General features: G+C 37.9%; 51 protein-coding genes (2 of these 51 only partly in view). 46 read left to right on the top strand and 5 right to left on the bottom strand.

Annotation, left to right across the window (positions count from 1 at the left end):
• The 29 genes from pnp to ACHABW_RS01000 form a co-directional block, all read left to right on the top strand.
• Positions 1 to 1418, top strand: partial view of a polyribonucleotide nucleotidyltransferase gene (gene pnp / locus ACHABW_RS00860; protein ID WP_435753639.1) — the 3' portion only. It extends 679 nt beyond the left edge of the window; only the last 1418 of its 2097 coding nucleotides appear in the window; its start codon lies beyond the left edge, outside the window; the stop codon is at positions 1416 to 1418.
• Positions 1419 to 1636: 218 nt separating this feature from the next.
• Complete coding sequence (locus ACHABW_RS00865) at positions 1637 to 2596, top strand: polysaccharide deacetylase family protein (protein WP_435753640.1); 960 nt, start codon at positions 1637 to 1639, stop codon at positions 2594 to 2596.
• A 27-nt stretch (positions 2597 to 2623) separates the two neighbouring features.
• Positions 2624 to 3868 carry a M16 family metallopeptidase gene (locus tag ACHABW_RS00870; protein WP_435753641.1) on the top strand — a complete coding sequence of 415 codons (1245 nt, stop codon included), beginning with the start codon at positions 2624 to 2626 and terminating at the stop codon, positions 3866 to 3868.
• 71 nt (positions 3869 to 3939) lie between these two features.
• Complete coding sequence (locus ACHABW_RS00875; RefSeq protein ID WP_110936316.1) at positions 3940 to 4176, top strand: YlmC/YmxH family sporulation protein; 237 nt, start codon at positions 3940 to 3942, stop codon at positions 4174 to 4176.
• A 509-nt stretch (positions 4177 to 4685) separates the two neighbouring features.
• Positions 4686 to 5588: a dipicolinic acid synthetase subunit A gene (gene dpaA / locus ACHABW_RS00880; protein ID WP_435753642.1), complete on the top strand. Its 903-nt coding sequence runs from the start codon at positions 4686 to 4688 to the stop codon at positions 5586 to 5588.
• 1 nt (position 5589) lies between these two features.
• On the top strand, positions 5590 to 6183 hold the full coding sequence (locus ACHABW_RS00885; RefSeq protein WP_435753643.1) for a dipicolinate synthase subunit B: 594 nt from the start codon (positions 5590 to 5592) through the stop codon (positions 6181 to 6183).
• Between the two features lie 273 nt (positions 6184 to 6456).
• Entirely contained in the window at positions 6457 to 7503 is a 1047-nt protein-coding gene (gene asd, locus ACHABW_RS00890; RefSeq protein WP_435753644.1) for an aspartate-semialdehyde dehydrogenase, read from the top strand.
• 30 nt (positions 7504 to 7533) lie between these two features.
• A complete protein-coding gene (gene dapG / locus ACHABW_RS00895; RefSeq protein ID WP_110936312.1) occupies positions 7534 to 8748 on the top strand; it encodes an aspartate kinase in 1215 nt (404 codons plus the stop codon).
• A 66-nt stretch (positions 8749 to 8814) separates the two neighbouring features.
• Positions 8815 to 9684 carry a 4-hydroxy-tetrahydrodipicolinate synthase gene (gene dapA, locus ACHABW_RS00900; RefSeq protein ID WP_435753645.1) on the top strand — a complete coding sequence of 290 codons (870 nt, stop codon included), beginning with the start codon at positions 8815 to 8817 and terminating at the stop codon, positions 9682 to 9684.
• A 198-nt stretch (positions 9685 to 9882) separates the two neighbouring features.
• Complete coding sequence (locus tag ACHABW_RS00905) at positions 9883 to 11553, top strand: ribonuclease J (protein ID WP_435753646.1); 1671 nt, start codon at positions 9883 to 9885, stop codon at positions 11551 to 11553.
• Between the two features lie 109 nt (positions 11554 to 11662).
• Complete coding sequence (locus ACHABW_RS00910) at positions 11663 to 12403, top strand: ClpP family protease (protein WP_110936309.1); 741 nt, start codon at positions 11663 to 11665, stop codon at positions 12401 to 12403.
• The gene (locus ACHABW_RS00915; protein WP_110936308.1) at positions 12400 to 12612 is read left to right on the top strand and encodes a YlzJ-like family protein; all 213 of its coding nucleotides are present in this window, start codon (positions 12400 to 12402) and stop codon (positions 12610 to 12612) included. The genes ACHABW_RS00910 and ACHABW_RS00915 overlap by 4 nt, the downstream gene beginning before the upstream one ends.
• A 326-nt stretch (positions 12613 to 12938) precedes the next feature.
• Positions 12939 to 15335 (top strand): DNA translocase FtsK, encoded by a 2397-nt coding sequence (locus ACHABW_RS00920; protein WP_435753647.1) that lies wholly within the window; start codon positions 12939 to 12941, stop codon positions 15333 to 15335.
• Positions 15336 to 15444: 109 nt separating this feature from the next.
• Positions 15445 to 16167, top strand: coding sequence for a GntR family transcriptional regulator (locus ACHABW_RS00925; protein ID WP_110936306.1), 723 nt, complete (start codon positions 15445 to 15447; stop codon positions 16165 to 16167).
• A gap of 266 nt (positions 16168 to 16433) precedes the next feature.
• Positions 16434 to 17735: an EF-P 5-aminopentanol modification-associated protein YfmF gene (yfmF, locus tag ACHABW_RS00930; RefSeq protein ID WP_435753648.1), complete on the top strand. Its 1302-nt coding sequence runs from the start codon at positions 16434 to 16436 to the stop codon at positions 17733 to 17735.
• Positions 17728 to 19035 (top strand): EF-P 5-aminopentanol modification-associated protein YfmH, encoded by a 1308-nt coding sequence (gene yfmH / locus ACHABW_RS00935; protein WP_110936304.1) that lies wholly within the window; start codon positions 17728 to 17730, stop codon positions 19033 to 19035. The genes yfmF and yfmH overlap by 8 nt, the downstream gene beginning before the upstream one ends.
• A complete protein-coding gene (gene ymfI, locus ACHABW_RS00940) occupies positions 19028 to 19759 on the top strand; it encodes an elongation factor P 5-aminopentanone reductase (RefSeq protein WP_435753649.1) in 732 nt (243 codons plus the stop codon). Before yfmH ends, ymfI begins: the two co-directional genes overlap by 8 nt.
• An 80-nt stretch (positions 19760 to 19839) precedes the next feature.
• Positions 19840 to 20085 carry a DUF3243 domain-containing protein gene (locus tag ACHABW_RS00945; protein ID WP_110936302.1) on the top strand — a complete coding sequence of 82 codons (246 nt, stop codon included), beginning with the start codon at positions 19840 to 19842 and terminating at the stop codon, positions 20083 to 20085.
• Between the two features lie 239 nt (positions 20086 to 20324).
• Complete coding sequence (locus ACHABW_RS00950; protein WP_110936301.1) at positions 20325 to 21098, top strand: YmfK family protein; 774 nt, start codon at positions 20325 to 20327, stop codon at positions 21096 to 21098.
• 15 nt (positions 21099 to 21113) lie between these two features.
• Positions 21114 to 22034 carry a RodZ domain-containing protein gene (locus ACHABW_RS00955; protein WP_435753650.1) on the top strand — a complete coding sequence of 307 codons (921 nt, stop codon included), beginning with the start codon at positions 21114 to 21116 and terminating at the stop codon, positions 22032 to 22034.
• Positions 22035 to 22371: 337 nt separating this feature from the next.
• Entirely contained in the window at positions 22372 to 22950 is a 579-nt protein-coding gene (gene pgsA, locus ACHABW_RS00960) for a CDP-diacylglycerol--glycerol-3-phosphate 3-phosphatidyltransferase (RefSeq protein WP_110936299.1), read from the top strand.
• Between the two features lie 24 nt (positions 22951 to 22974).
• A complete protein-coding gene (locus ACHABW_RS00965; RefSeq protein ID WP_435753651.1) occupies positions 22975 to 24225 on the top strand; it encodes a competence/damage-inducible protein A in 1251 nt (416 codons plus the stop codon).
• Positions 24225 to 25808, top strand: a complete 1584-nt coding sequence (locus ACHABW_RS00970) for a DEAD/DEAH box helicase (protein WP_110936297.1) — start codon at positions 24225 to 24227, stop codon at positions 25806 to 25808. Before ACHABW_RS00965 ends, ACHABW_RS00970 begins: the two co-directional genes overlap by 1 nt.
• A gap of 164 nt (positions 25809 to 25972) precedes the next feature.
• On the top strand, positions 25973 to 27025 hold the full coding sequence (recA, locus tag ACHABW_RS00975; protein ID WP_110936296.1) for a recombinase RecA: 1053 nt from the start codon (positions 25973 to 25975) through the stop codon (positions 27023 to 27025).
• 261 nt (positions 27026 to 27286) lie between these two features.
• A complete protein-coding gene (gene rny, locus ACHABW_RS00980) occupies positions 27287 to 28852 on the top strand; it encodes a ribonuclease Y (RefSeq protein WP_110936295.1) in 1566 nt (521 codons plus the stop codon).
• A gap of 264 nt (positions 28853 to 29116) precedes the next feature.
• Entirely contained in the window at positions 29117 to 29917 is an 801-nt protein-coding gene (locus ACHABW_RS00985) for a TIGR00282 family metallophosphoesterase (protein ID WP_110936294.1), read from the top strand.
• Between the two features lie 171 nt (positions 29918 to 30088).
• Positions 30089 to 30349 carry a stage V sporulation protein S gene (locus ACHABW_RS00990; protein ID WP_110936293.1) on the top strand — a complete coding sequence of 87 codons (261 nt, stop codon included), beginning with the start codon at positions 30089 to 30091 and terminating at the stop codon, positions 30347 to 30349.
• A 442-nt stretch (positions 30350 to 30791) separates the two neighbouring features.
• Positions 30792 to 32534 carry a 2-oxoacid:acceptor oxidoreductase subunit alpha gene (locus ACHABW_RS00995; RefSeq protein ID WP_435753652.1) on the top strand — a complete coding sequence of 581 codons (1743 nt, stop codon included), beginning with the start codon at positions 30792 to 30794 and terminating at the stop codon, positions 32532 to 32534.
• 3 nt (positions 32535 to 32537) lie between these two features.
• A complete protein-coding gene (locus ACHABW_RS01000) occupies positions 32538 to 33404 on the top strand; it encodes a 2-oxoacid:ferredoxin oxidoreductase subunit beta (protein WP_435753653.1) in 867 nt (288 codons plus the stop codon).
• A gap of 306 nt (positions 33405 to 33710) precedes the next feature.
• Here the strand turns inward: ACHABW_RS01000 and ACHABW_RS01005 are convergent, their stop codons facing one another.
• From ACHABW_RS01005 to ACHABW_RS01015, 3 genes are all read right to left on the bottom strand, one after another.
• A complete protein-coding gene (locus tag ACHABW_RS01005; RefSeq protein ID WP_435753654.1) occupies positions 33711 to 35054 on the bottom strand; it encodes a CitMHS family transporter in 1344 nt (447 codons plus the stop codon).
• 177 nt (positions 35055 to 35231) lie between these two features.
• Positions 35232 to 35951: a response regulator gene (locus tag ACHABW_RS01010; protein WP_435753655.1), complete on the bottom strand. Its 720-nt coding sequence runs from the start codon at positions 35949 to 35951 to the stop codon at positions 35232 to 35234.
• Positions 35952 to 35969: 18 nt separating this feature from the next.
• Positions 35970 to 37610 carry an ATP-binding protein gene (locus tag ACHABW_RS01015; protein ID WP_435753656.1) on the bottom strand — a complete coding sequence of 547 codons (1641 nt, stop codon included), beginning with the start codon at positions 37608 to 37610 and terminating at the stop codon, positions 35970 to 35972.
• 268 nt (positions 37611 to 37878) lie between these two features.
• On the opposite strand from ACHABW_RS01015, the gene miaB reads away from it, so the two are divergent.
• The 12 genes from miaB to glnA all read left to right on the top strand — a co-directional run bounded on the left by miaB (position 37879) and on the right by glnA (position 52937).
• Positions 37879 to 39423 carry a tRNA (N6-isopentenyl adenosine(37)-C2)-methylthiotransferase MiaB gene (gene miaB / locus ACHABW_RS01020; protein ID WP_435753657.1) on the top strand — a complete coding sequence of 515 codons (1545 nt, stop codon included), beginning with the start codon at positions 37879 to 37881 and terminating at the stop codon, positions 39421 to 39423.
• A 1-nt stretch (position 39424) separates the two neighbouring features.
• A complete protein-coding gene (locus ACHABW_RS01025; protein ID WP_110936286.1) occupies positions 39425 to 39850 on the top strand; it encodes a RicAFT regulatory complex protein RicA family protein in 426 nt (141 codons plus the stop codon).
• Positions 39851 to 40146: 296 nt separating this feature from the next.
• A complete protein-coding gene (locus ACHABW_RS01030) occupies positions 40147 to 40716 on the top strand; it encodes an outer spore coat protein CotE (protein ID WP_435753658.1) in 570 nt (189 codons plus the stop codon).
• A gap of 338 nt (positions 40717 to 41054) precedes the next feature.
• Positions 41055 to 43703, top strand: coding sequence for a DNA mismatch repair protein MutS (gene mutS, locus ACHABW_RS01035; RefSeq protein WP_435753659.1), 2649 nt, complete (start codon positions 41055 to 41057; stop codon positions 43701 to 43703).
• A gap of 17 nt (positions 43704 to 43720) precedes the next feature.
• Positions 43721 to 45610, top strand: a complete 1890-nt coding sequence (gene mutL / locus ACHABW_RS01040; protein WP_435753660.1) for a DNA mismatch repair endonuclease MutL — start codon at positions 43721 to 43723, stop codon at positions 45608 to 45610.
• A gap of 64 nt (positions 45611 to 45674) precedes the next feature.
• Complete coding sequence (locus ACHABW_RS01045) at positions 45675 to 46484, top strand: class I SAM-dependent methyltransferase (RefSeq protein WP_435753661.1); 810 nt, start codon at positions 45675 to 45677, stop codon at positions 46482 to 46484.
• Positions 46471 to 47400: a tRNA (adenosine(37)-N6)-dimethylallyltransferase MiaA gene (miaA, locus tag ACHABW_RS01050; protein ID WP_435753662.1), complete on the top strand. Its 930-nt coding sequence runs from the start codon at positions 46471 to 46473 to the stop codon at positions 47398 to 47400. The genes ACHABW_RS01045 and miaA overlap by 14 nt, the downstream gene beginning before the upstream one ends.
• A 45-nt stretch (positions 47401 to 47445) precedes the next feature.
• The gene (hfq, locus tag ACHABW_RS01055; RefSeq protein WP_110936280.1) at positions 47446 to 47679 is read left to right on the top strand and encodes an RNA chaperone Hfq; all 234 of its coding nucleotides are present in this window, start codon (positions 47446 to 47448) and stop codon (positions 47677 to 47679) included.
• A gap of 139 nt (positions 47680 to 47818) precedes the next feature.
• Positions 47819 to 48772, top strand: a complete 954-nt coding sequence (locus ACHABW_RS01060; protein ID WP_435753663.1) for an AAA family ATPase — start codon at positions 47819 to 47821, stop codon at positions 48770 to 48772.
• Positions 48773 to 48801: 29 nt separating this feature from the next.
• Positions 48802 to 50058, top strand: a complete 1257-nt coding sequence (gene hflX / locus ACHABW_RS01065) for a GTPase HflX (protein WP_435753664.1) — start codon at positions 48802 to 48804, stop codon at positions 50056 to 50058.
• 65 nt (positions 50059 to 50123) lie between these two features.
• Entirely contained in the window at positions 50124 to 51323 is a 1200-nt protein-coding gene (locus ACHABW_RS01070) for an aminotransferase class I/II-fold pyridoxal phosphate-dependent enzyme (protein WP_435753784.1), read from the top strand.
• A gap of 276 nt (positions 51324 to 51599) precedes the next feature.
• The gene (gene glnA, locus ACHABW_RS01075; RefSeq protein WP_435753665.1) at positions 51600 to 52937 is read left to right on the top strand and encodes a type I glutamate--ammonia ligase; all 1338 of its coding nucleotides are present in this window, start codon (positions 51600 to 51602) and stop codon (positions 52935 to 52937) included.
• Positions 52938 to 53059: 122 nt separating this feature from the next.
• Here glnA and ACHABW_RS01080 read toward each other — a convergent pair whose 3' ends face one another.
• Both ACHABW_RS01080 and ACHABW_RS01085 read right to left on the bottom strand, forming a co-directional pair.
• Positions 53060 to 54211, bottom strand: coding sequence for a tyrosine-type recombinase/integrase (locus ACHABW_RS01080; RefSeq protein ID WP_435753666.1), 1152 nt, complete (start codon positions 54209 to 54211; stop codon positions 53060 to 53062).
• A gap of 24 nt (positions 54212 to 54235) precedes the next feature.
• Complete coding sequence (locus tag ACHABW_RS01085; RefSeq protein ID WP_435753667.1) at positions 54236 to 54931, bottom strand: helix-turn-helix domain-containing protein; 696 nt, start codon at positions 54929 to 54931, stop codon at positions 54236 to 54238.
• 138 nt (positions 54932 to 55069) lie between these two features.
• On the opposite strand from ACHABW_RS01085, the gene ACHABW_RS01090 reads away from it, so the two are divergent.
• From ACHABW_RS01090 to ACHABW_RS01110, 5 genes are all read left to right on the top strand, one after another.
• Positions 55070 to 55348 carry a group-specific protein gene (locus ACHABW_RS01090; protein ID WP_435753668.1) on the top strand — a complete coding sequence of 93 codons (279 nt, stop codon included), beginning with the start codon at positions 55070 to 55072 and terminating at the stop codon, positions 55346 to 55348.
• Between the two features lie 15 nt (positions 55349 to 55363).
• Positions 55364 to 56320, top strand: a complete 957-nt coding sequence (locus ACHABW_RS01095) for a hypothetical protein (RefSeq protein ID WP_435753669.1) — start codon at positions 55364 to 55366, stop codon at positions 56318 to 56320.
• 15 nt (positions 56321 to 56335) lie between these two features.
• The gene (locus ACHABW_RS01100; protein WP_435753670.1) at positions 56336 to 56617 is read left to right on the top strand and encodes a hypothetical protein; all 282 of its coding nucleotides are present in this window, start codon (positions 56336 to 56338) and stop codon (positions 56615 to 56617) included.
• Complete coding sequence (locus ACHABW_RS01105; protein WP_435753671.1) at positions 56610 to 56924, top strand: hypothetical protein; 315 nt, start codon at positions 56610 to 56612, stop codon at positions 56922 to 56924. Before ACHABW_RS01100 ends, ACHABW_RS01105 begins: the two co-directional genes overlap by 8 nt.
• Positions 56925 to 57029: 105 nt before the next feature.
• A protein-coding gene (locus ACHABW_RS01110) for a DUF3102 domain-containing protein (RefSeq protein ID WP_435753672.1) crosses the window boundary here: on the top strand, positions 57030 to 57671 show its 5' portion. 180 nt of this gene lie beyond the right edge of the window; 642 of the gene's 822 nt are visible here — the first part of the coding sequence; the start codon lies at positions 57030 to 57032; the stop codon falls past the right edge of the window.

Consider the following 57671-nt stretch of genomic DNA (forward strand, 5'->3'; position numbering starts at 1 on the left):
GTAAAACAAAAATGGAAGTGAAACTTCTTACTCTTGATAAAGAGCTGGAAGCTGAGCTTCGTGAAAAGGCTACAACACAACTTGTACAAGCTGCAACAGTTGTTGAAAAAGGCGCACGTGAAATCGCCATCAAAGAAGTCTACGATGAAATGTTAGAAGGCTATGTTGATGAGGAACAAGACCGAACAAAAGACGCTAAACAAGTACTAGATAAATTATTGAAAGAAACGGTTCGTAAGTTAATTACGAAAGAAAATATCCGACCTGATGGACGGAAAAAAGATGAGATTCGTCCGTTAGCTTCACAAATCGATATTTTACAACGTACACACGGATCAGGACTATTCACTCGTGGACAGACACAGGCGTTAAGTATTTGTACGCTAGGTGCTTTAGGTGACGTTCAAATACTGGATGGTTTAGGTGTAGAAGCTTCAAAACGTTTTATGCACCACTATAACTTCCCGTTATTCAGTGTGGGTGAAACAGGACCTATAAGAGGACCGGGACGTCGAGAAATTGGACACGGTACCCTTGGGGAACGTGCTTTGGAGAAAGTTATTCCTCCTGAATCAGAATTTCCTTACACGATTCGTTTAGTGTCTGAGGTTTTAGAATCAAATGGTTCGACTTCTCAAGCAAGTATTTGTGCTAGTACGTTAGCAATGATGGCAGCGGGTGTACCTATTACTGCTCCAGTGGCAGGTATCGCTATGGGTCTCGTCAAGCATGAAGATGATTTGACTGTACTTACTGATATTCAGGGTATGGAAGATGCTCTTGGAGATATGGATTTCAAGGTGGCTGGAACGGCTAAAGGTGTAACTGCAATCCAAATGGATATTAAGATTCAAGGGATTGATAAGGCTGTATTAGTAGAAGCTCTATCACAAGCTAGAGAAGGCAGATTAGTTATTTTGGAAAACATGCTGGCTACTATTCCGGAATCTCGTAAAGAATTGAGTGCTCATGCACCGAAGATCTTAACAATGAAAATTCATCCTGACAAAATTCGTGATGTAATTGGACCAAGTGGTAAGATCATTAATAAAATTATTGAAGAAACAGGTGTTAAAATCGATATCGAGCAAGATGGTATTGTTTATATCTCCTCGTTAAATCAAGAAATGAATAATAAAGCAAAAGCAACGATTGAAGACATTGTACGCGATGTCGAGGTAGGTGCAACGTATTTAGGAAAAGTGAAACGAATTGAAAAATTTGGAGCCTTTGTAGAAATATTTAAAGGTAAAGATGGTTTAGTTCATATTTCCCAGCTTGCAAAAGAACGTGTTGCAAAAGTAGAAGATGTGATTTCTTTGGGTGATGAAATCATGGTTAAAGTTACAGAAGTAGATAATCAAGGACGTGTCAACCTTTCTCGTAAAGTTTTATTGGAAGAAGAGGAAAAAAAGTAAATTTCTCTAACAATAATTATTCGATGTAAAGTAACTTAGATTTTTGAGAAACGTTTGTGGATAATACTTCCTCAAACGTTTTTTTATGCGTTCTTATTCAAGCGTTAAGCACATTGTGAAAGTTTGGGATAAAGATTTATAAAACGATGGCTGGTTGAAATTATGAGGTTCTATCTTGTCCTTTTTTAACATAATTGTTAAAGAAGGAGGAATGCAGAATGCTTAAGAAAATAGTGATCCAAATAGGCACCTTCTGTTTTATATTAAGTTTAACGCTATCTACTGCACATAGCCCTATTTCAAAAGGATACGTGGAAGAAAAATGGGGACAAGCGGAAGAAGTTGTGAAAGAAGAAGACCCTTTATATATGGAAATATTAAGTCATAAAAAAGAATTGGATATCGCACCAATGGATGCAAAAGTTGATTCTGTTTGGAAGGCTATTCCAGGATTAAACGGTCAAACCATAGATGTGCAAGCGTCTTATGAGAAACTCAAAAAATATGATACCTTTGATGAATCAGAACTGATTTTTCATGAAACAACTCCAAGTGTTTCTTTGGCTGATTTGCCAGCTCAACCGATCTACCGAGGTAATCCAGAGAAACAAATGGCTGGCGTTATGGTGAACGTTGCATGGGGAAACGAATATTTGCCAAAGCTATTAAAAATATTAAGTGAGAATAATGTTCAAGCTACGTTCTTTTTAGATGGCTCATGGGTGAAAAATAACTCTCATCTTGCTATGATGATTAAAGAGGAAGGTCACGAGATAGGTAATCACGCCTATTCTCATCCAAACATGAAACAATTGTCTTCTGGAAGAATAAATGATGAGATCTCTCGCACGAATGAAGTGATTGAGGCAACACTCAATGTAACTCCCACATGGTTTGCTCCACCGAGTGGTAGTTATCGTCAGGAAGTTGTAGAAATTGCTAGAGATTATGATTTATATACCGTATTATGGACAGTAGATACGATTGATTGGAAAAATCCGGACCCAAAAGCGATGGCTGATCGCGTCGTGAATGAAACAGAAGCAGGATTACTTATTTTAATGCACCCAACCGAATCAGCAGAGAAAGGTCTGGAACTGATTCTACAAGGAGTAAAAGAAAAAGGATTAGCTTTAGGGAAATTATCTGAAGTTTTAGGCGAAAAAAGAGCACCTTGATGATTATTAATTTTAGGAGGATATACAGTGATAAAACGTTATGTCAGCGAGAATGGTTTAAGAGTTGTATTTGAACCTAATCATACGGTTCGTTCCGTATCGATCGGAGTGTGGATTGGTACAGGATCAAGAAATGAAAACAAGCAAGAAAATGGATTATCTCATTTTATTGAGCATATGTTTTTTAAAGGGACAAAAACAAGAACTGCTCAAGAATTAGCAGAGGCCTTTGATTCGATTGGCGGTCATGTGAATGCACTGACATCCAAGGAATATACTTGTTATTATGCGAAAGTACTTGATACCCATGCGAAATATGCTGCAGATGTGTTAGCAGATATGTACTTTAACTCCCAGTTTGAAACCAAAGAATTGAATAAAGAAAAAGGTGTTGTATTAGAGGAAATTAAAATGTACGAAGATACTCCAGATGATCTTGTTCACGACTTGCTAAGTAAGGCTAGTTATGGCGAACATCCATTAGCTTATCCAATCTTAGGTACCGAAACAACATTGGAATCTTTTACTCAAGAAGACCTGCTTAACTTCATGAACAAATATTATCACGCTGATAATGTCGTTATCTCTATCTGTGGCAACGTGGATGAATCTTACGTGGAATATGTCCAGGAACTTTTTGCATCCTTAAAACGGAAGCCTGCCAATGATACACTGGAAAAGCCGATATTTATTCCAGATAATATCGTGCGTAAAAAAGATACAGAACAAGCCCATCTTTGTTTAGGTTTTGATGGCTATCGAATTAATGATCCTCGAATTTATTCGTTAATCTTAATGAATAATACACTCGGTGGAAGTATGAGTAGCAGACTATTCCAAGAAATTCGTGAAAATAGAGGCTTAGCTTATTCTGTATTTTCTTATCACTCGTCCTACAATGATTCAGGGATGCTGACAATTTACAGTGGCTCTGCACAGGCGCAACTTGATAATGTCTATGATGTGATAATAAATACGATCGATGAAATGCGTCAACATGGCTTAACAGAAAAAGAACTTAGAAATGGAAAAGAACAATTAAAGGGCGGTCTGATGTTAGGTCTTGAAAGCACTAGCAGTCGAATGAGTCGCAATGGGAAAAACGAGTTGCTTTTAAAACAACATCGTACGCTTGATGAAGTCGCTAGGTCTGTTGACAATGTGCAGATGAAAGACATTCAAGAAACATGTGAAGATATTTTTTCTAAAGATTTTTCTTCTACTTTGATAAGTCCTGAGGGGAAAATGCCTGCAACCCTGTCTGTTAATTAAATATCCTAAAATGATAATCATAGTTACCCTCCCCCTCTTCATATAATAATATAAAGAAGGGGGAGGGTTTTATGCGTTTGAGTGAAATTAGTCAAAAAGAAATCATTGATTATCATAAAGGAGAGCGTCTGGGAGTTTTGGGTCAAACGGATTTGCAAATTGATGAAAAAAGTGGACAAATACAAGCTTTTGTTATTCCTACTTTGAAATGGTTTGGACTTGGAAAGCGAGAGAAAGAAGTAACGGTTTATTGGAAACAGATAAGGAAAATTGGAACCGATATGATTATCATTGAGGTGACGCCGTAAAATAACGAACTTTAAAGAGACTGCAGAATTTTTATTTTTCTGCAGTCTCTTTAAAATGGGGAGATTTTGTGTTTTTGGCCTAAATCTGTTATTTCAAATAGAACTAGAAAGTACTAAAAGATGCTACAGATTTCTGCTTTCCGAGCGCTTGCAGAAAGACGGTCTTATTGCTTTTAAAATCTGCGGAAGCTTCTCTTATTGCATCAAAGGATACTGAAAAAGTAAAAATCGACTTTTTGTAATGCCCTCGCTTTTTCGGGACTTTCTTAAGAATTTTTTTATTCTCGTTACAAGAGGTTCATTTAAACATGAAAGAAAGGGCTAATGCCTAGGTAATATCACTAATTCATTTAGAAATGATGAAAGTATTTAGGTTACATAATCAGTGTAAAACAAGGCATTTATGCTTTTGTTTTTACTCACAAAATAGATAGCACTACATAGAATGTGGTGAGAACATCGCAAGGTTCTCCATTCCCTTTCTATTATAGCGAGAGGGGAGATATTATTTGTTAAGTGGAATGGAAATAGCCATTATTGGAGGAGATTTGCGTCAAATAGAAGTGATTAGAAAACTATCTGCACTAGATGCTACGCTTCACCTTATCGGATTTAATAATGTAGATGATGGTTTTCTGGAAGCTGAAAAAAAAGAATTTGGAACGACTAATCCAGAAAGTTTGGATGCAGTAATCCTTCCAGTTAGTGGTATGAGTACTAATAATGAAGTTGAATCAATATTTTCTGGTAATCCTTTAGTACTGGAGAGAGATTGGGTGAAAAAAACCTCTTCCAACACGAGGTTTTATACTGGAGTTGCGAACAAAACTTTGAAGTCATTAATTTCTGAAGAAAATAGAGCACTTATTGAAGTAATGACGAGAGATGACTTAGCAATTTACAATTCGATTCCAACCGCTGAAGGTACGATTATGCTTGTTATTCAACATACAAATGTAACGATTCACAAAGCAAACGTAACAGTTGTAGGTTTTGGAAGAGTTGGTCAAACAATTGCCAATAAATTTCATGGGTTAGGTGCAAATGTAACTGTGGTTGCTGAAGAAGAGGCATTGCTGGCTAGGGCTTATGAAATGAATGTGAATCCGAAGCCGTTAGAGGAACTGAGCAATGTCGTTTGTGATGCAGATGTCGTAATTAATACAATTCCATCTCTAATTATCACATCTCATGTTATATCTCAAATGCCAAGCCACGTTTTTATTATAGATTTAGCATCTAAGCCAGGAGGAACAGATTTTGAATTTGCTAAAAAAAGATCCATTAAAGCTATGTTAGCACCAGGTCTCCCTGGATTAGTAGCGCCTAAAACAGCAGGTCTTCAATTGGCACAATTATTATCCGTTCTATTAAAAGATCAATGGATTGAATTAACAGAAGGGAGGACATAACGTGTCTTTAGAAGGAAAACACATTGGATTTGGATTGACGGGATCTCACTGTACGTATGGCGACGCTTTACCTCAAATGGAGATTCTTGTGGCAAGAGGGGCAAAGGTGACTCCTTTTCTGTCTTATACCATTCAAAATACGGATTCGAAATTCGGTGAGGCCGCAATGTGGATAGAAAAAATTAAACAGATTACGAAAGAGCCTATTGTAGACTCTATTGTAAAAGCTGAACCGTTCGGACCAAAAACACCTTTAGATTGTATGGTTATTGCTCCGTTAACTGGAAACTCGACAAGCAAATTTGCAAATGCCTTAACTGATACACCTGTTTTAATGGGGGCAAAGGCGACACTTCGTACAGGAGGTCCAGTTGTCCTAGCGATATCTACAAATGATGCGCTTGGATTGAACGGGGTAAATGTGATGAAATTAATGTCAACAAAGAATATATTTTTTGTTCCCTTTGGTCAAGATCATCCTTTTAAAAAGCCAAATTCTCTTGTGGCAGACTTTACCAAGTTACCACAAACAATAGAATCGGCTTTGAAAAAAGAACAATTTCAACCAGTTATAATAGAAACTTATAAAGAATAATGAAATTATTTGACACACTTGATAAAATAGAGGTAGAGGAAGTGATCGTCGTTAAGATTTTTCTTAACGGCGATGATCATGTAGTATTGTATTAGTTAAGTTCAAAAAGGGATTAATAAAAAGAACAAGCTCTGTAGGAAAGATAAAAATCGACAGTAATGACGTGCTGCACCTAAAAAAAGACCCAGAAGAAATGATCGTTGAACTTTTTGAACATCCTCTAACAAGAATGTAAAAAATACAGTAATGGATGAATTGGAAGGAGATTTTATTATGACACAGCAAGGTTATCATGTAGCGATTGTAGGTGCGACGGGAGCAGTTGGAGAACAACTGATAGATACTTTAGACAGATTAAATTTTCCGGTTGCATCACTTTTACCTTTATCTTCAAAAAGGTCAGCAGGTAAAAAAATTATGTTTAAAGGTGAGGAAATAACGGTTCAGGAAGCAACAGCGGAATCATTCGAAGGCATTCAACTGGCTCTATTCAGTGCAGGTGGATCCATCTCTCAAGCATTAGCACCAGAAGCAGTAAAGCGTGGGGCAATTGTTGTAGATAATACAAGTGCATTCCGTATGGATGAAGATGTTCCATTAGTTGTACCAGAAGTAAATGAAGAAGATCTAAAAAATCATTCAGGCATCATTGCTAATCCAAACTGTTCAACGATCCAAATGGTGGCAGCGTTGGAACCAATCAAGAAAGCAAAAGGTTTAAAGAAAATAATTGTTTCTACATATCAAGCGGTCTCAGGAGCAGGGGTTAAAGCGATTGATGAAATGTATGAGCAATCTCAGCAAATCGTTGAAGGAAAAGAAATTAACCCTCAAGTACTCCCTGTATCTGGTGATAAAAACCATTATCAGATTGCATTTAATGCTATACCGCAAATTGATGTGTTTCAAGAGAATGGATATACTTTTGAAGAACTAAAAATGATGAACGAAACAAAGAAAATTATGCATGATAATTCGTTGAAAGTGGCGGCTACGTGTGTCCGGTTGCCAGTTGAGACTGGACATTCAGAGTCTGTTTATATCGAAGTAGAGCAAGACGGACTTGATGTACCAGGCATTCGGCAATTACTGTCTGAAGCGCCAGGTATTACACTTCAAGACGATCCAAGTAATCAGGTTTATCCATTAGCAAGTGCAGCAAAAGGAAAAGACGATGTGTTTGTTGGAAGAATCAGACAAGATCTAGATGAAGAAAAAGGTTTCCATTTGTGGATTGTTGCAGATAATCTGTTAAAAGGTGCTGCACTTAATTCCGTTCAAATTGGTTTTTCTTTAATTAAACTAGGTTTATTAAAATAATACAGAACGTAAAGGCGGCTGAAGAAGTCTATGAAAATTGTGGTACAAAAATTCGGTGGGACCTCCCTGCAATCTGAGGAATTACGAGAACGTTCGGGTCATCATGTTTTAGAGGCTTTAAGAGAAGGGTATAAAGTGGTAGTGGTTGTTTCTGCAATGGGTAGAAATGGGGCCCCTTATGCAACAGACACGTTATTAGGCCTAGTTGGGGGAATCACTACTCCGATCTCAAAAAAGGAACAGGATATGCTTGCTTCTTGTGGAGAAACAATTTCATCTGTCGTATTTTCCACGCTATTGCAGCAAAAGGGTGTCAAAGCACTTGCAATGTCTGGTGCTCAGGCTGGTTTTCGTACGACAGAAGATTATACAAATGCAAAGATCACTGAGATGAAAGTAGAGGGTTTGCGAACAGCATTAGAGGATTATGATGTTATTGTTGTAGCTGGTTTTCAAGGGGAGACTCCTAAGGGTACTACAGCAACATTAGGACGAGGAGGATCCGATACATCCGCCACGTCTTTAGGAGCAGCTCTTCAAGCTGAAGTGGTTGATATCTTTACGGATGTAACAGGTGTCATGACAGCAGATCCTAGAATCGTCAAAAATGCAAAAACGATTAGTGTTGTCACTTACAACGAAATTTCCAACTTGGCTTATCAAGGTGCAAAGGTTATTCATCCTCGTGCAGTGGAAGTAGCAATGCAGGCCAAAGTTCCGATTCGGATCCGGTCTACTTCCGAGGACGACTACGGAACGTTGATCACAACCAGTACTTCAAATGTTTTGGGCAAAGATATCGATGAAAGACCAATTACCGGTATTGCACAAGTGAGCAATGTTACTCAGATTAAATTAACCGCAAAAGAAGAGGAATATGAACTACAGTCAAAGGTGTTTAAAGCTATGGCGAAAGCTGAAATTTCCGTGGACTTTATAAGTATTCATCCGCTGGGAGTGGCCTACACAGTTCCGGATCATCTCACCAGCCTTGCAGTGCAAGTATTAGAAGAGATGGATTTACTTCCTGAAATCACTAGAAATTGCGCAAAGGTTTCGGCAGTTGGGGCTGGAATGACAGGGGTCCCGGGGATTACCTCTAAAATAGTTGAAGCATTAGCAAATGAGCACATTCAAATCTTACAATCAGCCGATTCACATACAACGATTTGGGTCTTAGTAAAAGAAACAGATATGATTAATGCAGTAAATGCGCTTCATCAGGTGTTTTTACTTGGTAACTAAAATTTACAGTGAAAAAATGTTAAATCCGATTATCTAGAGAGTTAGTCGAAGCGAGGAGTGGGATATATGGCACTAGGAAGCGTCTTAACAGCGATGGTTACACCATTTGATTCAAAGGGGAAAATAGATGTTGATAAACTCCCTAAATTAATAGATTATTTGATTGCTAATGGAACAGAAGGTGTGGTCGTCGGTGGGACGACTGGTGAATCTGCTACGCTTAGTATGGAAGAGAAGGTTGCGTTATATGATCAATCGGTAAAGGCTGCAGCAGGGAGAATCCCGGTTATTGCAGGGAGCGGTATGAATGACACCTATGCGACGGCAGAATTAACAGTTCGAGCCGAGAAGGTCGGTGTAGATGGAATCATGCTTGTTACCCCTTATTATAATAAACCTTCCCAAAGAGGTTTGTATGAACACTTTAAAACTATTTCCGAGAAAACATCTTTGCCTGTAATGCTATATAATGTTCCTGGCCGGTCTGTTGTTAACATGTTGCCTGAAACAGTTGTTGCACTTTCTAAAATTCCAAACATTACTTCTATCAAGGAAGCGAGCGGTAACTTAGATCAAATGACTACGATAATTTCGAATACACCCGAAGAATTCCAAGTATATTCCGGGGATGATAGTTTAACTCTTCCTGCGTTAGCAGTTGGAGCTGACGGTGTTGTGTCTGTTTCCAGTCATGTGATCGGGAAAGAAATGCAAGAGATGGTTAAAGCATTCCGAAGTGGAGATGTTAAAACAGCCAGTACTATTCATCAGAGATTGTTACCGGTGATGAGAGACATGTTTATTGCTCCAAACCCTTCCCCAGTGAAAACAGCTTTACAGCTTAAAGGGATGGATGTTGGTGGCGTTAGACTTCCACTTGTTCCGTTAACAACCGAAGAGAGAAAACTAGTTTCTCAAATTTTAGACACTATCTAATTCCAAAAACTATTTTAAGACCGTGAATCTATTTTAGGAAATATTCCTAAATAAGATACACGGTCTTTTATAATTTTGACTCCTATATTTTTAATTAGAAATAAACAATAGTTGTCGGTCAAAACGATAATACGTTATACTGATGAAAGTGGGTGGTTCGGATGAGAGTGATTATAAAAAAAATAGGAGGATTTACAATTGTCAAACCAGCAAACAGATAAAATACAAATATTTTCCTTAGGCGGCTTAGGGGAAGTCGGGAAAAATATGTATGTCGTTGAATTAGATGAGGAAATAATAATATTAGACTCAGGATGTATGCATCCCGAAGATGACATGCTTGGAGTAGATATTGTTATTCCTGACATATCATATTTGACCGAAAACAAAGAACGAATTAAAGGTATCATTTTGAGTCATGGCCATGAGGATCATATCGGAGCGATTCCATATGTACTGCGAGAACTAAATGTACCGGTTTATGGATCAAAGCTTACCCTAGCACTAGTCCAAGAGGCGTGTAACGAAGTTAAGTTAAAAAATAAACCTAAATTCATTGAAATTCATGCGAATTCAAAAACTAAAGTCGGTAAAACACCTGTAAGCTTTTTTAGGACAAACCACAGTATCCCTGACTCACTGGGCATTATCGTACACACATCGCAGGGACCTATCGTGTATACAGGAGACTTTAAATTTGACCAAAATCCAGTTGATGGTAAGCCTACTGAAATTAGTAAGCTAACTGAAATTGGTGAGAAGGGTGTTCTTTGTCTGCTCTCAGACAGTAAAAACGCCGAAATTCCTGGAAATACACCATCAGATTCCATTGTTGCAGAAGGATTGAAAGATGCTTTCCATGAAGCGGAAGGTTGTATTATTGTGGCGACTTTTGCTACTCATATTCACCGCATTCAACAAGTTTTATATGCTGCTGAAAAAGTGGAAAGGAAAGTTGTCTTTTTAGGAAAAGAACTTGAACGGGTGACGAACATTTGCCGGAAATTAGGGTATTTAGTGGATGAAAATAATACCATTCTTACTGTTGATGAAATGAAGAAGCACGATAGAGAAAAGTTGGTTGTCATAACAACAGGCAGCCAAGGGGAAGCACTAAGTCCTCTTTCAAAAATTGCTAAAGGTACTCACCCACTCGTAAGAATCGAGAAAACAGATCGAATAATTATATCTGCTATGCCAAGACCGGGGAACGAAAAAACGGTCTCTGAAGTTGTAGATCTTCTTTCTAGAACAGGTGCAGAAGTGGTGTATGGTAGTTCTAAAAAAGTTCATGTATCCGGTCACGCAAGTCAGGAAGAACTAAAGCTACTATTGAATCTTATAAAACCGCAGTACTTTATCCCAGTACATGGTGAATTTAAAATGCAGCATGCGCACCGGAAATTAGCTCGTTCGGTGGGTCTCGAAGACAGTAATATCTTTTTACTGGATAAAGGCGAAACGGTAGAATTTAATAAACGAAAAGGCCAGCGAACGTCTAAGATTCCTGCAGGTCATGTACTAATAGATGGACTTGGTGTAGGTGATGTTGGTAATATTGTTTTAAGAGATCGCCGACTTCTATCCAAAGACGGAATACTTGTTGTTGTCATTACGTTAAATAAGAAGCATACCGAAATACTATCAGGTCCTGATGTTATTTCACGAGGTTTCGTCTATGTAAGGGAATCTGAAGAGTTAATTAAGCAAGCTGAAAAGTTGGTAGTGAAGGCATTAGCTCAGTCGATGGAACAAAATCAAACGGAGTGGTCTCAGATGAAAGGGCAAGTCAGAGATCAACTAAGCAGATTTTTATATGAAAAAACAAAGCGTCGTCCAATGATCATGCCAATAATAATGGAAGCTTAAACACTGACGAAAGAGCTACTTATCATGTTCGCATGAATAAGTAACTCTTTTATTTTTGCATGAAAAGTTTTCCCACCCTCCATACTAATGATTAGAAGGAGGGTTTTTCATGACACAGAGCAATCAAAATCAACCAGAACCCAATCAAGATCAGGATAATAAGAATAAAGGCGGAATACTCGATAAAATTCAACAATTAGGGTCAACGAATGTTCCTGCAATGGAAGAAAGCAATATACACGTTCTAACAATCATTGGCCAAATTGAAGGTCATATGCAGTTACCGCCGCAAAATAAAACGACGAAATACGAACATGTTATTCCTCAATTGGTAGCTGCAGAACAGAATTCCAAAATTGAAGGGTTACTATTAATCCTAAATACCGTCGGAGGGGATGTTGAAGCGGGTTTAGCTTTGGCAGAAATGGTTGCTTCGATGACCAAGCCAACAGTGACATTAGTTTTAGGGGGAGGTCACTCTATTGGTGTACCAATCGCCGTAGCTGGCACTCATTCTTTTATCGCTGAATCCGCAACGATGACCATTCACCCAATAAGGCTAACAGGTCTTATCATTGGTGTGCCGCAAAGTTTTGAGTACATGGATAAAATGCAGGATCGTGTCATTAATTTTGTTACGCAGCATTCCTCCGTATCAGAAGAGGATTTTAAAGAATTAATGCTTTCAAAAGGAAATCTCACTCGTGATATAGGGACAAATGTGATAGGGACGGATGCTGTTAAAGCTGGTTTAATAAACGAAGTAGGTGGATTAGGTCAAGCGATAAAAAAACTGCAAGAGCTAATTGATGAACAGAAGCAGCAAATGCAAGGGGATGTTGTACAATGATCTTATATACTTACGAAAATCCTCACCTCATGTTTCCCGTTGACGAGTCTGAGTACGGAGCCCAAGAGCTTGTTTCGATTCCTGGAGGGCAGCTTGTGGTCGAAAGAGAGAAAGATTTAAAGTCATGTCGTATCGTTCGTTTATTAGCAACGGATCCAAATATGTTTTTAGAATCCAAATATGCCCCTGGACAAATGATTCAACTCTAGAGGAATTCGGTTTTTCTGAGAGAGATAAGGATTTTTAAGTTGACAGCTACCTTCACACCGCACGTATCAAGGGAAAAACCCACCCTACCTTTCGAGTAGCACCTACACGCAGTTCGTAGGTGCTACTCGGGGCGGTGGAAGCTGACGCTGTATTTAATAAAAGACGGCTATCCGTTTTTCTTAAAACATTAAGTTATAAATAATATAATTATGCTATAATGAACGAAACAAGCGTTCGTGAATAAGGTGGCAGCAGCCGATCATTCGGCTGCTTCTTCCGTTCATACATAAAGAAATACATATTGAAGAATTTTTGAGGTGATCTGATGGCAAAAAAACGCACAAAAAAAACACAGAAATGGAAATCGCAATTGACGTATGAACTTTCAGGGCTTTTTCTTTTTATCATTTCTCTTGTTACTTTCGCACAATTAGGAGTTATTGGAGAAGGACTAGTGCAATTATTTCGATTTTTTCTTGGAAGCTGGCATATTTTATTAGCGATAAGTCTTTTCCTTTTTTCCATTTATCTTATGTTAAAGCAAAAACTGCCTGTTATATGGACCCGAAAATTTATTGGCCTTTATTTATTGATTATTTCTATCATGTTATTGAGCCATGTACAACTCTTTCAAGACCTGTCCGATCGGGTAGAATTTAATGATTTCTCTGTCATTAGAAACACTTGGGATTTATATTGGCAGCAGTTACAGGGGGCAGCGATTACCGAGAATTTAGGTGGAGGAATGATTGGTGCAATCGTATATTCGGTTAGCCATGTGCTCTTCTCCTCGGGAGGGACAATTTTCTTTGCAATAGGACTTATTATTACTTCGTTAGTTTTAATAACTGGTAAATCATTTGTTGATATCTTGAAAAAAAGTGGAGGAGTTCCTTCAGCCTTTTTTATTCACATGAAAAATAGACTTAGAGATTCTGTTTCTACTTTCTGGGGGAATGTAAAACAAAAAAGGGGCGAAAAGAAAGCTTCCTCCCCTTCTGTAAAAGCTGAGAAAATTCAAGAAGAGGAATCTGACGATGAATTTGAAGAGGAGCCGATCATTTATGATTTCTCTAAAAAAGCTTACGGAAATAATGAAACGCCACCAGTATCACATGAGGATCCTGTTGAAGTAGAGAACGAAAAAGTAACTGCAGCTACTGCTACTGCCACACATACTTCTGTAGGAGCACCAGTTCAAACAAAGGTAGCAGAAGACGGTAAAGTAATAAAGTCTTTGGTCATTGCAGAATCTGAAAACGAAGATTATAAACTTCCACATCTTGATTTGTTATCGAATCCTGCCAAAGCAAGCCAGTCAAAAGAACATGCCATGCTATCAAAAAACGCGAGAAAATTAGAACGCACATTAGAGAGCTTTGGAGTCGATGCAAAAGTTACAAAGGTTCATTTGGGACCATCTGTTACAAAATATGAAGTATATCCTAGTACCGGAGTGAAAGTTAGCAAGATTGTTAACTTAACAGATGATTTAGCGTTAGCTCTAGCTGCGAGGGATATTCGGATGGAAGCTCCAATTCCGGGTAAGTCTGCAATAGGGATTGAAGTACCTAACCAGGAAGTGTCACTGGTTACGCTGAGAGAAGTGCTTGATTCTTCTCAAATGAAAGAAAAAGAGAATAAGTTAGCAATCGCGTTGGGGCGAGATATTTCAGGAGAAGCAGTTATTGCAGAACTCAATAAAATGCCTCACCTTCTTGTCGCAGGTGCAACAGGAAGTGGAAAGAGTGTATGTATTAATGGAATAATCATTAGTATTTTGATGCGAAGTAAACCTCATGAAGTGAAGTTAATGATGATTGATCCTAAAATGGTTGAATTAAATGTGTATAATGGTATTCCGCATTTGTTATCTCCGGTTGTTACAGAACCAAAGAAAGCAGCGCAGGCTCTTAAAAAAGTAGTGAATGAAATGGAACGCAGGTATGAACTCTTTGCAGCCTCTGGAACCCGGAATATAGAAGGCTACAACACATATTTAAAAAGAGAAAACAAAAAACGGGATCAGGCGGAAGCCCATTCACCACTTCCTTTTATCGTTGTCATTGTGGATGAGTTAGCTGATTTAATGATGGTTGCTTCTTCCGACGTGGAGGATGCGATAACGCGTTTAGCACAAATGGCCCGAGCAGCAGGGATTCATTTAATCATTGCAACACAAAGACCTTCTGTTGACGTTATTACCGGAGTGATTAAAGCAAATATACCATCAAGAATCGCCTTCGGTGTGTCGAGTTCTACAGATTCTAGAACTATCTTAGATGGAAATGGTGCTGAAAAACTCCTTGGTAAAGGAGATATGTTATTTTTACCTGTTGGAGCTTCTAAAGCGACTAGAATTCAAGGAGCTTTTTTATCCGATGATGAAGTTGAAAGAATAGTGATGCACTGTATTGAGCAGCAAAAGGCACAATATGCGGAAGAAATGATGCCAAAAGAAGGGGACTCCGATCCAGTAAGGGAGGAAGTACAAGACGAGCTGTATAACGATGCAGTTAAATTAATTACGGAAATGCAAACTGCTTCCGTTTCGATGTTACAGCGCCGTTTTAGAGTTGGTTATGCTCGTGCTGCGAGACTGATCGATGAAATGGAAGTTAGAGGTATTGTGGGACCTTATGAGGGAAGTAAACCTCGCGAAGTTCTTGTAGCAAAGATCTCAGAGGATCCAATCTCTCAAAATGACACGAATGGCGTCTGATGTCAAAAAACACTGAAAACGATTAAATAATGATAGTCCAAAATCATATTTCATGTTACATTAAATTATAGAAAAAATGACTATTTTGTTTCAGAAAAGGGGGGTTTAGATGATTAAATCTGATCAACGGCCATTATACTTACAAGTAATAGATAAAATCAAAGAAGACATTGAAAATGGAATTTATGAAACTGGAGAACGATTACCTTCTGAATTTCAGTTATCTAAACAACTTGGAATTAGTCGAGCAACACTTAGAGAAGCGTTACGCATGCTTGAAGATGAGAGTGTGATTATTCGGAGACATGGAGTTGGGACATTTATTAATACGAAGCCCCTTTTTTCTTCTGGCATTGAAGAATTATTTAGTGTGACAGACATGATTAAACGCGGGAATAAAGTACCTGGCACTAATTATATCTCTTCTACGATTGAGAGTGCAACGGAAGATGATATACGAAGGTTTAATGATGAAGAATTGACAGATATGATCGTTATCGATCGAGTTAGGACAGCTGATGAAGAACCGGTTGTTTATTGTTTAGATAAGATTCCTAAACAACATTTACCTGATTATGTTTCCCACCAACAACAATCAATTTTTGATCAATTGGAAAAGTCAGGTACAACAATTACCTATGCTATGACACAAATTGAACCGATTGGTTATCACGAACGAATTTCTGAGATTTTGCAATGTGAGCCGGAAACAGCATTATTAGTGCTAAAGCAAATGCACTTTAATGAGTTGGATAAACCGGTATTGTATTCCATTAACTATTTTAGAGCAGACAAGTTTAAGTTCCACGTAATGCGTAAAAGAGTTTATTAAGACGAACAAAATAAAAGTGTTGAATTTCCTCTTTTTAGTAAGTAATGAACCGAAGTGTGATTATCTGTTGAGAGTTTATCTTGAACGGGTGATCACATCTCGATTTATTGCTTATTTTTGTTGTTTTATAAAAATAGCTAGTATTTTCATTGTCAATATGAATTTTTTGCTAATTATTGGTCTGTTAAGTACAATTAAAGAGTATGAAATAACATAATCAGTTCATTTTAAGGAATAGTATTAATAATTAGAGGGAGGTAATTTATATGAACCAAGAACCAGTGATTCATTTCCAATCTGGAAGCATAAATGTGCATTATATTCCATCAACCACATTTAAAACGAATACATTTGTCATCCAATTGAAAGCCCCATTAGCGAAAGACACGGTAACCAAAAGGGCTATTCTGCCTCAAGTTTTACAAAGTGGATCAGAGGATTATCCAACAAGATTGGCTCTGCGAAGTGCTTTAGAAGATCTCTATGGTGCTTCTTTGCAAGGTGATATTGTAAAAAAAGGTGAAAATCAGATTATGTCATTCCGAATGGATATTGCAAACGAAAAATTCTTAAAAGATAACACGCCTTTAATGGAACAAGGCTTAAAATTGCTTTCTTCAGTCTTTCTTCATCCAAAAATATCAAATAATCAATTTGATGATAAAATACTCTCGGACGAAATAAGAACGCAGCGCCAAAAACTTGCGTCTATTTTTGATGATAAAATGAGATTTGCTAACAAACGATTGACAGAAGAAATGTGTAAGAACGAACCTTTTGGTCTTCACGTATTAGGGGAAGAAAAAGATTTAGATGCTATAGACAGTAAAAACCTGTTTGAATATTATCAGCAAGTGTTGCAAAATGATCAAATAGATTTTTATATTATGGGCGATATGGATCATGACGATTTAAAAGAAATGATTGAAAAGTATTTTATGATCACTCGCAATGAAACAACTAATACTAATAATAACTCCCCAGATTCTAGTGCAAACCAGCAATCAAGAGAGCCACGCGAAGTTGTTGAAGAACAAGAAATACAGCAAGGTAAACTACATTTAGGTTACCGGACTAATGTTACATACGGAGACCAGGAGTACTTTGCCTTACAATTATTCAACGGTATATTCGGCGGTTTTTCTCATTCGAAACTTTTCATAAATGTTCGTGAAAAAGCATCGCTTGCTTATTATGCAGCATCCCGGATTGAAAGTATGAAAGGTCTATTAATCGTAATGGCCGGTATTGAATCAAATAAATACGATGAAGCAACTAGTATCATTTTCAAGCAGATGGAAGACATGCAAAACGGTGAATTCACAGAGGAAGACATAGAGCAAACAAAAGCTGTATTTAAAAATCAAATCCTTGAAACAATGGATTCGCCACGTGGAAGAATTGAGTTGGAATATCAAAATGAAGTAGGGGTCGGAAGAATTCCCTTAGAGGAATGGATGACTAGAATAGACGAAGTGACGAAAGAAGATATCGTACAGGTCGCATCAAAAATTCAACTGGACACCACTTATTTTTTAAAGGGAAAGGAGGAATCTGCAAATGAGTAAGCTTACATTTGATCAATTACAAGAGACGCTTTATGCGGAAGAACTATCTAACGGTCTGCAGGTGTATGTTTTGCCTAAAAAAGGGTTTAATAAAACATTTGCAACGTTTACAACTAAATACGGATCTATCGATAATCATTTTACTCCTCTTGGTAAAGATGAAAAGACACGAGTACCAGATGGTATTGCTCACTTTTTAGAGCATAAAATGTTTGATGACGAAGAAGGCGATGTATTCCAGCAGTTCAGTAAACAAGGCGCATCGGCAAATGCATTTACTAGCTTTACGAGAACAGCTTATTTATTTTCAAGTACGATGAATGTAAAAGATAATCTTGAAACATTAATGAATTTTGTTCAGAAACCTTATTTTACAGATGAATCTGTTGAAAAAGAAAAAGGAATTATTGAACAGGAAATTAAGATGTATGAAGATAATCCGGATTGGCAAAATTTCTTTGGTTTGTTGACAGCAATGTACCAAAATCATCCTGTTTCTATTGATATTGCAGGGACAGTAGACTCAATTATGAAAACAACGAAAGAATTACTATATACATGTTATGAAACATTTTATCATCCTAGTAACATGGTTTTATTTATCGTTGGAAATGTAGTCCCTGATGAAGTGATGGAACAAGTGAAAAACAATCAAAAAGCAAAAACGTTCGCAAAACCTGAAGAGATTAAACGCTTTTTTGAATCGGAATCTTCAGAAGTTAGTACAAAGAAAAAAGTTATTCCTATGCCAGTTAATACAGGGAAATGTTTAGTAGGTATTAAGGATAAAAATCCAAATAGAAGCGGTGAAGACCTTTTAAGACACGAGTTATCGTTACAGTTAGTTCTGGAAATGATGTTTGGACAAAGTTCAACAAATTATCAAAGCCTTTATGAAGAAGGATTAATTGATGATAGCTTTAGTTTTGATTATACAGCAGAGCAAGGATTTGGTTTTTCTGTCATCGGTGGAGATTCTAATGATCCAGAACTATTAGCTTCCCGAATTGAAGAGATGGTAAAAGATTTTATTGAACAGCCTATTGACCAAGAAGCAATAGATAGAATTCGAAAAAAGAAAATCGGATATTTCCTAAAGGCGATGAACTCTCCTGAATTTATTGCAAACCAATTTACCCGTTATCGTTTTAATGATATGGATCTATTTCATGTAATCCCTATGCTTGAGTCATTAACTTTAGAGCAATTAAAAGAAACGATGAAAGAGCATTTCACTTTGGATACTCAGATGAGTCAATGTATTGTTAAAAGTGAGGATAGCACGAATAGTAATGACTAGACCTGTAGCATTTATTTCCGGTGCCAGTGGGGATATTGGTCATGAGATTAGTATTAGACTTGCAAAAGCAGGCTATGACTTAATTCTCCACTATCATAAAAATAGATCCGCAATGGATAAACTTTTACTGGAAATAGAGAAAACGTATGAGAGCAATTGCAAAATATTTCAAGCAGATTTTGCTGATGCAACAGAGACAATTAGTATTATCCAATCACTATCGGTTACTCCAGAGGTCATTGTTCATAATGCTGGTGTGTCAAACTCCGGGTTATTACAAGACATTTCACAAGACGAACTGGCTACGGAAATGGCTATTGGTCTTATCACACCATCGATGATTACAAAAGAGTTCTTACCGGCGATGATTTCAAACAAAAAAGGAAAAATAATCTTTATTACTTCTATTTGGGGCGAAACTGGAGCTTCGAATGAGGTGTCATACTCAATGATTAAAGGCGGACAGAATGCATTTGTGAAAGCATTAGCTAAAGAAGTAGCACCTAGTGGAATTCAAGTAAACGGTATCGCACCAGGTGCCATAAAAACAAAAATGTTAGGTGAGTATACGCTGGAGGAAATGGAGCATCTGGAGAATAGTATACCTGCAGGTCGCATAGGTGAGGCAAGGGAAGTTGGGGTAGCGGTAGAATTTCTGATATCGCCCGAAATGACTTATATGAATGGACATATACTCCGGCTTAACGGTGCTTGGTATTGTTAAACGAATCTTTTACAGGTGTGAATAATATTCTTCTTTCGTGAGAAAATAAACACGAAGATAACAAAAAGGAGGAATGAAGCATGTCCGTATTAGATCATTGGGATCAATGGAAAGATTTCTTAGGCGGCAAACTCGATCAAGGTCAAAGTGATGGAATGGATCAGTCAACTGTCTCAGAGGTAGCTTATCAAGTTGGAGAATATTTAGCTGATGAAGTACAACCAAAGAATGAGCAAGAGCAAGTGTTAGCCGATATGTGGTCTGTTGCATCTGAAGAAGAACAACATGCAATAGCTAATATGATGGTAAAACTTGTACAAAAATAGAGTGAATAAGAAGAGCTTTTCTAGCATCGTCTCTATGACGGTGCTCTTTCTCTTTATAGCGAAATTGCCAATATATTTATATTATTTCACATAGTTTTCCACATTTTTCAATTCTTTTTGGAAATATTGCCTAAAACCTGAAGGAATTATCCCGGATTTTCATAAATCCCTTTTAATGATGAAAAAAATCTATTATGATAGCAAGAGACATATGCTAAACTAAACGAAGGGAGTTACCAATGGAACAAAAAGAGTGGTACATGGAATATCAAATCCATGAAAATCGACCAGGGCTACTTGGTGAAATTGCTTCTTTATTGGGAATGCTCCATATAAATATTGTTACAATTAATGGTGTTGAGCACCGTCGAAGAGGAATGTTAATTAAAAGTGTTAATGATGAAGCTATCATGCGACTAAGATTGATTCTTGAAACGATGGATGTGATCACGTTACGTAAAATCCGCCAACCAAAGCTTCGCGACAGATTAGCTGTTATGCATGGTCGTTATATTGAGCGGGATGAGGATGAAAAAAAAACATTTCGCTTTACACGGGAAGAACTTGGAATCCTGGTGGATTTCATGGCTGAATTGTTTAAAAAAGATGGTCATCGCCTAATTGGTATTCGTGGAATGCCGCGTGTCGGCAAAACAGAGTCTGTTGTCGCTGCAAGTGTCTGTGCGAACAAAAGGTGGTCTTTTTTATCCTCCACTCTTTTAAAACAGACAATACGCAGTCAACTTGCCGATGATGAAATGTCAGAACATCATATTTATATTATTGATGGAATCGTGTCTACAATGAGAGCGTCAGAAAGGCATCAAATGCTTGTATCGGAAATGATGAGACTTCCTGCAACAAAAGTTGTAGAGCACCCTGATATATTTATTAGGGAAACGGAATATACTTTAAAAGATTTTGATTATATCATTGAACTTCGAAGTGATGAGAACGAAGAAATTACATACGAGGCTGTAGAATCAGGCTTCTCATCCTTTGATATCAGGTAGTTAGTGGGTGTTTAAATGTCAGAACTAGGAATTAGACTAAAGTCAGCTAGAGAAGAAAAAGGTTATACGCTAGAGGAAATGCAAAAAGTTACAAAAATACAAAAGCGTTATTTAATGGCAATAGAAGAAGGTGACTTTTCAAAGATGCCAGGTGAATTCTATGCCAGAGCTTTTGTGAAAAGCTACTCAGAAGCAGTAGGTTTAGATCCTGATATGATTTTTGATGAGCACAAGGAGGAATTACCTCAACCCAAGAGAGAACGGGTCGATCTTCCGCCAAGAGTAAATCGTTCAAAACCTAGAACAGTGAGGCGTAAATCTCGTTTTGCATCGTTCATCCCTACGATTGTGCTTGTAATTTTTCTTTTAGTTATTGCATGTGGAATCTGGCTTTTCAATCAAGGCAATAGTGATGATGCATCTGTTCCGAGAGAACAACAACAGGAGCAGCCGTCTCTTGAAATCACTGATTCCGTCAACGAGAATGAAACCGTCGACGGGAATGAAGAAGCAGTGAGTAATGCTAGTAATGAAGAAGATAGCAGCGCTGCCAACGGTAGTGGAAATGAGAGCAATGCAAACAGTGAAGAGAATAATGAAGAAGAGGAAGAAGAAGTAGCTCAGTCAATGACTCTAGACTCAATAGAGGGTAATCGTTCTTTCTACCAACTTTCAGGCACGGACAGCTTTGAGATTCGCATAGAAGTCACGGGAGACAGTTGGATCGGAATTTCTAATTCGGATGGCGATAGTCTTCATGAAGGACCGCATACTCAAGGTGATACTGTTTCTTTAGACGTCTCAGATGAATCACACATTATTTTTAATCTTGGAAACGTAACAACAGCTGATATTTATATTAACGATGAGCTATTGGAGTATCAAAACGACGATGCAGGGGTTCGGCAATATGTTGAAGTGGAGTTAGAATCGTAATCAAAAAATAATTCAGTATTAAGAGAAAAGTTTATAGTTTTCTTAATTTTAAGAGATGTATGCTTTTGAACAGAGGGCTTGAATGATGCTTAAATGTTGGTGGTGAAAGCTCACGCTGTATTTAACAAAAGACGCTTTGCGTTTTTCTTATGAGAAATTTTTCATATTGTTTGTATTGGGGTGTGTCATATGGTCTGCTTTGGCCTTGATTCATCCCTTTTGGCTATTAAAGAAAAATCAGAATCGTTAGTATTCGCATTACGCCTGTCTTTTTGATAAAATTGAAAAGGTCCAGAATATATTTACATAATAAAATGAAGCAGATAGGAGGATTCTCGTGAACATTCCAAATCAAATTACAATATCACGGATTATATTAATCCCTCTTTTTATGGTGTTTTTGCTTGTTCCATTCAACTGGGGAGTTTGGAGTATATTAGGTGCGGATATTCCCGTTCACCATTTCGTTGCTGCCATCATTTTTATCATTGCCAGTGCAACAGATTGGCTTGATGGTTACTATGCGAGAAAACATAATTTAGTAACAAACATGGGGAAGTTTCTCGATCCGTTAGCAGACAAATTGCTTATTACAGCTGCTTTTGTTTCTCTTGTTGGTTTGGACATGTTCCCTGCTTGGGCAGCTATTGTGGTCTTAAGTAGAGAGTTTGCTGTGACCGGGTTAAGACTTGTAGCTTCAGGCGAAGGTGAGGTTATTGCTGCAAGTACTTGGGGGAAATGGAAAACAGTAAGCCAAATCATTGCAGCAGCAGCACTACTACTGCATAACATGATTTTTGAACTCATGAATTTTCCTTTTGCAACGATAATGGTATATGTCGCAGTCATTCTAACAGTACTATCCGGCATAGATTATTTTGTGAAAAATAAACATGTCTTGAATAAATCAATGTGATGGTATGGGAAGGATGATTACAACATGAATGCAGAAATTATCGCTGTAGGTTCGGAGCTACTGCTAGGGCAGATCGAAAATTCAAATGCTACATTTTTATCCTCAGAACTTTCAAAACTTGGGATTGATGTCTATCACCACGTTGTTGTGGGGGATAATGAAGCTCGCTTGGAAAAAACAGTAGAAACTGCACTAGAGAGATCCGATTTACTTATCCTCACTGGTGGTTTAGGACCGACAAAAGATGATATAACGAAAGAAATCCTAGCCAAAATTACAGGTAGGGAACTCGTGTATGACGAGAATACAGAAGCAAGACTTCATGCATATTTTGCTGGACGCGAAAAGAAAATGACGGAAAACAACCTGAAACAAGCGTTAATAATCCAAGATTCTTACGTATTTCCTAACGATCATGGCTTGGCCTGTGGTATGGCAGTAGATGTATCTGGGAAGAAAGTAATTCTTCTTCCAGGACCACCTACAGAGATGATTCCAATGTTTGAAAGATATACTGGACCATTTCTACAACAGGAATTACATACAAAAGATCAAATCCAATCAAAAGTGTTACGTTTTTTTAATATTGGGGAATCGCAATTGGTTCACGAAATTGATGACATTATTGAATCGCAAACAAATCCAACTGTAGCGCCTCTAGCTTCAGGTGGAGAAGTTACATTAAGGTTGACGGTGAAAGGCACGGATGCGAGTGAAAACGAACTAAAACTGGAAGAATTGAAGCAAAAGATTGTCAGTCGTGTATCTCCCTATTTTTATGGTGAAGGAGAGGCACAGTTGCATGATATAGTGGTTGACCGACTTCAAGAATTAAAGTTGTCAATCGGAGCAGCAGAGAGCCTGACAGGAGGGGATTTCTCTAGTAACTTAACCGAAGTTGCTGGATCGTCATCAGTTTTTAAGGGTGCAATCATATGTTATAGTAATGCAGTGAAGGAAGCTCAATTATCTGTACCGCAAGAAGTATTAACCAAGGAAGGCGCAGTGAGTAAAAGGTGTGCTGAACTTCTTGCTTTGAATGTAAAGAAACTACTTAAAACAGATGTTGGTATCAGTTTTACAGGTGTTGCAGGTCCTGATTCTTTGGAGGACAAGAGTGCAGGTCTAGTTTACATTGGAATAGCAGTAAATGACAATGTAGAAGTGTTTAAATTACAATTAGCAGGTAGCCGAAAAAATATACGTGAAAGAGCTGCAAAGCATGGTTTTTATTATCTTCTACATGAACTTAGTAAGGAAAAGGTGGATGAATAATGATGAAGTTCGAAGAGTTTGAAATTTCTGATGAGTTACAAAGAGCAATAAAAGATATGGGGTTCGAAGCTCCATCACCTATTCAGGAAAAAATTATTCCTGAAATACTAAAAAATCAAGATGTCATTGGACAAGCGCAAACAGGAACAGGTAAGACTGCAGCATTTGGAATTCCGTTGTTAGAGCATTTAACGAAGGAAAAGCATGTTCAATCGCTTATTTTAACTCCTACACGAGAATTGGCGATTCAAGTAGCAGGAGAATTACAAAAACTTTCTAAATTTATGCATGTTCAGACTTTACCTGTATACGGGGGGCAATCTATTGGGCATCAGATCAAGTCCTTGAATAGAGGTGTGGAAATAGTTGTCGGAACACCTGGTAGAATTTTAGATCACCTGAATCGTGGTACTTTAAAATTACAAAAAGTTCATACGCTTATTTTGGATGAAGCGGATGAAATGCTTGATATGGGTTTTGTTGAGGATATTGAAAAGATTCTTAAGCAAGTGAACAGTGATCGTCAAACGATGCTGTTTTCAGCGACAATGCCTCCGGCAATTCGCAAACTTTCTAACAAATACATGAAAAATCCTAAGCAAATTACGATTAGCAAAGGAGACGTTACTGCGCCTTCAATTAATCAAGTCTATTATAAAGTACTTGAAAAAAATAAATTAGATTCTTTATGCCGAGTTATTGATAGTGAAACGATCGAATTAGGAATTATCTTTTGCAGAACTAAAAAAGGTGTAGCAGAATTAACCGAAGCGCTTCAAGCAAGAGGGTATATGGCAGATGGACTTCACGGAGACTTATCTCAATCGCAGCGTGATATGGTCATGAAAAAGTTTCGTGATGGAGCGATTGAATTTCTAATTGCAACTGACGTTGCTGCTAGGGGAATAGACGTTCAAAATGTTACGCACGTGATCAACTATGACATCCCTCAAGATCCGGAGAGTTATGTCCATAGAATCGGACGAACGGGTAGAGCCGGAAGAGATGGTATTGCGTTAACGCTTGTTACACCAAGAGAAATGAAACATTTACGTTCTATTGAGTCACAAATTAAGATGAATATTCCTGCACAAAGTTTACCTTCAGTGGAAGAGGTAGTGGAAAAACAGCAACATGTGTGGAAAGGTCAAATCATCGATTTAATTGAAAACGATGAAGAGGAAGAGAGTTTGTATGATAGTGTTGTTACAGATTTACTAGACCAATATCCTGCGGAAAAAGTGGTTACTGCTTTAATGAAACTTGCCTTCTACAGCCGTGATGATATGAATGACGATGGGTATAACTTTGGCGAGACAGGAGCTCAAAAAGGAATGACCCGTTTCTTTATCAACGTTGGGCGTAATGTAGATTTGACACCGAAAAAATTAGTCGATGAAGTATCACGTCTTGTCGGAGTGAATCCGAAATCTGTCGGGAGAGTAGATATTTTTGAAAACTTTACGTTCTTGGAAGTGCCAGAAGAAGTAGCACCGTTTGTGTACGAAGGGTTAAAATACTCGAGAGTCAGTGGTGCCAGAATTAATCTGGAGCCGGCAAAACCGAGACCTAAAAGAAAATAATTAAAATAGAATCCGCCTTATCTATTGACGAGGCGGTTTTTTATTTGTAAAATGAAAAAGCGAACGAATGTTTGTAAAAATGGTGGCAAGTGTGTTTAAATAGGATAAGATAGAATTCAAGTATGATAGTAAAATTTTTAAATAGATGAAGGAGAGATTGTAGAATGTCAGATCGTAAACAAGCATTAGATATGGCGTTAAAACAAATTGAAAAACAATTTGGTAAAGGATCTATTATGAAGCTGGGTGAGCAACCGGAGCATCGTGTATCGACCATTTCAAGTGGCTCATTAGCATTAGACATTGCTTTAGGAATAGGTGGCTATCCAAGAGGAAGAGTAATTGAAATATATGGTCCTGAATCATCAGGTAAGACGACCGTTTCTTTGCACGCTATTTCTGCAGTTCAAGGAAATGGTGGACAAGCCGCTTTTATCGATGCAGAGCACGCATTAGATCCTGTTTATGCCCAAAATTTAGGCGTTAATATTGACAATCTACTTTTGTCGCAGCCTGATACTGGAGAGCAAGGTTTAGAGATTGCTGAAGCACTAGTTCGAAGTGGTGCTGTTGATATCGTAGTTGTTGACTCGGTTGCAGCGCTAGTGCCGAAAGCTGAAATTGAAGGGGAAATGGGAGATTCACACGTTGGTTTACAGGCGCGTCTCATGTCTCAAGCTTTACGAAAACTTTCGGGCGCGGTTAGCAAATCGAAAACAATCGTTATCTTTATTAACCAAATCCGTGAAAAGGTTGGGGTCATGTTTGGTAACCCGGAGACTACTCCAGGGGGGCGAGCACTTAAGTTTTATGCTTCGGTAAGACTTGAAGTCCGTCGTGCAGAAACACTTAAGCAAGGAAATGATATGGTAGGGAATAAAACGAAAATTAAAGTAGTAAAAAACAAAGTTGCTCCTCCGTTTAAAGTAGCAGAGGTAGATATCATGTACGGACTTGGTATTTCAAGAGAAGGATCGATCCTAGATATCGGATCAGAATTGGATATCGTTCAAAAAAGTGGTGCATGGTATTCCTTTAACAGTGAGCGAATGGGACAAGGCCGAGAAAATGCCAAGCAGTTTTTGAAAGAAAATGTTGAAATTACTGCAGACATTGAAAAACAAATCCGTGAGCATCATGGGCTAGTCAAGCCAAAAGATGTTCCCGTTCCAGAAGAGGTTGATGAAGAAGCAGACCTACCATTAGATTTAAAATAATGAAAAAACAGGAGGAGTTCCGGTTATTTTTCGGGACTCCTTTGGGTTACCCTCAGATGTAAAAAATAGGTCTTAGAACCCTTACCAATGCTTGACATTATTGAGTATGAAGCATACAATTAGTGAGAATACTGCATTTTACGATTTTTTTCTTAAAGTCGTATTTGGATGTATGAAATGCTTTATTTATGAATGGATGAACATGTAAAGAAATTTGAAATTTAGTTCCACCGAGAAATAGCATGAGGAGGTGAATCAGTCTTGGATAGTCTGATCGTACAAATCCTCATTTTGCTATTCACTGTAGTAATCTTTTTTCTAGTTGGATATTTCGTCCGTAAATCACTCGCAGAAGCAAAAATATCGAGTGCAGAAGCATTGGCGAAGCATACGATTGACGATGCTAAACGCGAAGCGGACTCGAGCAGAAAAGAAGCAATTCTTGAAGCAAAAGACGAAGCTCATAAGCTTCGAATGGATGCTGAAAAAGAAGTTCGTGATCGTCGGAACGATATTCAAAAACAAGAAAATCGATTAGTTCAAAAAGAAGAAGTATTGGATCGAAAAAGTGAAACGTTGGACAAAAAGGAAGTTACTCTTGAAAAACGAGAAGAGCAATTGTCGAAACGTCAGCATGAAATCGACGAGATGAATAGCAAAGTCGAGGAATCATTACAAGAACAAAAGCTAGAATTAGAAAGAATTTCTGCTTTTACGAAAGATGAAGCAAGAGCAATTATTATGAAGACAATGGAAGATGAGTTGGCACATGAAAAGGCAGTTTTTATAAAGGAATCTGTTACGCGAGCGAAGGAAGAAGCAGATAAGAAAGCGAAAGAAATTCTTTCTTTATCGATTCAACGATGTGCTGCGGATCATGTTGCGGAAACTACTGTTTCTGTTGTTAGTTTACCAAACGATGAAATGAAAGGTCGAATTATTGGCCGAGAAGGCCGAAATATTCGTGCATTAGAAACATTAACAGGAATCGATTTAATAATCGATGACACTCCTGAAGCAGTTATCCTTTCTGGTTTTGATCCTATACGAAGGGAAATTGCAAAAACTGCTCTTGAAAAACTTGTCCAGGACGGCCGAATTCACCCAGCAAGAATTGAGGAAACAGTGGATAAAGCAAGAAGAGAAGTGGATGAATTAATTCGAGAGTATGGGGAACAAACGACATTCGAAATGGGAATTCATAATTTACATCCCGATTTAATTAAGATCTTAGGTCGTTTGAAATTTCGTACAAGTTATGGGCAAAATGTGCTTAAGCATTCTGTGGAAGTTGCTCATTTATCGGGCATCATGGCAGCAGAATTAGGGGAAGACGTTCAAATGGCAAGACGTGCCGGTCTCCTTCATGACCTTGGTAAAGCAATTGACCATGAAGTAGAAGGTAGCCACGTTGAAATAGGTGTTGAGTTAGGAACGAAATACAAAGAACATCCAATTGTTATAAATAGTATTGCCTCTCACCATGGAGACACAGAGGCGACATCTGTTATCTCTACATTGGTAGCTGCAGCTGATGCTTTATCAGCAGCAAGACCTGGTGCGAGAAGAGAAACATTGGAAACCTACATTAAACGTTTGGAAAAACTTGAAGAGATCTCTGAATCTTTCGAGGGCGTGGAGAAAACATACGCTATCCAAGCTGGCCGTGAGGTTCGAATTATGGTGAAGCCTGATTATATTACGGATGAAGATTCGTATAAACTTGCTCGTGATATAACGAAAAAAATTGAAGATGAACTTGATTACCCTGGGCACATTAAAGTTACTGTGATCCGTGAAACAAGGGCTGTTGAGTATGCGAAATAAAGTGGTATTTTATACCACTTTTTTTCCTTTTTAAAAGATGAAAATGTAAATAAAGAGTTCTCTTTAATGTGCACATATCAAAAACCGCTATGCAACTTTTTTTGAAATCACAATGATTGGGTGCAAATAAAATTTACATATGTGTTTGTGTGCGAGAGACTGGAAATCTTAAATGTACAAAAATTAGTTTTTCACTATATTTGATACGTATTGAATTATCGACTAAACTATATGATTACATAATGAAAAAATGAGGGATTGAAAATGAAAATATTATTTATAGGAGATATTGTTGGCTCTCCAGGTAGATCAGCGCTGAGAGAATACTTACCGAAGTTAAAATCGAAATACCGTCCTGATCTTACGATTGTAAATGGAGAAAATGCAGCAAGTGGGAAAGGAATTACGGGTAAAATTTATCACGATTTTATTCAACTAGGTGTAGACGTTGTAACAATGGGAAATCATACGTGGGATAAAAAAGAAATATTTGATTTTATAGAGGATGAATCAGCATCGAATATGATAAGACCAGCAAACTTCCCCGAAGGAAACCCCGGTAAGGGATATGTAATTAAAAAAGTCGGTAATAAAAAGGTAGCTGTTATTAATGCTCAAGGAAGAACATTTTTACCACCTATCGATTGTCCATTTAGGAAATTAGAAGCGATTGTAGAAGAAGTAAGACAAGAAACTCCCTTTATATTTGTTGATTTTCATGCAGAAGCAACGAGTGAAAAGCTAGCCATAGGTTGGTTTTTGGATGGCAAGGTTTCTACTGTAGTTGGAACGCATACACACGTTCAAACTGCTGATGAACGCATTCTGCCAAATGGTACAGCTTACATTACCGACGTTGGAATGACGGGACCTTTGGATGGTATTTTAGGAATGGACCGAAATGTCATCATTAACCGGTTTCTAACAAACTTACCTGCTAGGTTTGAGGTAACAACAGGACGGGAACAGTTAAATGGAGTAGTTGTTGAGCTCGATAACCAGTCTGGAAAGGCTTTAAATATTCAACGTATTAGCATTAATGAGGACCGCCCCTTTTTTGATTAAGGACATGATGTATATAATTTGAGGTTTCGAATATATACAGAAAGAGGTAAAGTGTAAGACATTCCTTTTTTGATAGGTTGATCAAAGAAAGAGCGATTAATTTCAAATCCCATGGTGCTAACTTGATGTTTGGCAATCGATTGAACAACAATTCCAAAAGGAGGTTCTGAAATGGAAATACTAAAAGTTTCAGCAAAATCCAATCCAAATTCTGTAGCTGGTGCATTAGCCGGAGTCATTAGAGAAAGAGGACACGCAGAAATTCAAGCAATTGGAGCAGGTGCATTAAACCAATCAGTGAAAGCAGTTGCCATCGCTCGAGGTTTTGTAGCACCAAGTGGTATCGATCTTATTTGTATTCCAGCATTTACAGATATTAAAATCGATAATGAGGATCGAACCGCCATTAAGTTGATCATTGAGCCCCGATAAATCAAAAAATACCTGACTTTCTCAGTCGGGTATTTTTTTGTGGAAACACTTGAACCATAACAGGAAAGAAACCTATATGAGTGGGGCTATTCATTGAATAAAGATTAGCTAAATGCCCACAAAAGAAAATTGAATATTCTAACTTTCGTCTAGGAAAGGTCAGAGATTATGTTACAATAGAAATAGATATATCAACTTACGTAAGATGAGAAGCAACACTTCTTTTACTTATTCCAGCTCGCATATTGTTCAAAACGTTCTTCAGCCAGAGCTAATTAAATGGAAGTGTCAAACTCATTTAATAGTAGTTTAAGGTATATAGCAACTAGGGGAAGCATAATAGATTAACTAACTACATGAATGTATTCGCATTCATAGAAGGATTATCACTTGTATTAGATGGGAAAACGTCCGGTGCAGATGAAAAGGAGTGTAGTGAATAATGATAAATCAACTTTCATGGAAAGTTGGGGGACAGCAAGGGGAAGGTATTGAAAGTACGGGAGAGATTTTTTCAATGGCTTTAAACCGTCAAGGCTATTTTTTATATGGTTATCGCCATTTTTCTTCGCGAATCAAAGGTGGACATACCAATAATAAAATTAGGGTTAGTACAAAGGCAACGAATTCTATTTCAGATGATTTAGATATTCTCGTTGCTTTTGACCAAGAAACGATTGATGTAAATCACCATGAACTTAGTTTGGGAGCAGTTGTAATAGGTGACAGTAAATTTACACCTAGTCTTCCGGAAGGATCACATGCAAAGTTATTTTCGGTTCCTTTCACTAAAATTGCGACAGATTTAGGTACCTCATTGATGAAAAATATGGTCGCCGTTGGAGCTTCGGCAGCCGTGATAGGATTAAATCCAGAAATGTTTAAATCAGTAGTCGAACAAATTTTTTCCAAAAAAGGTGCAACAGTTGTAGAAAAAAACATGGATGCCATTCGAGCAGGGATGGAATATTTCCAGAAAGAAGCTAGCGGAAACGTTGGAGATTTTTCATTAGAAAAAGCAGACGGTAAACATCGTATGTTTATGATTGGTAACGATGCGATAGCACTAGGAGCATTAACTGGTGGCGCTAGATTTATGCCTGCATATCCTATAACACCAGCTTCTGAAATTATGGAGTATCTTATTAGGAAATTACCCGATTATGGCGGTACGGTTATTCAAACGGAAGATGAAATCGCAGCATGTACCATGGCGATCGGTGCAAATTATGCGGGGGTTCGCTCATTAACTGCTTCGGCTGGTCCTGGATTGTCTCTCATGATGGAGGGAATTGGCCTTAGTGGCATGACAGAGACACCATTGGTCATAATAGATACGCAGAGAGGCGGTCCGAGTACAGGACTCCCTACAAAGCAGGAGCAATCCGATATTTTTGCCGTTATATTTGGTACTCACGGGGAAATTCCTAAAGTTGTGTTAGCCCCTTCAAGTGTGGAAGAAGCATTCTATGACACGATTGAAGCATTCAATATCGCAGAAGAGTATCAAGTGCCGGTTATCCTTATGACAGATTTAGCACTTTCACTTGGGAAGCAAACTGTGGAACCACTTGATTTTGAAAAAGTAGAAATCCGTCGGGGGAAATTAGATCCTGAAGAAGTTCTTCCAGAGCAAGAAAAAGGGGTATACTTCAAGCGTTACGATGTTACAGAAGATGGTATTTCCAAACGAGTTATTCCAGGCATGCCTAATGGACTTCATCATGTAACTGGTGTAGAGCATAATGAACAGGGAAAACCATCAGAAAGTCCTGAGAACAGGAAAGCTCAGATGGATAAGCGTATGAGAAAGCTAGATACGTTAATTGCTAATTTCCCAGTCCCAGTAGTAAAAGACGAAAAACATGATAATGCAGATGTATTAATTTTAGGTGTTAACTCTACTAGAGGAACGATTCAAGAGGCAATCCCAATGCTTGAAAAAGATGGCGTTAAAGTAAACCACGGACAAATACGTTTATTACATCCGTTTCCAACGGATGAGTTAGAAAGTATGATAGAGAAGGCAAAGAAAGTCATTGTGATTGAAAATAATGCTACGGGTCAAGTGGCGCAATTATTGAAAATGAATACTCGTTTAAATAAAGTAGAGTCCATTTTAAAATATGATGGAAATCCATTTTTACCTTCAGAGATTCACAACAGATGCAAGGAGGTACTTTAAAGTATGGCGACGTTTAAAGATTTTAGAAATAATGTAAAACCAAACTGGTGTCCAGGGTGCGGTGATTTTTCGGTACAGGCGGCAATACAACGTGCAGCGGCAAACGTCGGTGTTATTCCAGAGCAATTAGCGGTAGTGTCAGGCATCGGCTGTTCAGGTAGAATCTCAGGATATATTAATTCATACGGTCTTCACGGTATCCACGGACGATCATTACCAATTGCTCAAGGTGTCAAGATGGCAAACCGTGAGTTGACTGTTATTGCTTCAGGAGGAGACGGAGATGGTTTTGCAATCGGAATGGGTCATACCATCCATGCTATTCGCAGAAACATTGATGTCACGTATATCGTAATGGACAATCAAATATACGGATTAACGAAAGGGCAAACCTCTCCGCGAAGTGACTTGGGCTTCAAAACAAAAAGCACACCAGAGGGATCTATTGAGTCATCCTTAAGTGTGATGGAACTGGCCTTAGCTTCTGGAGCAGGATTTGTTGCTCAAAGTTTCTCCAGTGATTTAAAAGAACTAACGTCTCTTATCGAACAAGGGATGAATCATAAAGGTTTTTCTTTAATCAATGTATTTAGCCCATGCGTAACTTTTAATAAAATCAACACGTACGCTTGGTTCAAAGAAAACTTGATTTCTCTCTCAACGATTGAAGATTATGATCCTGAAAATCGTATGAAGGCTATGAACACACTAATGACATACGATGGCCTTGTAACAGGCTTAATTTACCAAAATAAACAAAAACCGTCCTATGAATCGATGGTGAAAGGATTTAAAGAAGAATCACTTGCTTCACAGGAATTATCGCTGAAAAAAGAAGAATTTGAACAACTAGCAGCGGAATTTATGTAATTGCTAGTGGGTAAAAATAACTTTTGCATTACTTATATGCTCCCCTAAAGATAGAAGAAATCAGCCTCCTCGAACACAGACGGAAGGGCACTGAAAAAGTAGATTTTTTACTTTTTCAGTGCCCTTTTTGATAATATCAGAATTTATATGTTTTTCTATTTTAACAGGTAAGAAGCACAAAATTCTTGTTTGCTCGAGGAGGCTAGCGGATCATCCACGGAAAGGGAGCTGAAATTCTTTCAAACAACCTTCAATGATAACAAAACAAAATAGATACAAAAGACGCTACGCGTTTTTCTTAGGCTACTATAAAGAAATAATCCCCATCATGATCGCTACGCCAAGTAATACAATACTGAAACCCCACATCCAGAAAAAAGAGTAACGAATATGTTTACCCATTTCAAGACCGGCTAATCCAAGTGCGAGCCAGAGAGCAGGGGAAAAGGGACTTATAAACGTTCCAATAATATTTCCAATCATCATCGCATAGGCAGCAGATACACCTTCCACCCCATAGCTAGTAACAATTTGTTCTACGACTGGAAGTAAAGCAAAATAGTAAGCGTCAGTGTTTAATATTAATTCAAAAGGGACACCGAATACGCCGATTATGATATGCAAGTAAGGAACAAGTAAAGCTGGTAAAATCAGGACTAAATCTGTTGCTAAAGAATCCAACATGCCTGTTCCAGTCAAAATACCTAAAAATGAACCTGCAGCCAAAATAATGGATGCCATCAACAGTGCATTTGGAGCATGTGCTTTGATTCGTTCCATCTGCTTATCTACCTTTGGATAATTTAACGGTAAAGCAATGCTTAAGCCAATCATAAAGACAAAGCCGGCTGGAATGATTCCCCATACAAGCATCGCGATTAAACCGACTGTTAAAAGCAAATTAATCCATAGCAATTTAGGACGAAGTAAGTTATTTGTGTTTTGTTTTTCTAATGAATCATCACTCATATCAGATTCATCTAGTTCAAGAGCTGCAGCAGCCTCTGAATCAGGACTAGTTTGAGGACCTAACTTGCTTATTCTGCGCTGCTCACGCATTCCTAGAATAATAGCCATACCAACTAGTAATAACAAAGCAATGATTTGTAAAGGAATGAGAGGTCTCCAAAGTTCTGAAGGATCCACTCCCAAAACTGCTGCTGTACGACCAAGAGGACCACCCCAAGGCACCATGTTAATAATACTAGCACTTGTACCAACTAATAGAAGGAGAAGATACGGGCTCATTTTCAGACGTTTATAAAGAGGCAATAAAGCTGGAATAGTGATAAGGAACGTGGAAGCCCCGGATCCATCAAGATGAGCAATGGCACCAATGATCACCGTACCTACTGCAACGGCAATAACGTTTCCCCTGGAGAATTTGATCATTTTATTAATAATTGGATCAAAAAGTCCAGCGTCTTGCATGACACCGAAATAAAGGATAGCAAAAATGAACATGATGACAACGTTGATAACGCTATCAATTCCCTCATTAAAAAATTCACCGATTTCCGAGATACCAAATCCCGCTAAGAGTGCACCTAAAATAGGGATAATAACAAGACCGATAATCGGACTGATCTTTCCTTTAATAAGTAAAAATACGATTGCGAAAATAGTAGTAAAGGCTATAATACTTAACATGCTTTTCCCTCCATCATAAAAAAGTAAGTGGAAGAGGGAATATAATGGAAGCGCATACAAATTAATTGCATAATTATTATAATTCCCTCTTCTCATCGTGTTGCTTGTAAGAAAAAGATACCATACAAAGAAAAGAGGGGGCAGATTAGTTATATAAATCGATTAAAAACTATTTTGTTAGTTTTGTTCATTTTGTTCACAGATGTAACGTCTTTCTGGTCGACCAACTTCCCCATAGCTTTGTTTAACCTTTAATTCATTAATGGAGGTCATATATTCCAAATAACGTCTCACCGTAGAACGGCTGGCACCTAGCTTTTTACTAACCTCTACCGCTGTCACACCTTCACGGTTAAGAGGCTGTAATATTTCTCTGATTTTATCAAGAGTCATTCCATCGATCCCTTTAGGGAGTATTTTAGGGTGAGAGGGATTTTCATGTCTCATTGACTCCTGGACACCGGTTAACATATCAATCTCTTTCTGGTCCATCGTACTTTTAGAATCCAAAAATGTTCGGCGTTCTTTAAATCTATCCAACGTTGCTTTTAATCTAGAAAAATCTACCGGTTTAACAATGTAATCAAAAATTCCTCCTCGAAGGGTGTCCTCAATCATCGTTACTTCTTTTGTAGCTGTTACCATGATAATGTCGATTTGATGATAAGTTTTTCGAATACTCCAAAATAAATCTAATCCTTTAACATCCGGAATATAAACGTCTAACAAAATAATGTGAGGTAAAGGGGTGTTCTTTTTCAAAAACTCGAGCGTCTCTTCACCAGACTTTGTCAAACCAACAATTGAAAAACCATCCAGTTTTGAAATGAATTCACTTGTAATATCAGCAATCCGAAAATCATCTTCAACAATTAAAATACGAAAGTCTTCAGTCATTATTCATGCCTCTCTTCTTTAGTCTTCAAATTTAGGTATGGTGATAACAAAGCAGGCCCCACCAAGGTCTGTTTCTTCAAGAAATATATCTCCGTTAACTTCAGATATTATTTGCTTTGAAAGGGCTAGTCCAACACCTCGATGGTATCCTTTTTTCGTTGAGAAGCCTTGGTGAAAGATTTCTTCCATATCATCTAATGACACTCCTGACCCCGAATCGTCCACTTCCATTAAGACATCATCTCCTAGATCAGTAAAAAAGATAGATATTTTCCGTTCTGTTCTTATTTTGAGTTGGACGGCATCCATGGCGTTATCAATTACATTACCTAGTGCCGTAAGCAGTGCTTCCCGCTTTCGATCAGACATATGGGCCGTAAGTTGACTATCAGGGTGGATGGATAAAGAAATTTGTCTTTCACTTGCTTGATTTAATTTACCTAAGATGAGGGCACTTAATAATGGGTCGGATATTTTTTCAATAACAATTCTGATCCACTCCTGTTGGAGATTACTTTCTTTCTTAATAAATTCTATCGCTTCTTTGGTATGTTTTAATTGTAGCAAGCCAAAAATAATAGAAAGTTTATTCGAAAACTCGTGTGTTTGTGCTCGCAGCGCTTCCGCATATTGTTTAACTCTAGTGAGCTCCATCGTCAACATTTCCATTTCTGTTTTATCTCGGAATGTCGCAACAGCACCGATTAACATATTTTCATAGTAAATTGGCACCCTGTTAACTAAGATACTAACGCTCCTAACTTGCATTTCACGGTTAAATTGGCTTTGTCCATCTTTTAATACTTCTGGAAGTTGAGATTCCGGTAAAACATCACTTATTTGGGTTCCTATATAATGAATTGACTCTCCATCAAATAATAATTTTTGTGCCGATTCATTGATTAATGTAATCGTACCCTTTTGATTAACAGCGATAATACCTTCATGTGTCGATTGTAAAATGGTTTCTTTTTGTAATAACAGGTGGGAAATTTCCTCTGGTTCTAAACCGAATAGTATCCTTTTAATATAGTTAGAAACGAAAGTTGCACCGATAATACCTATTAATCCTATGATGATCAAAACAAGCCATATCTCTTTACTATGTGCCTGAATAACATTTTCAACATCCTTAGCTAAAAATCCGACGGAAACAACACCAATAATCTCTCCATTATTAGACAGGACAGGAACTTTCCCTCGCAAAGATTGTCCTAACGAGCCGAGAGCAGTTGATACATAGGATTCACCGAGTGCTAGTGCTCGGTGGTTATCTTCACCGACCATTTTTTTGCCGATTTGGGAATGATTTGGATGAGAATAACGTATTTCCTCTTTATTACCAACGACGATAAATTCCGCACCAGTTGCTTCACGAATATCAGAAGCGATAGGTTGGATTGTAGATGCTGGATCCTCATCCTCAAACGCTTGAATTAATTCTGGTATGTGTGCCACACTTTCGGCAACATTTAAGGCTTGTTCACCCATACTTTCTTCTAATGTATTCGTAAACAAATAATTGATAAGTAAACCTAGGATTAAAAACATACCAGTTATTAGCAGTGTGATAAGGAAAATCATTTTTATCTTAAGGGTCATTTTTGAATGTGGTTTTACAAGGTGCTTTTTATTTGCTGTATTTAAGAAATCTTTCATCGTGTCAGCACCTTTCTTTAGAGAGTGTAGACAGTTACCCATTGAGTCTACTATACAGTTCACTAAAGAGGAAGAGAGTTTTTATGAACTTTTAATGAGAATGATTAGAGATTACTTAGCATATATCTCGAATGCTTGATGGTCACTAGCAGTTATCGGTCTTGCTAACGGAAGGCAATTGCTATCTCTATACAAATGGTTGTATAACGCTTTAAAACCCTTTATACTTTATACGGTATGTTAATTAGTAAAGGAGATTGAATGGCACATGAATGAAGATCAGAAAAAACAACAAGTGAAAGCGATGGAGGGGACTTCTTCTGCGGACGTAAAATCCGAACAGAATAAAGATTACTCTCAGTACTTTCAAACGAGCTACACTCCGCCTGATTTAAAGCAGGCAAAAAAGCGTGGAAAAGAAGATGTATCTATCTTATATAACTTTGATATCCCGGAAGATATGCAAGGGATTGGTAAAGGGAAAAAATTCCTAATTCGAACATATGGTTGCCAGATGAATGAACACGATTCAGAGAATATAGCGGGGATTCTGTTGCAAATGGGTTTTGAATCAACAGCAGTTGCAGAAAGCGCTGATATTATTCTTTTGAATACGTGTGCTATTCGGGAAAATGCAGAAAATAAAGTGTTTGGTGAAATTGGAAATTTAAAACCGATGAAATTGGAAAACCCAGGTCTAATTGTCGGGGTTTGTGGCTGTATGTCACAAGAAGAATCGGTCGTAAACCGTATTCTTCAAAAGCACCCGCACGTGGATTTAATTTTCGGTACTCACAACATTCACCGATTGCCTGATCTCTTGAAAAATGCTATCTTCAGTAAAGAGATGGTGGTTGAGGTTTGGTCCAAAGAGGGCGATATTATTGAAAATATGCCTCGCGCAAGAAAAGGCAAGATTCAAGGCTGGGTAAATATCATGTATGGCTGTGATAAGTTCTGTACGTATTGTATTGTACCTTATACAAGAGGCAAGGAGAGGAGTAGACGGCCTGAAGACGTTATCGAAGAGGTCCGTCACCTTGCAAGAAGCGGTTATAAAGATATCACATTGCTTGGTCAAAATGTAAATGCCTACGGAAAAGATCTTGTGGACATGGAATACGGTCTCGGAGATTTAATGGAAGAAATCCGGAAAATAGATATTCCTCGCGTTCGATTTACAACGAGTCACCCAAGAGATTTCGATGACCACTTAATCGAAGTTTTAGCTAAAGGCGGGAATATGGTTGAGCATATTCATTTACCGGTACAAAGTGGTAGTAATGCTGTTTTGAAATTAATGGCTAGAAAGTATACTCGTGAACATTATGTGGAACTGGCTAACAAGATCAAGACGGCAATTCCGCATGCATCGTTTACAACAGATATCATCGTAGGGTTTCCAAATGAGACCGAAGAACAATTTGAGGATACACTCTCATTAATGAGGGAAATGAACTACGACAGTGCGTATACGTATATTTATTCTCCAAGAGATGGCACGCCAGCAGCTAAGATGGAAGACAACGTGCCAATGGAAGTGAAGAAGGAAAGATTACAGCGTTTAAATGCCTTAGTTAATGAAATGTCTGCAGCCAATAACCTTGCTTACCAAGGAAAAGTGGTTGAAGTATTAGTAGAAGGTGTCAGTAAGAAAAATGAGGACGTACTTATGGGTAGAACCCGTACGAATAAATTAGTTAACTTTCGAGGGACCGATGCGTCCATTGGTACACTTATTCAAGTGAAAGTAACAAATGCAAAAACATGGTCATTAGATGGCGAAGTTGTAGAAACGGTTGGGGTGAATTAGTATGAGTGGAACATATACAAAACAAGATATCGTAAAAAAAGCTAGAGAATTGGCGGCAATGATGGCTGAAACGGAAGAAGTCGATTTTTTCAAACGCGCGGAATCACAGATTAATGATCATTTACGCGTCCAGGAAATTATTGGGAAAATCAAGGCTTTACAAAAAGAAGCTGTTAATTTAAAACATTATCAAAAAACAGAAGCTTTGAAGGCTACGGATGCTAAAATTGATGCCCTTCAAGACGAATTAGAGGGTATCCCATTGGTTGAAGAGTTTAAACAATCACAAACAGAAGTTAATGAATTAATGCAATTAGTGAGTAATACCATTTCGAATACAGTGACAACAAAAATTATTGAATCTACTGGTGGAGATCTTCTTCAAGGGACAACAAATAAAAACCCTTTAAAATCAGGCGGTTGCTAATAAAAATATTCTAGAGTAGAGAAAAGTCATTTCCAATTTGGAAATGACTTTTTTTAATTCTTCCAAACAACCTTCCGTGATAACAAAAGCAACAAAATAGAAAAAAAGGACACAAAAATTTGCAATGCAGTTTTTCTTATCATTTTTTCAAGAAAAGGGACATATACATCATTGAACAGGCGATCACTTATTTATTTATTAAAAATAACACACTAGGTATTTGTCTTGCATAGGATGCAAGCGAGAGGTTTTTAGAGAATGTCACGTAGTTTATTTACGTGCAAGGAGGGAATTCGATGTCAGCTTCAGATAACGATCAACACTACAGGGAAATAATTACGAAAGCTGTTTGTGGAAAAGGAAGAAAGTTTTCGGAAACCAAGCATATTGTAGCACCAGAAGATCAGCCTACCAGTATTCTTGGTTGTTGGATTATCAATCACAAATATGCTGCGAAAAAAAAGGGTGATGCAGTAGAAATGCGGGGTTCATATGATATCAATATTTGGTATTCTTACTCCGGTAATACGAAGACAAAAGTAGCGACCGAAACTGTGAAATATACAGATGTCGTGCCATTAGTTATGCAAGACAGTGATATCTTGTCAGGAGATATAGAAGTTGTCGCACGAATGGTGCAGCAACCAAATACGCTAGAAGCCCTTATTGCATCTAATGAAAAAGACGTGGAGATCCAAGTAGAAAAAGAATTCATGGTTGAGGTAATTGGGGAAACAAAAATAACAGTCTTAGTGGATCCTGCCGCAACATCAGATTTTGACGATGACCTAGATAGCGATCAAATAAAAGATGGAGATTTTGAAGACCTCGATCCTAATTTTTTAATGGGTGATCTTGAAGAATAGGATCTTGGGAGAATCAGGCACATCCTTACGAAGGAATTAAAACTTCGTAAGGATGTGTTTTGTTTTAAGATTTACGCGGGTTATTCATCCAGGGATCCCGAGGTCTTGCGCTTCTGAAAACTTCTTATCTAAGCTTCGAAACTTACGAAAACATCCATAAGCTTTGATAGCTACTTTCACGCCGCAAGGAGAAGCTTACTACTTAAATTACGGCAACAGAAGCTAAGGCTTTATTTACTAAATCAGCTAGATCGTTTTTCTTACTAAGACTAAGACTGATTATGTTATAATAAGTCCGTATTTACTAGAGAAGTTAAGCTAAAGGTTGGATGATAACGATGGCTACAATTACCCCAATGATGGAACAATATTTACGCATAAAAGCGGAACATGAAGATGCTTTTTTGTTTTTCCGCTTAGGTGACTTTTATGAGATGTTCTATGAGGATGCAAAAAAGGCAGCGAAGGAATTAGAAATTACATTAACTGCTCGTGGAAAAGGGGAAGCTGGAATTCCCATGTGTGGTGTTCCCCACCATGCAGCAGCAAATTACATAGCACAATTAATAGAGAAGGGCTATAAAGTAGCTATTTGTGAACAAACAGAGGATCCAGCAGAGGCTAAGGGGGTTGTCAGGCGGGAAGTGGTGCAAATTATCACTCCTGGAACAGTGATGGAAGGCAGAGCTATTGGGGAAAAAGATAATAATTATCTTCTATCTGTCACTCCTTTTGAAGGCGATGAATATGGGCTTGCTGCTGCTGATATGACTACTGGAGAATTCCTTGTTACCACGATGACTGGTAGTTTTAGTGAGTTAATTGATGAAATGGCAGGTTTTCGTCCGCGGGAAGTGATTATTCCTTCTTCATTTGAGCTGGGAAGGCGAAACGAATTAGAAGCTAGACTTCACGTGACACTGTCGGATGAGGATCATACGGAGCCACTAGATGAAGGCACTGGGCTTGTTCAAGCTCTTTCAGATGGGAAAACAAAAGAAACGTGCTATCAGCTTATCTGGTATTTAAAGAGAACAACAAAACGTTCATTAGATCACTTACAGGCTGCTAGATTTTATTTACCGCGAGAATATATGACAATGGATGTTCATTCCAAAAGAAATTTAGAGTTAGTAGAAACATTGAGAGAAAAGAAGAAACAAGGATCTCTTCTATGGGTTTTGGATCGCACAGAAACTGCTATGGGAGGAAGAATGCTTAAGCAATGGATTGAAAGACCCCTTCTCAATCAGGGTACGATCGCTAAACGACATGAATTAGTCGGGAAACTTATTGAACGCTTTTTTGAACGAGAGGCGTTAAAAGAACACCTGCAAGGAGTCTATGATTTAGAACGACTATCGGGAAGAGTAGCTTTCGGTAATGTGAATGGTCGTGACTTGATTCAGTTAAAAAAATCATTGGAGAAGGTTCCAACCATTTTCCAGACAGTACGATCACTAAACAGTGATTACGGGAACTCCTTAATGCACGGGATCGTTGATTGTCAGGATTTACGGCACCTATTAGAAGGCAGCATTAACGAGGATTGTCCTGTCGGAATTACGGATGGCGGTCTCATTAAAGACGGATATTCTGAACAATTGGATGAATACCGCGATGCTATGAGAAACGGTAAAACATGGATCGCCGCATTGGAGAAACAAGAAAAAGAAGTCACTGGTATCCGTTCGTTAAAGATAGGTTTCAATAAAGTTTTTGGATATTATATTGAAGTTACGAAACCAAATCTACCGCAAATTCCTGAGGGACGTTATGAAAGAAGACAAACTCTGACGAATGCAGAGAGATATATTACGGAAGAATTAAAAGAAAAAGAAGTATTGATTTTAGAAGCGGAAGAAAAAAGCGAAAAGCTAGAATACGAGCTTTTTATGAGAATTCGCGAACAAGTCAAGGCGTATATTCCATCCTTACAACAACTTGCGAGTGTGGTCAGCACTTTTGATGTCCTGCAGAGCTTTGCGGCAATAGCGGAAGAAAATCGGTATGTAAAGCCAACCTTAATTTCAGAAGGTACAGTTGATATTCGTGAGAGCCGACACCCTGTAGTGGAAAAAATGATTGATGAAGGAGATTACGTGCATAATGATATCTATTTAGGCGAAGATCGGGAGCTTTTACTTGTGACGGGGCCAAATATGGCTGGTAAGAGCACGTATATGCGACAACTGGCTCTCATCTCGATTATGACACAAATTGGGAGTTATATTCCGGCTCATCAAGCCCAAATACCAGTGTTTGATCAAATATTTACGCGGATTGGAGCGGCAGACGACCTGGCGCAGGGACAGAGTACATTTATGGTGGAAATGTTGGAGACAAAGCATGCCGTATCGAAGGCTACAAAACAGAGCCTCATTCTGTTGGATGAAATTGGAAGAGGCACATCTACGTACGATGGAATGAGTTTAGCGCAAGCGATTATGGAATATATTCATGATGATATTGGAGCAAAAACGTTATTTTCTACGCATTATCACGAGCTGACAACGCTGGAGTCAGCGTTACCGCGATTGAAAAATGTTCATGTCTCAGCAAAAGAAGAGAACGGGACAGTCGTGTTTCTTCATAAAGTGATCGAAGGCGCGGCGGATCGAAGCTATGGAATTTATGTTGCAGAACTGGCAGAACTGCCACCTAAGCTGATTGCACGTGCAAAAATGATCTTAAAAGAATTTGAAGCAGGAGAACCTCAAATTCGAAAACCAGTAACGAATTATACACCTGAGCCTGATTCTGAAATCCACAAGGAAGTTCCATTTTTCGAGAAGAAAGAGGAGAATGGTCCGCAACAATTAACGCTCTTTGAGGAAGAGAGTCTTCCGCTGCAAAAATCAAAAAATAAAAGAACACGTACGGAAGATAAGGTGATTACAGAGTTAACGTCAGCGAATCTTCTTCATATAACACCAATTGAAGCCATTCAATTATTGGACAAGCTGCAACGAAAATTAACCAAATAAAAAAGGAGGTGTGACTAATGGCGAAGATTTTTCAGCTCGATGAATTGCTATCAAACAAAATTGCTGCTGGAGAAGTGGTTGAAAGACCATCTTCTGTTGTGAAGGAGCTTGTAGAAAATGCGATTGATGCGAATAGTACCCAGATTCGGATCGATATTGAGGAGGGTGGATTGTCATTAATAAGGGTTTTAGACGACGGAGATGGACTTGAGAAAGACGACTTCCGAATGGCATTTTTCCGACATGCTACTAGTAAAATTCAACATGATGCAGATTTGTTTCGAATAAAGACGTTGGGTTTTCGCGGAGAAGCATTGCCGAGTATTGCTTCCGTTTCAAAACTCACCTTGAAATCGAGCACTGGTGGAACAGAGGGACAAGAAATCCGGCTTGAAGGGGGGCACGTGAAACACGAGAAGACGGCCACCCCACGGAAAGGAACGGAAATCATTGTTACAGATTTGTTTTATAATACACCGGCTCGCTTAAAGTATTTACGAACGATTCATACGGAACTTGGTCACATCTCAGATATCATCAATAGAATGGCATTGTCCCATCCGGAAATAGCGTTCATTCTTACGCACAATCGAAAAAATTTGCTGCAAACAGTGGGAAATGGGGATCTTGCTCGCGTGATCGCTTCTATTTATGGATCAGCCATGGCAAAAAAAATGGTTCCTATTGAAGCGGAAACGTTAGATTTTACGTTGAAAGGATTTATTGCTAAGCCTGAAGTAACTAGGTCGAATCGTTCGTATATGTCTACTATTTTAAATGGTAGATACGTGAAAAATTACTCACTCATAAAAGCGATTCAAGAAGGGTATCACACCCTTTTACCGATCGGGAAATTCCCATTAGTAGTGCTGCATATTGAGATGAACCCTTTACTGGTGGATGTCAATGTCCATCCCTCAAAACTGGAAGTGAGAATTAGTAAAGAAAAAGCATTACAGGAGCTCGTTACAGGAAGTATTAAAGATGTTTTTAAAGGAATCCAGTTAATTCCAGATGGATTAGAAAGAAAATATTCAAACAATAAACCTAATTCGGAACAAATGGCCTTTTCTTTCGAGCATCGTGCGCGGTCACTGAATAATCAAAGGGAGAAGGAAGAGACCGAAAATGAGCAAGAATCTAGTTTTTTTCAGCAACCTGAAAATGATATGACGGGTGAAGTGAGAGAATCAGGTTTTCAAACGATCAATAAGCAAAAAGCAGCAGAACCGGACACTTGGGAATTGGAAAGGGAACCTGTTGTTGAACCACCATTTTCACAAGAATCAGACGAATCAAGCCAAGAGGGAAATGTCACCAAAGCCAATGTTCCAGTGCTCTATCCGATCGGCCAATTGCATGGCACGTATATAATGGCACAAAACGAGCAAGGCTTATATATGGTAGATCAACACGCTGCACAAGAGCGAATTAAGTACGAGTATTTCCGAGATAAACTCTCGTTAACAAATAACCAGCTGCAAGAGCTACTCGTGCCACTTCAATTCGAATTTACGCAATCAGAAGAATCATTGATGACAGAATACCAAAAGGAATTAGAAGACGTAGGGTTATTCCTGGAACCATTTGGTTCTCGTACGTATATTGTAAGGTCTCATCCTACTTGGTTTCCGGAAGGTCAGGAAGAGGAAGTTATTTCAGAAATGCTCGAACAATTAAGAAATGAGCAAACGATTCATATCGGTAAACTACGCGAGGAAGCAGCGATTCTTATGTCCTGTAAGGCTGCTATTAAAGCAAATCGTCATTTAACAAAGGATGAAATGTTCCAACTTTTAGAGACGTTACGCACATGTGAAGATCCGTACACGTGTCCTCACGGCAGACCCATTCTTATTCATTATTCCACCTATGACATCGAAAAAATGTTTAAGAGGATCATGTAGTAGCGCCTATGTTCTGTGTGTAGGTGCTACTAGTTTTAGTCATCCCAGGTAGAGGAGGATTCGTATGGAGCGAGACGGATTTGTAACGTCATCTTCGAAAGCAGCAGAAGATATAAAAAAGTGGGGGCGAAAGTTAGCTGAAAAGTGGTCACTTCCTTATGTTATAAGAAGAAAACAACCGATTGACAAGTTAATCGGTGAATGTGGCGGGCCTGCATACGTAGTTACAACTACTAGAATTGAAGTATATCGTGAAGAAGGAAGTCAGCCTTTCTTCTTTCATCCAAATGCTGCAATGTTTCGGGCGAAAAGATGGCTTTATCATCAAGAGGACCCTTTCGTATCAGCGTGTGATTTACGAGAAGGTGATATTCTAGTGGATGCAACGCTGGGTCTTGGATCTGATGCACAACTTGCAAGTTTAGCTATAGGGAAGCAAGGCAATGTTATTGGATTAGAAGCATCAGAGGTTATTTTTACTATCGTAGAAGAAGGGCTTCAATCGTATGAAAGTTCCCTTGAGCCTTTAAACGAAGCAATGAGAAGAATAAAAGTTATTCATACAAACGCAGAAAACTGGTTAAAGGAACAGCCAGACGCAAGTGTTGACGTGGTTTATTTCGATCCTATGTCTCAAGAAGAAGTCTCATCAGATGGTATCGAAACTTTGAAACAATATGGGTTATACGAAGGTGATTTTGAACAAATGATCATCGAGGCTATAAGAGTAGCAAAAAAGAAAGTAGTATTGAAGGACCATTTTAAGAGTACCCGCTTTGCTTTATATGGTTTCATGTTCAAGTCAGACCATCTTCAGTGTTCCACTATGGTATTATTGATTTGGAAGAGAGGGAATAACAATGACAACACGTAAACCATTGATTGTAGTTGTTGGCCCTACAGCTGTTGGGAAAACCGCAACGAGTATTCAACTAGCCCAACATTTCAACGGTGAAATTATTAGTGGGGATTCCATGCAAGTATATCGTGACATGGACATAGGTACTGCTAAAATAACACCAGAGGAAATGGAAGATGTACCTCATCATCTAATAGATATTATAAATCCGCAAGACTCTTTTTCGGTTGCTGACTTTCAATCTGCGGCAAACACTGCTATACATAAAATATACGAAAAAGGACGGATTCCTTTTATTGTAGGAGGTACAGGGTTATATGTGAACGCTGTATTATATAACTATGATTTTTCAGAAAAAGGGGAAGACACAGCATTTCGTGAGAGGTTAGAGCAGTATGCGAAAGAACATGGGAACGAAGCATTACATAGCCAGCTTAAGGATATTGATCCAGAAAGTTACCAGGAGCTTCACCCAAACAATCGCCGTCGTGTGATTCGGGCATTGGAAGTCTATCACCTTACAGGTAAACCTTTACGGAGTGATAAAGAAGAAAACCGGTCTTCCTCCTATGATTTCTATGTTATAGGATTAACGATGGATAGAGACAAATTATATGAACGAATTAACTTACGGGTGGAGCAAATGATCCAAGATGGGTTGATTGAAGAAGTGAAGAAGTTAACAAATGAAGGATTTGCTTCGGTGCAATCCATGCAAGCGATTGGATATAAAGAGATTACTCCGTATATACTTGGAGATTGTTCAAAGGAAGAGGCGATTGAGAATTTAAAACAATATTCCAGACGCTTTGCTAAACGGCAATTAACATGGTTCCGTAACAAGATGGACATAGAATGGTTTGATATGACAGACGACCGGGAAGAAAAAATAGAAGAAATTATTCTATATTTAGAAGGAAAGTTGTTTTAAATCTAGAATATAGTTAATAATGTGAATAGAGGGGGCTGCACATATATGAAACAACAATCAGTGAACATACAAGATCAATTCTTAAATCAATTGAGGAAAGAAAATATTCCGGTTACTGTATTTTTACTTAACGGATTCCAGCTCAGGGGACATGTGAAGAGCTTTGACAATTTTACCGTTATACTAGATACAGACGGTAAACAACAATTGGTCTATAAGCACGCAATTTCAACGTTCTCACCTCAACGAAATGTTCAATTAAATCAGGAAAGTAAGTAAGAGGAAAGGCACTGGAAAAGTCGATTTTTAACTTTTTCAGTGCCGTTTTTCTTATAGGCATTTGTCACGTCTATAAAGTTCATGCGTATAGTGATTGTGACAGATAGGAATTCCTTTAAGATAGAGGATGGTGACTTCGATGTTACAGTCAGCTAAAATGAAAAAAAGAGGACAAATAAATATTGTTATCAACTCGGAAGAGAGAGAGAAGAACGATTCATTATGGGGGCGGGAAGGTAATTATCCGCCGATAGATCATGTTGAATATCGCAATGTCATGAAGTCTTTTGACGACTATGTAGGATTAGAATCCATTAAGTCATTTGTTCACGAAATTTATTCTTGGATTTACATTAATAATATTAGACAGGATAAAGGGTTAAAGACCGGTCAACAAGCACTTCATATGATTTTCAAAGGAAATCCAGGAACAGGTAAAACAACCGTGGCAAGATTAATAGCTACCATGTTGAGAGACTTAAATGTACTAGAAAAGGGTCACTTTATTGAAGTGGAAAGAGCAGATTTAGTCGGAGAATATATAGGACACACTGCACAGAAAACACGTAACTTAGTAGAAAAAGCTCTCGGTGGAGTTTTGTTTATTGATGAGGCGTATTCACTAGCGAGGGGCGGAGAAAAAGATTTCGGAAAAGAGGCGATCGATGCTCTCGTTAAGGTAATGGAAGATCAACAACATAATTTTGTCTTAATCCTTGCTGGCTATCCGGTCGAGATGGATCGGTTTATGAGGTTAAACCCAGGATTACCATCAAGATTTCCAATGGTACTGACTTTTCCCAATTACTCGGTAGAAGAGTTGTTGAAAATGACGAAAAGTATGGCAGCGCAGCGAGACTATGAACTTGATGATGAATCTATGACCTATATGAATGAACTTTTAATCATTGCAAAAGAATATGAACATGGAAGGTTCAGTAATGGGCGATTTATCCGGAACTTGCTAGAGAAAGCAATTCGTATTCAGGCTGTCCGCCTCTTGCAAGAAAAGGAATATAGCCGGGATATACTTGCAACGTTAAGAAGAACCGATTTTGAGAGAGCGTTCCATAATATTCTAAGGGAATCCTAAAAAGAAGGTGATTTGTTATTCAGTCAAATATGAAAGCGAGTAAAGAAAGAGTTATTGTAGTAGGAGTCAAACTCAAATCAGCAAATGAAGAAGACTTTCAGTATCGTATGGAAGAACTTACTGCGTTAACGAATACTGCAGGAGGAGTAGTTATAGCAAGCCTCATTCAAGGGTTGGAACGTCCCCAATCGGGTACTTATATAGGCCGCGGTAAAGTGGAAGAATTACAATTACTAGTAGAAGAAAAAGAAGCGGATGTTGTTATCTTTAATGATGAATTAACGCCTTCACAGCTTCGAAATGTAACAAATGAATTAGATATTCTCGTGATCGACCGAACACAGCTAATATTAGATATTTTTGCGAATAGAGCCAGGTCCAGAGAAGGTAAACTGCAAGTAGAATTAGCCCAGTTAAGTTACCTACTTCCGCGCTTGAGAGGACAGGGACACGTTCTCTCTCGTCTCGGGGGTGGAATTGGTACTCGTGGACCTGGTGAAACCCAACTTGAAATTGACCAGCGCCACATTCGAGGCCGGATGGATGAAATAAAGAAGCAGTTATCACAAATTGTTGCGCATCGAGAAAGATACCGTGAGCGCAGAAAAAAGAACCAAGCCTATCAAATTTCCTTGGTGGGATATACAAATGCCGGCAAGTCGACGATATTAAATAAAATTACACAGGCCGATGCTTATATGGAGGATGAATTGTTTGCAACATTAGATCCGACGACAAAAAAGTTAAAACTGCCGTCCGGAATGGAAGTTCTTCTGACGGATACAGTTGGATTCATACAGCAGTTGCCAACAGCTCTTATTGCTGCCTTCAGATCGACACTAGAAGAAGTAAAAGAAGCGGACCTGATCTTACACGTGGTAGATAGTTCGAGTCCTGACTTTGTTAATCACGAAGAAACTGTGGAAAAGATTCTATTGGATTTAGAAGCAGAGCAAATTCCAATGTTAACGGTTTATAATAAACGCGATCAGATTAAAGGAGATTTCTTTTCGCACAGCAAAGGGGCATCTGTTTTAATTAGTGCACATAACGATGACGAAATGGTTATTCTAAAAAACAAAATCGAGGCTGCGATGGAAGAATACTTTGATTCTTTTATCGTGTATGTACATGCTTCCGATGGAAAAATTCTTCATCGAATACAAAAAGAAACAATCCAAATAGAGAGGCAATTCGATGAAGCAACGGAAAACTATATTATTAGAGGATATGCGCCAGTTGAATCGGGAATTTATCATGAGTTACAAGACAGAAAGAACGACTAGGGGAGAAAATCATGCAGTCACAATTACTTACAAGAGACAAGCTAGAGAAAATTAGTAGTGAAACCATGTTTATATTACAAGATGCCTTTTATAAACGAGGTGAGATAGCGGAACATAACCAACGAAAAGTGTTATCAGCATTTAAGAAAAATGAAGTATCGGACTTTCACTTTCAAGGATCTACGGGTTATGGATACGACGATTTAGGAAGAGATACCTTGGAAAAAGTTTACGCAGATGTGTTTCATACAGACGCAGCAATTGTTCGTCCACAAATTATTTCCGGCACGCATGCAATTAGTACAAGTCTCTTTGGTATTCTAAGACCTGGAGACGAACTTATGTATATTACAGGTGCCCCTTATGACACGCTGGAAGAAGTAATCGGTAAACGCGGAGAAAAAGGGACAGGTTCCTTGGCAGATTTTGATATCAGTTATAAAGAAATTGCCTTGAAGGATAATGAGGTAGATTTTGCAGAGGTAGAATCTCAATTTTCGCCAAAAACTAAAGTAATAGGGATTCAACGATCAAAAGGTTATGCAGATAGACCGTCGTTTACAATTAAACAAATTGAAGAAATGGTTGAAAAAGTGAAAAAGATAGATCCTGCTATCATTGTATTTGTGGATAATTGCTATGGTGAGTTTGTTGAAAAACTTGAACCAACAAATGTAGGCGCAGACCTTATTGCCGGCTCGCTTATTAAAAACCCAGGCGGTGGACTTGCAAAAACCGGGGGATACATTGCTGGCAGAGAAGATTTAATTACACTGTGTGGGAACCGCTTGACTTCTCCAGGTATCGGTCTGGAAGGTGGAGCAAGCCTCTATTCACTGCTGGAAATGTATCAAGGTTTTTTCCTGGCACCTCATGTCGTGAATGAAGCCCTAAAAGGGGCATTGTATACCGCTAGATTTCTGAGTGAATTAGGGATGACGACTTCTCCTTCCTGGGAAGAGCCACGAACGGATTTAATACAATCGGTTTCCTTTCCAACGAAAGAAGCGATGGTTTCATTTTGTCAGGCGATCCAAGCAGCATCACCAGTAGATGCACACGTTAAACCACACCCTAGTTATATGCCAGGCTATGAAGACGACGTGATCATGGCTGCGGGAACATTTATTCAAGGAGCGAGTATGGAGTTAACCGCTGATGGACCAATTAGAGTTCCGTATACAGCATACGTTCAGGGTGGTCTAACATTTGAACATGTAAAGATTGCAGTGTTCGATGCAGCGCTCAAATTAATAGAAAAATGACGTGTAAATTAAAAGGTAGATTAGGAAATTGTAGATTTGGGTATTATGAAAAAGGGGAACTATATCTTTCTTTGTCAGAAAATTTCTTTGTCAGATTATCTGACAAGGTTATACAAAGAATGAAAAATCTTCGGTATCATAAAACTATCCTTAGATAAATCGAAAAAATTGAATGTTCATCGTTAAGCATGAGCATCCTTTTGTTCGATGAAGGAGATTTGTAAAAGTACCCCTGCTACATTAGTAGCAGTAAATTTGAAGGAGGAGACTATACGAATGAGTAAATACGCTAGAGAAGACATTTTACGAATGGCAGAAGAGGAAAATGTAAGATTTATTCGATTACAGTTCACAGACATCTTAGGTATTATTAAGAATGTTGAGATTCCTGTAGGTCAATTAACAAAAGCATTGGATAACTTGATGATGTTTGATGGTTCATCCATCGAAGGTTTTGTAAGAATTGAAGAATCGGATATGTACTTATTTCCAGATCTTGATACTTGGGTAATCTTCCCTTGGACTCCGGAAAAAGGAAAAGTTGCAAGATTAATTTGTGATATTTATAGCCCAGATCAAACTCCGTTTGATGGGGACCCGCGTGGCGTTTTAAAAGGAGTACTTAAAGAAGCAAAAGACCTTGGATATTCCGATTTCAATATCGGACCAGAGCCTGAATTCTTCTTATTCAAAATTGACTCAGATGGCGAACCAACACTTGATCTAAATGATAAAGGTGGTTATTTTGACCTTGCTCCTACAGATTTAGGGGAAAACTGCCGTCGAGATATCGTTTTAGAGCTTGAAGATATGGGCTTTGAAATTGAAGCATCTCACCATGAGGTTGCTCCTGGGCAACATGAAATTGACTTTAAATATGCAGACGCAGTTACAACTTGCGACAACATTCAAACGTTCAAGCTAGTTGTTAAAACAATTGCTAGAAAGCATGGCTTGCATGCGACATTTATGCCTAAACCATTGTTTGGCGTAAACGGAAGCGGAATGCACGCTAATATGTCTTTATTCACAGAAGGTAACGTAAATGCTTTCTATGATGAGACAACTGACTCACAATTAAGTAAAACAGCAATGCAATTCTTAGGCGGTATCCTTAAGCACGCGGATGCATTCACTGCAATCACTAACCCGACAGTGAACTCGTATAAGAGACTTGTACCTGGCTATGAAGCACCATGTTACATAGCGTGGTCTATGAGAAATCGTTCCCCATTAGTTCGTATTCCGTCTTCAAGAGGCTTGAGTACGCGTATTGAGGTTCGTAGTCCAGACCCGGCAGCTAACCCATACTTAGCTATGGCAGCAATGCTTGCAGCTGGCCTTGATGGTATCAGAAATAACTTGACACCACCACCTGAAACGAATCGCAACATCTATGCTATGGACTATGAAGAGCGTAAAGCAGAAGGTATTCAAGCATTACCTGCTAATCTAGGAGAAGCAACTGAAGCATTACGTAAGAATGAAATTATCACAAAGTCTCTAGGTTCACACGCACTTGAGCACTTTATTGAACTTAAAGAAATCGAGTGGGACATGTTCCGCACACAAGTTCACCCTTGGGAGCGCGAGCAGTACATGAACACTTATTAATAGGATTAACCCCAGAGCCGTAATGGTTCTGGGGTTTTTGGTTCGTGGGCGCTCTATAATAAATGCTAATAAAAAATAGTTTGCCCACAAAATGCCCACAAAGAATGATAAAAAAATATAGTTTATTTTAAAATATCATCCATATGGTCTTCGTATTTTTCTAATGTATCTCTTTCTATTTTTTTTGATACGTGACTATATATATTAGCTGTGGTCGAATAGTCTCGGTGTCCTAGTCTTCGTTGAACATACTCAAGTGAAGCACCAGCCTCTAATAACAATACAGCGTGAGAGTCTCTTAGAGCGTGAATAGGTATCTGTGGTAGGTTAGCTCTTTTTAGGATTCGCTCAAGCGCATTGAATAAAGTAGACTTAGGCAAGAAGTTTCCATCTTTTCTACAGAACACTAAATCTAGATCATGCTTATAGATATCAGTTAACGCTAATTTGTTTTGCTCTTGGAAAGTTTTATGAAGTGATAAATCTTTTATTAAACTTTTCCGTATGGTGATTACTCTTTTTGACTTAAAGGTTTTTGTATCTCCAAACAGTTTATCGTTTGCTTTAGCGGAAAAGTCTAAGGTTTTGTTAATATTAATTAAACCTTCCTCTAAATTAATATCTGACCATTGTAAGGCTGCTGCCTCACCTTTTCTGCTACCGCTATCTAAAAGAAACTTAAAGAAAAGCCATAATAAAGGATTGTATTCATAAGCGTGCCGTAAAAACAAAGGGATATTTTCAGAATCGATATATTCAAGTTTTTCTTTGTTCTTGCTTTCTTTTTGAGCAGTTATGATAATACCAACGCAAGGGTTCCTTTGTATTTTATTTTCGATAGTTGCTCTGTCCATAGCTGAGTACATTGTGCCATGTACTATTTCTATAGTGCGTTTACTATAGTTATTTGCAGATAGGCTATCTAAAAAGTTTTGATGCTTTTTAGGTGTTAACTCTACTAATTTTAATTTTTTGTAATAGGGGATAATATGATTGTTAATATTATTTTTATGCAGGTCATAAGTGTTCTTTCTTACTTTAGGTGGTAGCTTCCATGTTTGGAGCCAATCTTTTAAATAAAAATCAAGTGTGATATCTTTGTTTGTCTCGTTGCCATCATCGATACTTCTTTCCATATCCTCCGCAGCACGTCTAGCTTCAGTCTTAGTAGCGAATCCTCTTTTTGATTTCTCTCTAAATTTACCAGTAAGAGGATTTTTATATTTTATCCGGTATTCCCAATTTTTATCTGCATGTTTCTCAAAACTAGCCACTTTAAAACCTCCTTATATAACAAATTAAAACCCATCTCTCACTATTTTATTAATTTCTTTGATGATTTTTTCTCGTTTATGTTGCTGAACTACTGAATAATCCTCTGAAAATAACGATGAAAAGAAATCAAATAACTCTTTGTCTTCTCTCATTTTTGTGATTAATGCATTCATATTTCCTATTATTTTTACATTGTCGTTTACTGGAGTGTTAGCAAGCGAATCTAACGTTACTTTTATTTCTTTAATTTGTTTTTCCATATCATCTTTATCAAACCAGTTAAACCATACACCACTAGGAGATTCACCCCAATATTCCTTATTACCATTATTTTTAAAGAACTCCTGTCTTTCTTGATCTTCTCTATTTGCATCTTGTTTTGCCATATGTTCTTGATATTCAGGATCATTAGCTAATTCTTCTGCTCTTTCTGCTTCATGTTCTTGATACTCTTCAAACTGCCTTAATTGTGCATCGTAATATTCTGGCGAGTATATATTGAAAGCTTGTAATTTACTTTCAATATCTTTTTCTTCCACACCTAATATTTTTAACATATCATATGCAGTTTCGTATTTTGGACTTTTATTTCTATTGTTTTCAATTTGACTAACAAAACTTGAGGCCCTTCCCAATCTAGCTGCCAAGTCCTTAGAGCTAATACCTGACCTCATGCGTAAAGCTTTAACATATGTAGCTAAAGTATGTTCTTTGACCAATTAACTCACGTCCTCTCTATAAGGGGTATTACATTAATCATATCACAGCTAATATTAATAATTCCATTTTATCTTAATGATATAATTGACACCCTATGCTACCCTATGCTACTATTTAGATATCGAGGAGGTGAGCAAATGGTTAATGTGACAATTGATGAAAAAGAACTGAAACAAGAATACATGAAAAAACTTGATGAAAAATTAAAAGAAGTTGATCTTGAATTAGTTTATTGGGATAGGAATGAACTACTAAGAAGAACATGCATGAGTTGGAATTTCATTCAGCAGCAGTTTTTCTTTGATGAAGATTTTAAGAAACTTAGATTTAAAATTGGAAGCAAGTGGTTTTTTAAAGCAAAAGAGACACAATTTTTCCTTCTGAACTGGCTAGAGGAAAATGGGAGTGTCAGCTAAAGGAGAATAGAAGCCATGAAAAAATTAAAACGTGTGGTAATAAAAGAAGAATTGATTGCTTTAACTGGTGATTCCATCAGTGCAATCATCCTCGGCCAATGTATCTATTGGAGCGAGATAGTTAATGAAATGGATAGAGAGTCTTCGTTAAAAGCTGAAAATTATAAAAAAGTTGGTGCAGAAGATAAAGCAGAGAAGGAATTACTAAAGGTTAGGAATGGCTGGTTTTGGAAGTCTGCAAAGGAATTTAACGAAGAAATAATGATTAGTAGTCGTGGCACAGTAGACCGTAGATTAAAGCAATTAGTAAGTCAAAAATTTGTTGAATGCAAAAAGCCTGACATTAGATATCGAAATGGCAAAACTGATAACACGAACCGGTATAGAGTTAACCTTGAATTTGTTCAAAAAGAATTGCTGAAATTAGGCTATTCATTAGATGGTTATTCCATTGATCAACCCTTACCACAGAGCCATGCTCAAAATAAGCAAGAGGGTAAAGCACTGACACAGAGCCTTGACCACAGTGAGCAGATATTTGATCACCATGAACAGGGTCTTGCTCAGAGTGAGCAGACATTAACAGAGATTACTACAGAGAATACTTATCCAGAGATTACTAAAAAAGAATCTATCAATCAATCAAAGATAGATGAGTTAAATGGATTACAGCTACCAACTAAGATTAAGCAGATATTAAAGCAAAATACTAATCGATTGATAGATGATTCAGTTTCACTTTTGGAAATTGACTTATTTTATAACTCCAGGTCGAATCAACTATCAGATAGTGACTTTTCAATAATACTTAATAACGTCCTTGCAAAAACGAAAGGCAAGATTGGAGATATAAGCAGTCTCTTAGCTTCTTCCAGCTACAACTACACGATGGCTAACTACCAGGTAGACGATGCTGGGGAGAGCGAATGTGGGACTTATAAATCTATTGGATACGATTGGTTAAACAACTAAAAGGAGGTCATTATAATGTTTGAACACTTGAGTAATTCAATAAAAGAAACGATTGACCGTGTCGATGGTTACAAGACCGGAACTCTAATAGTAGAAAGAGACATTGAGAGAGTCAGCATTTTAATAGATGACATTCTCATTCCGCTTACAGATGCAGATTTCATCCAAATAAGAAATGACAAGGTGTATGAAACCATAACTATCCAGCAAGCTTTGGAAACGTCTGACAGCGTTTGTGGTTGGCCATTATACGCAGGATTTTATTGTCGGATCAAAAGGGGGCGGCAATATGCTTAGGAAATCAGATTTTAAATTAGTGGGAAAAACTGAAGGTATTAAAGAGATTGAAATAGATATGATCATCCATGAATTGTATACAGTTTGTAAACATGCTTTGATAACTAAGCTAGAGGCGATTGGTGGAAATGGTGATGGCAATGAGAGCTACTACTTATACAAAAACTTTAATGCTGAGTTTATTGGTATACGAGCAACATTATCTATTCTAGATATCGATGTTTATTATAAGGGTAAGAAAATCTATACTACATATCCAGTAGCTCAATCCTTTATAGAGTCGATGGAACAGGAGGTTGCAAAGTGAGAGAAGTAGTTGTATCTGTTTTCTCACAGAAGAGAGTAAAAAAGGAGTTTGTACAAACAAGCATGGTATTCAGTTATTTCGTCTTTCTTTGTTATCTGATAATCAATGTGCTTTAAAGTAGCAGGCCAAGCAATATTTGAAATTGGTAAGAGGTTAAAACACGTTAAGGAAAATGATTTAGTACATGGTGAGTATGTCAAGTGGTTAGAATCTATTGAAATGGATAAGTCGCAAGCAGCAAAATTTATAAAGGTATGTGAAAAGCTTGGTAAATCAAATGTGGGTACGTACACACATTTAGGAACAAGAGCACTTTACGAAATTGCAACACTCCCTGAAGACCAACGAGAGCAATCACATGAAATCCCATCAACTGGTGAGACAAAAACAGTAGATGAAATGACAGTTAAAGAATTGAGAGAGGTGAAAGCAGAATTAAAAAAGACAAAAGAGGATATGATTATTGAGGATTTGATTAGTACAAACATTCTTCAAAGAGGTATTGGCAATGTTAATCCGATGAAGATGAGTAAGTGTATTGTAGAGCTGGAGAGGATTTATGGGATTGGGAATGGGAGTAACCAATGGAGGGATGAAAATAATTTTCAACCCTCAAAAAAACAACTTTCAGAGCAGATAGGGCTAACCCAACAACAAGTTAATAATTTTAGGAAGCTAAATACACTTATTCCAGAACTGCAAGACATGGTTGAAGATGGAGACTTAAAATCCACTACTGCACACTTA

The organism is Salipaludibacillus sp. CF4.18, from assembly GCF_051262595.1.
Lineage (GTDB): Bacteria > Bacillota > Bacilli > Bacillales > Salisediminibacteriaceae > Salipaludibacillus > Salipaludibacillus neizhouensis.

Bases quoted from the DNA above. Each gene is read 5' to 3' on its own strand.
- ACHABW_RS00865 (WP_435753640.1), top strand. From the start codon at position 1,637: ATGCTTAAGAAAATAGTGATCCAAATAGGCACCTTCTGTTTTATATTA.
- ACHABW_RS00875 (WP_110936316.1), top strand. From the start codon at position 3,940: ATGCGTTTGAGTGAAATTAGTCAAAAAGAAATCATTGATTATCATAAA.
- asd (WP_435753644.1), top strand. From the start codon at position 6,457: ATGACACAGCAAGGTTATCATGTAGCGATTGTAGGTGCGACGGGAGCA.
- dapG (WP_110936312.1), top strand. From the start codon at position 7,534: ATGAAAATTGTGGTACAAAAATTCGGTGGGACCTCCCTGCAATCTGAG.
- dapA (WP_435753645.1), top strand. From the start codon at position 8,815: ATGGCACTAGGAAGCGTCTTAACAGCGATGGTTACACCATTTGATTCA.
- ACHABW_RS00910 (WP_110936309.1), top strand. From the start codon at position 11,663: ATGACACAGAGCAATCAAAATCAACCAGAACCCAATCAAGATCAGGAT.
- ACHABW_RS00915 (WP_110936308.1), top strand. From the start codon at position 12,400: ATGATCTTATATACTTACGAAAATCCTCACCTCATGTTTCCCGTTGAC.
- ACHABW_RS00920 (WP_435753647.1), top strand. From the start codon at position 12,939: ATGGCAAAAAAACGCACAAAAAAAACACAGAAATGGAAATCGCAATTG.
- ACHABW_RS00925 (WP_110936306.1), top strand. From the start codon at position 15,445: ATGATTAAATCTGATCAACGGCCATTATACTTACAAGTAATAGATAAA.
- yfmF (WP_435753648.1), top strand. From the start codon at position 16,434: ATGAACCAAGAACCAGTGATTCATTTCCAATCTGGAAGCATAAATGTG.
- yfmH (WP_110936304.1), top strand. From the start codon at position 17,728: ATGAGTAAGCTTACATTTGATCAATTACAAGAGACGCTTTATGCGGAA.
- ymfI (WP_435753649.1), top strand. From the start codon at position 19,028: ATGACTAGACCTGTAGCATTTATTTCCGGTGCCAGTGGGGATATTGGT.
- ACHABW_RS00945 (WP_110936302.1), top strand. From the start codon at position 19,840: ATGTCCGTATTAGATCATTGGGATCAATGGAAAGATTTCTTAGGCGGC.
- ACHABW_RS00950 (WP_110936301.1), top strand. From the start codon at position 20,325: ATGGAACAAAAAGAGTGGTACATGGAATATCAAATCCATGAAAATCGA.
- ACHABW_RS00955 (WP_435753650.1), top strand. From the start codon at position 21,114: ATGTCAGAACTAGGAATTAGACTAAAGTCAGCTAGAGAAGAAAAAGGT.
- ACHABW_RS00965 (WP_435753651.1), top strand. From the start codon at position 22,975: ATGAATGCAGAAATTATCGCTGTAGGTTCGGAGCTACTGCTAGGGCAG.
- ACHABW_RS00970 (WP_110936297.1), top strand. From the start codon at position 24,225: ATGATGAAGTTCGAAGAGTTTGAAATTTCTGATGAGTTACAAAGAGCA.
- recA (WP_110936296.1), top strand. From the start codon at position 25,973: ATGTCAGATCGTAAACAAGCATTAGATATGGCGTTAAAACAAATTGAA.
- ACHABW_RS00985 (WP_110936294.1), top strand. From the start codon at position 29,117: ATGAAAATATTATTTATAGGAGATATTGTTGGCTCTCCAGGTAGATCA.
- ACHABW_RS00990 (WP_110936293.1), top strand. From the start codon at position 30,089: ATGGAAATACTAAAAGTTTCAGCAAAATCCAATCCAAATTCTGTAGCT.
- ACHABW_RS00995 (WP_435753652.1), top strand. From the start codon at position 30,792: ATGATAAATCAACTTTCATGGAAAGTTGGGGGACAGCAAGGGGAAGGT.
- ACHABW_RS01000 (WP_435753653.1), top strand. From the start codon at position 32,538: ATGGCGACGTTTAAAGATTTTAGAAATAATGTAAAACCAAACTGGTGT.
- ACHABW_RS01005 (WP_435753654.1), bottom strand. From the start codon at position 35,054: ATGTTAAGTATTATAGCCTTTACTACTATTTTCGCAATCGTATTTTTA.
- ACHABW_RS01010 (WP_435753655.1), bottom strand. From the start codon at position 35,951: ATGACTGAAGACTTTCGTATTTTAATTGTTGAAGATGATTTTCGGATT.
- ACHABW_RS01015 (WP_435753656.1), bottom strand. From the start codon at position 37,610: ATGAAAGATTTCTTAAATACAGCAAATAAAAAGCACCTTGTAAAACCA.
- miaB (WP_435753657.1), top strand. From the start codon at position 37,879: ATGAATGAAGATCAGAAAAAACAACAAGTGAAAGCGATGGAGGGGACT.
- ACHABW_RS01025 (WP_110936286.1), top strand. From the start codon at position 39,425: ATGAGTGGAACATATACAAAACAAGATATCGTAAAAAAAGCTAGAGAA.
- ACHABW_RS01030 (WP_435753658.1), top strand. From the start codon at position 40,147: ATGTCAGCTTCAGATAACGATCAACACTACAGGGAAATAATTACGAAA.
- mutS (WP_435753659.1), top strand. From the start codon at position 41,055: ATGGCTACAATTACCCCAATGATGGAACAATATTTACGCATAAAAGCG.
- mutL (WP_435753660.1), top strand. From the start codon at position 43,721: ATGGCGAAGATTTTTCAGCTCGATGAATTGCTATCAAACAAAATTGCT.
- ACHABW_RS01045 (WP_435753661.1), top strand. From the start codon at position 45,675: ATGGAGCGAGACGGATTTGTAACGTCATCTTCGAAAGCAGCAGAAGAT.
- miaA (WP_435753662.1), top strand. From the start codon at position 46,471: ATGACAACACGTAAACCATTGATTGTAGTTGTTGGCCCTACAGCTGTT.
- hfq (WP_110936280.1), top strand. From the start codon at position 47,446: ATGAAACAACAATCAGTGAACATACAAGATCAATTCTTAAATCAATTG.
- ACHABW_RS01060 (WP_435753663.1), top strand. From the start codon at position 47,819: ATGTTACAGTCAGCTAAAATGAAAAAAAGAGGACAAATAAATATTGTT.
- hflX (WP_435753664.1), top strand. From the start codon at position 48,802: ATGAAAGCGAGTAAAGAAAGAGTTATTGTAGTAGGAGTCAAACTCAAA.
- ACHABW_RS01070 (WP_435753784.1), top strand. From the start codon at position 50,124: ATGTTTATATTACAAGATGCCTTTTATAAACGAGGTGAGATAGCGGAA.
- glnA (WP_435753665.1), top strand. From the start codon at position 51,600: ATGAGTAAATACGCTAGAGAAGACATTTTACGAATGGCAGAAGAGGAA.
- ACHABW_RS01090 (WP_435753668.1), top strand. From the start codon at position 55,070: ATGGTTAATGTGACAATTGATGAAAAAGAACTGAAACAAGAATACATG.
- ACHABW_RS01095 (WP_435753669.1), top strand. From the start codon at position 55,364: ATGAAAAAATTAAAACGTGTGGTAATAAAAGAAGAATTGATTGCTTTA.
- ACHABW_RS01100 (WP_435753670.1), top strand. From the start codon at position 56,336: ATGTTTGAACACTTGAGTAATTCAATAAAAGAAACGATTGACCGTGTC.
- ACHABW_RS01105 (WP_435753671.1), top strand. From the start codon at position 56,610: ATGCTTAGGAAATCAGATTTTAAATTAGTGGGAAAAACTGAAGGTATT.